The sequence below is a fragment of the Actinomycetospora straminea genome, from assembly GCF_028737255.1.
GTDB lineage: Bacteria > Actinomycetota > Actinomycetes > Mycobacteriales > Pseudonocardiaceae > Actinomycetospora > Actinomycetospora straminea.
The window spans coordinates 109526-165473 of sequence record NZ_JAQZAN010000013.1; the positions used below are offsets into that span (position 1 = coordinate 109526).

Sequence of the window (55948 nt, forward strand, 5' to 3'; positions counted from 1 at the left end):
CCCGGGGCGGTACCACTCGACGAGCGAGTTCACGAGCCCCGAGAGCAGGCGGGCGTCGACGGCCGGGTCGAGGCCCGCGCGCAGCTCCCCGGCGGCCGAGGCCTCGCGTACCAGCGACGCGATCGCGGCGTCGAACTCGCGGCGGCGTCCCAGGGCCCATCGCTCGGTCTCGGTGTTACCGCGCAGGCGCAGCAGCAGCGTGACGTGCGGGAGCTCGCCGACCAGCACCTCGACCTGGCGCCGCACGATGTGGCGCAGGCGGGTCAGCGGGGTGCCGGCGGTCGCGGCCGGCTCGTCGAGGATGCCGAAGAGCCCGTCGAGGGCGCGCTCCAGCGCCGCGCGCAGCAGGGCCTCCTTGCCGCGCACGTGGTGGTAGAAGGACGACTTGGTGATGCCGGCGGCGGCGGAGAGGTCCTCCATGCTCGTGGCGTCGTAGCCGCGCTCGTTGAACACCCGCGCGGCGACCTCGACGAGGCTCGAGTGGTCGTAGGCCGGCCGGGCCCGACGGGTCCCCGCGGGACGCTCGCCCTCGGGAGCGGGGGGACGGGTGCCGGTCACGCCGCGCAATCTACGTCCCGATCGCCGGCCGGCGGCGCGTCCGGCCCGGATCTCGGCGCGGCGACACGGGCGACACGGGTGACGCGGCGGCCGGCGTCGACGAGGCTGGCGTCGGACGCCGAGGACGCAGCATCCTCGTCCTGGCCGCTGGGGGCGGGTCACTGCTACCTTCGCGGCCGACCGAACGATCGTTCGCCTGCGGTGCCCGCAGCGTGTCCCCCGAGGTGGTCGATGACGACGCTCGAGACCCTCCACGACCTCGCGCCGGCGTCCGACGCGAGCAACGCGACGCGCACGATGGGCGCGCCCCTGCGTCGCGCGCTCGCGACGGCGCGGGACCGCACGGCCGTGGTGTGCGGCGAGCAGACCGTCACCTACGCCGAGCTCGCCGACCGCGTCGCGCGCCTCGGCGCCGTCCTCACCCGGCTCGGCCTGCGTCCGGGCGACCGCGTCGGCGTCCTCGGGGCGAACTGCCACCGCTACCTCGAGCTCTACCTGGGCCTGCCCAGCCACGGGCTCGTCATCGTCCCGCTCAACGTCCGGCACACCGCTGCCGAGCGGACGTACGCGCTGCGCGACGCGGGAGCGCGCGTGCTCTTCGCCGACCGTGCGCTCGACGGCCTCGACCCCGACCTGCGCGTCGTCGACACCACGACCGAGTACGAGACCCTGCTCGCCGACGCCGAGCCCGGCGCGCCGCTGCGCGAGCCCGCCGAGCACGACCTCGCCGGCATCTTCTACACCGGTGGCACCACCGGCGCGGCCAAGGGCGTCATGCTCACCCACGGCAACCTCGTCGCCAACGCGTTCCACTTCATGGCCTGCTGGCCGTTCACGCCCGACACCTCGTGGCTCGTGGTGGCGCCGATGTTCCACGCGGCCGGGACGATCGGCGCGCTGTCGACGATCTGGGCCGGCGGCACGCAGGTGATGTGCCCGGCGTTCACCCCCGACGGCGTGCTCGACCTCGTCGAGCGCCACGGCATCACGGCGACGCTCGTGGTGCCGACGATGATGGACGCGCTCGCGGTCGAGCAGACCGCGCGCCCGCGGGAGGTGTCGTCGCTGCGCTGGCTCTCGCACGGGTCGTCGCCCGCGGCGGTCGAGCTGCTGCGCCGTACCCACACCGCGTTCCCGGACGCCGAGATGCTGCACATCTACGGGCTCACCGAGACCTCGCCGATCGTCACGCTGCTGCCCGGCGAGCAGCACCTGCTCGACACCCCGCAGGCGCGCTCGTGCGGCCGGGCGGCGGTCGGGGTCGAGGTGATCGTCGTCGACCCGGCCGACCGGACGCCGCTGCCGCCGGGGCTGGTCGGCGAGGTGCTGATCCGCGGCGCCAACGTCACCGCCGGCTACTGGAACAAGCCCGACGAGACCGCTGCCGCGCTGCGCGACGGCTGGTTCGCGTCGGGTGACCTGGGGCTGCTCGACGACGGCGGGCACCTGTTCCTCGTCGACCGCGCCAAGGACATGATCGTCTCGGGCGGCGAGAACGTGTACAGCGCCGAGGTCGAGAACGCGCTGTTCGCGCACCCGTCGGTGGTCGAGGTGGCGGTGTTCGGGGTGCCGCACGAGCGCTACGGCGAGTCGGTGCACGCCGTCGTCGTCCTGCGCAGCCAGCCCGACGACCCGGACGCCTTCGTCGAGGAGCTCGTCGCCCACTGCCGGGAGACGATCGCCGGCTACAAGGTGCCGCGCAGCATCGAGACGAGGACCGAGCCGCTGCCCAAGTCGGGCGCGGGGAAGATCCTCAAGCGCGAGCTGCGGGCGGTGTTCTGGAGCGAGCGCGAGTCGCAGCTGACGTAGGACGCAGCGAACGTGCTGTTCGCGGCGTCTACGCGCGCGAACTCCCCGTTCGCGGCCCGTCAGTGCCCCGTGAACGTCGGCTTCTCCTTGGCGAGGAAGGCTTCGACGGCGTTGCGGTGGTCCTGGGTCGCGGCGAGGCGGGACTGGGCGGCGCCCTCGTGCTCGAGCACCGTCGGCAGGGACGAGACGGTGCCGAGCGCGATGGCGGCCTTGATCTCCGCGTAGGCGGCGGTCGGGCCGGTGGCGAGGCGGCGGGCCAGGGCGAGGGCCTTGTCGTCGAGCTCCTCGGCGGCGACGACCTCGCGCACGAGGCCCCAGTCGCGGGCCTGCTCGGCGGTGAAGGCGTCGCCGAGCATGAGCAGGTCGGTGGCCCGGGAGGCGCCGACGGCGTGGGCGAGCGTCGCGGAGAGGCCCGAGTCGCCGCCGAACCCGATGCCGGCGAAGGCCGTCGCGAACCGGACCCCGCTCGCGGCCAGGCGCAGGTCGCACGCGAGCGCGAAGCCCAGGCCGGCGCCGACACAGGTGCCGCCGATCGCGGCGATCGCCGGCTTCGGCATCGTCGCGAGCGCGGAGGTGATGCGGTTGTAGTGCTCGGGCACGGTGCGCATGGCGTCCGGGTCGCCCGAGCGCAGCACCTCGGCGTGCTCACCGAGGTCCTGCCCGACGCAGAACGCGGGGCCCGCGGCGGCGAGGACGACCGCGCGCACGCTCGCGTCCTGGCCGACCTCCTCGAGCGCGTCGCGCAGCGCCACCTTGAGCTCGGTGGTGAGCGCGTTGCGGCGGTCCGGGCGGTTCATCCGCACGACCGCCACCGCGGCCTGGTCGTCCCGGGTCACCTCGACCGCGTCGCTCGTCATCGACCGCACTCCCATCCTCCGGCGTCAGCTCCGATCATGCTGCCCGTCCGGCCCCGGTCGTGACAGGGGCAGGTCCGGGCCCTGGGGTCGGAATCCGACATCGCGGACACTGGGCGCGTGCTCCGACCCTCCCGCGCCACCGGCGCGCTGCTGGCGGTCCAGGTCGTCTTCCAGACCGCCCTGGCCGCCGGGGCGCCGTGGGGGCGGTTCGCCTACGGCGGCGCGCACGAGGGCCGGCTGCCCGTCGCGCTCCGCCGGACCAGCGGGGTGGCGGCGGTCGGCTACGCCGCGGGGACGCTGGCACTGGTCACCGACGCCGGCGCGCCGGCCGCCCGTCGTGCCGCACTGACGGGACTGGCGGCGTTCATGGCGGCCGGCACCGTCCTCAACGGCGTCTCCCGCTCGTCCGGCGAGCGGCTGCTGTGGGCGCCGTACTGCGCGGCGACCGCGGTGCTCGCCTGGCGCGCCCGCCCGGAGGCTCAGGGCACGCGGGCGACGAGGGTGATCACCGGCGGGCGGTAGGGCGCCATCACCGGGCGCACCGCGTCGACGGCCGCCGCCCGCAGCGCCGCGCGCTCGGCGTCGGACATCCCCTCCAGCCAGGCGGCGACGTGGGCCTGGCCGAGCCGGTAGTCGACGAGGTCCTCGGCGCGCTCGACACCGACGTCGGCGACGTGCTCGGTGACCGCGAGGACGTGCAGCCCGGCGTCCCGGGCGGCCCGGCCCGCCGCGGCGACGTCGCCGAGCTGCGGGGCCTGGACGGTCGTCAGGTGCGCGTGCCAGTCCGGCGGCACCCACCCGGCGTCGACGACGACCGCGTCGATCCGGTTCCGCACCGCGCGGTGGCTGCTCGTGGCGGCCGGCAGCGACGCCAGTACCGCCCCGCCCGGGCGCGTGACGCGGGCGAGCTCGCGCAGCGCGGCCGTCGGGTCGTCGACGTGGTTGAGCACGAACGCCGCGACGGTGTCGTCGACGCACCCGTCGCGCAGCGGCACCGCCTCCAGCGCGCCCGCGACGGCCGGCGGGCGCGCCGCGGCGTCCCAGCCGAGCATCGCCGGCGAGCGGTCCAGCGCCACCGGGTGCGCGCCCACCGCCCGCAGCGCCGCCGACGCCAGGCCCGTCCCGGCGCCGGCGTCGAGCACCCGCCGGCCCTCGAGCGGGTGCGGCGCGGCGGCCACGAGCGCCGCGGCCAGCGGCCCGTAGACCCGCGACGCGCCCGTCGCCCAGCCCGTCGCCGCCGCGGCGTACCGATCCACGCCGTCCACACCGCCCACGCCGTCCACCTCGTCCACGACCTCACCGTTCCCTCAGAGACGCCACAGAGCTGCGTCACGCCCGCCCACCAGAGTGATCACCGTGAGGCGGCCGCCCCCGATCGGCCGCCACGATCCTCGAGGAGATCGATCGATGGACTCCCGCCGCCTGCCGGTGCTCGCCGGACCGGTCCTGGCCGGACTGCTCGTCCTCGGCGGCTGCGCCGGCGCACCCGACCCGGCGCCGACGACAGCACCCGCCGCTGCACCCGCCCCCGTTGCCGCCGCAGCTCCCGCCGGCAACGCCCAGGCGCCCTGCACCGCCCGCCTGCGCCCCGGCGCGACCGGCGGGACCCCGCTGACGCTCACGCCCGAGGCGCGCGCCGAGATCGAGCGGCTGCGCGCGCAGCCGGGACCGCAGACCGGGCAGGCCCCCGACCCGGCGCTCGCGTCCCGCCTCGCCGACATCAGCGAGCGCGTCGAGCGGGCCGCCCGCCCCTGTGTCGATCGCTGACGCCGCCGACCGCTGACGCCGCCGACCGCCCCACCACGACCGGAGCGGCAGAATCCGCGACCATGACCGAGCCGTCCCCCGACCTCCTGGTCGTCGACGACGACGCCGACGTCCGCGCCTCGCTCGAGCGGGGCCTGCGGCTGTCGGGGTTCGCGGTGCGCTCCGCGGAGGACGGGCCAGGCGCGCTGCGGGCGGTGCACGAGCGGGTCCCCGACGCCGTCGTGCTCGACCTCGGGCTGCCCGGCATGGACGGGGTCGCGGTCGTGTCCGCGCTGCGGGCCATGGACCACGACGTCCCGGTGTGCGTGCTCTCCGCGCGCGACACCGTCGACGACCGCGTCGTCGGCCTCGAGGCGGGCGCCGACGACTACATGGTCAAGCCGTTCGCGCTGGCGGAGCTGGTGGCGCGCCTGCGGGCGTTGCTGCGGCGCGGGGCGCGGCCCGGGCCGGCGGCCGAGCCCGCCCTCGGCGAGGTGCTCACCGCCGGCCCGCTGCGCATCGACCTGGCGCGGCGCACGGTCGGAGTGGGCGAGCGCTCGGTGGACCTGACGAAGCGGGAGTACGAGCTGCTCGTCGTCCTCGCCCGCAACGCCGAGGTGGTGCTGACCCGCGAGCGGCTGCTCGAGATGGTCTGGGGCTACGACTTCGCGACCGACACCAACGTCGTCGACGTCTTCGTCGGCTACCTGCGCCGCAAGCTGGAGGCCGACGGCACGCCGCGGCTCGTGCACACCGTGCGCGGGGTCGGGTTCGTGCTGCGGGAGGGCGGGTGAGCGCACCGGCTCCGAGCACTCCGGCTCCCGCGACGGCCCGGCGGCGCTCGGCCTCCCTGCGCCTGCGGGTGGCGCTGGCCGCCGGGCTCGCGTCGACGGTGGTGGTCGTGCTCGTCGGCGTGCTGGCCTCGGTGCTCCTGACGCGCGAGCAGACCGAGCGCCTCGACCGCAGCCTCGTGCCCGGCTCGCCGGCGGTGCTGGGGTCGTTCGCCTCCACGCGCGCCGACCTCGCGGTGACGCTGCGGGCCCCCGACGGCACCGTGCGGCGGGTCAGCGGGCCCGAGCTGCCGCTCACCCCGCTCGGCATCCCGATCTCGGTCGACGTCGGCGGTGTCGCCTACCGCGTCCGCACCGCGCCCGGGCCGGCGCCGGGCGCGCTCGTCACCGTCGGCGCGACCGAGGACGACACCCGCGCGCGGGTGGCGGAGCGGCAGCGGCTGGTCACGGGCCTCGGCGTCGTGGCCGTCGCGCTCGCGGCCGGCCTCGGCTGGGTGTTCGCGGGCCGCGCGGTGCGGCCGCTGCGTCGCCTCACCGACCGGGCCGCGACGCTCGACGGCGCCGTGGACCCCGACGTGGCGCCGCCGACCGTGCGCGCCGACGGCTCGCGGGAGTCCGAGGAGCTCGCCGACGCCCTGAGCGCCATGCTCGCCCGGCTGCACGCCGAGCAGCAGCGCAGCACCGCCTCGCTGCACGCCGCCCGCGACTTCGCCGCGGCCGCGCGCCACGAGCTGCGCACCCCGCTGACCGCGATGCGTACCGACCTCGAGGTCCTGGCGGCCCACCCCGATCTGCCCGAGCGCGACGAGGTGCTCGCCGATGTCCTGCGCGCCCAGGCCCGCGTGGAGGCGACGCTGACCGCGCTCGGGCAGATCGCCGCCGGCGACCTGCCGGACACCGTCGGTCCGGACGGCGGCGACGCGGTCGGGGTCGCGGACCTGCTGCGCCTCGCCGCGGAGGACGCCCGGCGCGCGCACCCGGGGTTGGCGGTCGTCGCCGAGGAGCCGGCGGGCGTCGTCCACGGATCGCTCGAGGGCCTGCGGATGGCGCTGGCGAACGCCGTAGTCAACGCCGTCCGGCACGGGCGCGCGGGGACCGTGCGGCTCGGGGCCCACGCCGGGGAGGACGGCGGGGTCGTGCTCACCGTCGACGACGACGGCCGGGGGCTGCCCGCCGCCGAGCAGGAGGCGGTGCTCGGGCGCTTCGTGCGCGGCAGCACCACGGGGGCGCCCGGGTCGGGGCTGGGCCTGGCGCTCGTCGCGCAGCAGGCCGCGCGCCACGACGGGCAGGTCCGCCTGGAGGACGCGCCGGGCGGGGGGCTGCGCGTCAGCCTCGCGATCGGTCCGGGTCGAGCTGGGTGACCAGCCGCAGGTCCCAGGCCTCCGGCCACGGCACGGAGCGCCGGACCCGCTCGTAGATCCAGGTGGTGAAGCCCTCGGCCACCAGGGTGCGCGCGAGCTCGACCAGCGGGGCGAGGTCGTCGGACTCGTGCTGCTCGTGGTCGTTGCGGGCCGGGGCGTGCAGCGGTCCGCGGAAACGGCGGGCGTCGAGCCGGTAGCGCCGTGGCCCGCCCGCCCCCGGTAAGGAGCTGTCGTCGGTGTCGCTCATGTCGCCGATGGTAGCGCCTTCGACGTCATCGGCGACAAGCACGACATCGGAGAAAAGAGCGTCGACGACGTCAGAGACGTCGTTCGGGCGACAGCGGCGACATAGGGTGACCGACATGCCGCCGTCCGAACTGGTGTCGACGCCCGAGGCCGCGAAGGCGCTCGGGGTCAGCGCGCGCACGCTCCAGCGCTACGTGAGGAACGGGCAGGTCACGCCCGAGATCACGCTGCCGTCGGGGCAGTACCGGTGGAACGTCGCCAAGCTGCGCCGTCAGATCGGCATGGCCGACGAGGAGTAGGCGTCTTCACATCGCTCGTGTGAACATCACACGGGAGCGACGGTCACCGCCGTGTGCTCGCGCAGCTCGAGCAGGACGTCGTCGGCGACGCCGTCGTCGACGACGAGCGCGTCGAAGTCCGCGACCGGGCACACCTGGTGCAGCGCGCGCCGCGGCACCTTGCCCGAGTCGACGAGCAGGACGCTCGTCGCGGCCGCGTCGAGCATGGCCCGCTTGACCAGGACGACGTCCTGCTCCTGGTGGTAGGTCATCGCGCCCGTGAGCGCCGAGGTGGAGACGAACGCCGCGTCGACCGAGATCGCGGCCAGCGACGCCGTGCAGGTGATGCCGCCGAAGGAGTCGTGGGTGCGCGAGTAGTCGCCGCCCAGCGCGATCAGGTGGACCTCGGGCACCTCGCGGAGCCGCTCGAGCGCCGGCAGGTAGTTGGTGACGACGGTCAGCGGCCCGACCTCGGGCAGGAGCTCGACCAGCGCCAACGTGGTCGAGGAGTCGTCCACCATGATCGACGAGCCGGGCTCGACCATCGGCAGGGCCGCGCGCGCGATCGCCGCCTTCTCCGCGCGACGCTGGGTGCGCCGGTACTCGGAGTGGGCCTCGAACACCGAGGTCGGCTGGGCCGAGACCCCGCCGCGGTACTTCCGCACCAGGCCGCGCCGGACCAGCTCGTCGACGTCGCGGTGCACGGTCATCAGGCTCACCCCGGTGAGCTCCACCAGCTCCGCCGCGCTCGCCGAGCCGGCCGCGAGCACGTGCTCCGCGATCCGTTGCTGGCGGAGGGTTTTCCCGATCACACCACAGATGTTAACTTCACATCGCGCCCCGGCGAAGGAGTGATCCCGTGCTGCTGGAGCAGGAACGTACCGAGCTGGTGGACTACTGCCGGCGGATGCAGTCCGACGACCTGACCGTCGGCACGTCCGGCAACATCAGCGTCCGACAGGGTGACCACGTGGCGATCACGCCCAGCGGCGCCCCCTACGAGGACCTGACGCCCGCGTCGATCTCCGTGATCACGCTCGACGGCGAGCAGGTGGACGGCGACCTCGAGCCGTCGTCCGAGGTCCCGATGCACACCGCGGTGTACCGGCGCACCGACGCCGTCGCCGTGGTCCACACGCACCCGCTCTACGCCAGCACCCTCTCGGTGCTGCTCGACGAGCTCCCGCCGGTGCACTACATGATCGCGCTGCTCGGCGGGCCGGTGCGCGTGGCGCCCTACGCCACCTACGGCAGCCCCGAGCTGGCCGAGAACAGCGTGACGGCGATGGAGGGACGCTTCGGCGCCCTGCTGCAGAACCACGGGGCCACGACGTACGGCGAGAGCCTGGCCAAGGCCTACACCCGCAGCGTCTACCTGGAGTGGGTCTGCCGGATGTACCACCAGGCCCGCCTGGTCGGCGAGCCGCACGTGCTCGCCGAGGACGAGATCGCGCGCGTCGCGACGAAGCTGGACAGCTACGGCCAGTCCGTCACGTCGCGCTGACGCCGGCCCGCCGTCCGGGGCCCCGACCGAGGGAGGTCGACATGCACGTGCTGTGCGCCGGGGACGACTTCATCACGCCGACGACGTTCGTGGACGCGCTGCGTCCGGTGCTCGATCCGGACACGGCGTTCACCACGCACGCGAGCCGGTGGCCCACCGAGCCGTGGTACGCCACCTCCGAGATCGCCGAGGCGGCCGGCGACGAGGACGAGATCGCCGAGGCCGTCCGCGACGCCGACGTGCTCGTCACGCACCTCGCGCCCGTCACCACGCGGGTGCTCAGCGGCGCGGACCGGCTGCGGCTGGTCGCGACGCCGCGCGGCGGGCCGACGAACGTCGACCTCGAGGCCGCGACCAAGCAGGGCGTGGCCGTCGTCAACCTGCCCGGCCGCAACGCCCGGGCCGTCGCCGAGTTCACCGTCGGCGTCCTCATCGCGGGCCGCCGCAACATCGCGCGCAGCCACGCGCGGATGCGCGACGGCGACTGGACCGGCGACCTCTACCGCTACGACGAGGCCGGCCCCGAGCTCGCCGGGAGCACGGTCGGGCTGGTCGGTCTCGGGCAGGTCGGGTCGCGGGTCGCCGACCTGCTGCGCGCCTTCGGCGTGCACCTGCTCGCGTCGGACCCCTACGTCGACCCCGACGTCGCCGCCGAGCGGGGCGTCGAGCTGGTCGGGCTCGCCGAGCTCGTGGAGCGCAGCGACGTCGTCAGCCTCCACGCGCGACTCTCCGACGAGACGCGCGGGCTGATCGACGCGGACGTGCTCGGCCAGGTCAAGCCGGGCGCCTACCTCGTCAACACCGCCCGCGGGGAGCTGCTCGACGAGGACGCGCTGGTCGACGCGCTGCGCTCGGGGCGGCTGTCCGGCGCCGCGCTCGACGTCTATGTCACCGAACCGCCGCCTCCGGACCACCCGCTGCTGGGCCTGCCGCAGGTGCTCACCGTCTCGCACCTCGCGGGCGCGTCCACCGACGTCGCGCACCGCGCGGCCCGGCGGATGGCCGACGAGGTGCGCCGGTTCGTCGACGGCGAGCCCCTGGCGCACTGCCTGAACCCGGAGGTGCTGCGGTGATCGTCGGTGTGGACGTCGGGACGTCGATGACGAAGGCCGACGCGTACGACGAGCAGGGACGCAAGCTGGCCTCCGCCGAGCGGGCCTCCCGGCTGGAGCAGTTCCCGGACGGCCGGGTCGAGCAGGACCTCGAGGACGTGGTCGGCACGGTCGCGGACGTCGTGCGGCGGGTCGTCGCGGAGGCGGGCGACCGGGAGGTGCGCGCGCTCGCGCTCACCGGCCAGGGCGACGGCATGTGGCTGCGCGACGAGCAGGGCGCCGCGGTGCGCCCGCCGATCTCGTGGCTCGACGACCGGGGCGCCGACGTCGTGCGGGGCTGGCAGGACGACGGCACGCTCGCCGAGGTCTACCGGCGCACCGGCGCCGGCCTGTTCCCCGGGTGCCACGCGCCGCTGCTGGTCGCCCTCGAGCGCGACGAGCCGGAGGCGCTCGAGCGCGCGACCGTCGCGGGCTACTGCGTCGACGCGCTCGTCCAGCGGCTCACCGGCGTCGTCACCGTCGACGCGTCCGACGCCTCGCTGCCGTTCCTCGACGTCGTCTCGCGGCGCTACGACGACGCGGCGCTGGAGGCCTGCGGGGTCGCCCAGCACCGTGGCCTGCTGGCCGAGCCCGCGCCGTCGGGCGCGGTGTTCGCGCTCGACGAGCGCGGCGCCGACATCGTCGGGCTGCCCGTCGGCACCCCCGTCACCGGCGGGCCGTTCGACCTGCCCGCCTGCGCGGTCGGGGCCGGGCTGTCGGCACCGGGCGACGGTCTGGTGATCATCGGGACGACGCTGGCCTGCGAGGTCTTCACCGACCGCGTCGCCCCGGACGACCCGGACGACGCCGCCGGCCCCGAGCCCGCCGGGATGTGGCTGTGCACGCCGCAGGACGAGCTGTGGCTGCGGGCGATGCCGGCGATGGTCGGCACGGCCGGCCTGGACTGGCTGCTCGACTTCCTCGGCGTCGGCATCGACGCCCTGCCCGAGCTGCTCGAGGGCACCGCGCCGGGCGCCGGGGGCGTCTCGGCGCTGCCGTTCCTCGCGGCGTCGGGGGAGCGCGCCCCGTTCGTCGACACGCGCGCCCGGGGCCAGATGGAGGGCATCACGCTCTCGACGCGCCGCGGCGACGTCGTCCGCGCGGTGTGCGAGGGCATCGCCTACACCGCGAAGCACTGCTTCGAGCGCGCCGCGTCGTCGGTGGACCGGCAGGGGACGCTCGTGGCCTGTGGCGGGGGCTCGCAGTCGGGGCCGTGGGCACAGATCTTCGCCGACGTCCTCGAGCGGCCCCTCGTCGTGCCCGACGACCCCGGCCTCGGGACCCGCGGGGCCGCGATCACCGCGGCCCGCGCGCTCGGCGACGACGTCGACCCCGCGGCGTGGGCGGCGCCGTCGCGCACCGTCGAGCCGTCCGCCGACGCGCACACCTGCTACGCCGACGGCTACCTGCGCTACCGCGCGCACGTCGACACCGCGCGGAGCTTCTGGGCGCGCCAGGCCCAGGGGTTCCGGCGCGGGCCCGCGCCGGCGCGGCCCTGAGGTGCTCGGCGGGCCCGACGACCGCGCGGTGTCGGTGGGCCCCTCTAGCGTCGACCCCGTCCACCGAGAGGGGTTCGCCATGAGCAGTCGTCAGCCGGTGTCGTCGGGGCCGTTCGAGGTCGAGCCGTTCGACCTCGGGCGGCTGCTCGCCGCGGGAGCCGCCGGGGACGAGGTGGTGCGGCGCAGCGAGCGCTGGCTCGTCGGGGTCCTCGACGACGCCGACGTGGAGCTCGGCGCGGCCGACCGCGAGGTCGCCGCCCTCGTCGCGGGAGAGGGCTGGTCGGTCGCCCAGGTGGTCGGCGGGTGGGTGCGACGCGCGGCCGGCGCGCCGCCGGGCGGGGTGCGCGAGCTGGTCGCGCCCGGCGTCACGCGCGTGCGCTGACCAGCGCGAGCACGTCGCCGAGCCCGCGCTCGCGCTCCCGCTGCTCGCCGGCCAGCACGAACGCGCGCAGCCCGGCGGCGACGGCGCCCCCGTCGCGGCGCGGGTTGTCGCCGACCATGAGCGTGCGGCGCGGCGCGACGCCGAGGCGCTCGCAGGCGGTGCGGAACAGCTCCGGCGCGGGCTTCTCGCGTCCCTCCTCGCAGGAGAGCACCCAGGTGCCGACGAGGTCCTCGAGCCCCGCGGCACGCGCGTGCCCGCGGATGTCCCAGCCGATGTCGCTGACCACGCCGACCGGGACGCCGCGGCCGGCCAGGGCGCGGAGGAACGAGCCGGTGTCGGCGTAGGGCACCCACGAGTCCTCGGCGACCACCCGCTCCCGCGCCGCCTCCTCGATGCCCGCGAGCCACGGCACGCGCGCGAACCACGCCAGCATCGCCCGGCGGTGGGCCTCGACGTCGAGGTCGCGGCCCTCCTGCGCCGCGATCACCTCGGGCTCCGCGGCCGCCGCCTCGAGCTGGGCGAGCACGGCGGCCGGGTCGTCGAGCGCGCGCCCGGTGTCGGCGGCGATCCGGGCGAGCCACGTGTCGGTCGGGACCATGCGGAACAGCGTGTTGCTGAAGTCGCAGAGCACCGCTTCCAGCGGCGGCACCGGCGAGGCCCGGTCGTCGTCGCTCGGGCGGTAGGCGGCGGGGAGGTCGAACAGCGCGCGCACGGGGTCATGATCCCGGGTGGGCTCGCGTGGTTCCGACCGAAGGGGCCCGTCGCTCTCACGGGGCGGCGGGCGTCAGGCCTGCGCGGCCGGCGTGCCGTCCTCCTCGACGACGGCGGGCTCGTGGAGCGCGCGCTCGCGGCGGGCGGTGCGCACCGCGACCACGATCGCCACGACCCACAGCACCGCGAGCACCAGCAGCACGATCGTCACGACGGTGCTCGCGACGTCGATGCCGTTCAGGAACGTGCGGGCGTTGGTCAGGATGATCAGGCCGCCGGCCGCGGTGCCGAGCACGCGGGCGGGCAGCAGTCGGACGATGTAGGCCGCGAACGGGGCCGCGATCACGCCGCCGATCATCAGGGCGAGCACGACCGTGACGTCGATCTCCGCGGACGACAACGCGACGAGGAAGCCGATGCTCGCGGCCAGCGCGACGACGAACTCCGAGGTGTCGACCGACCCGACGACCTTGCGCGGCTCCAGTCGCCCGGAGGCCAGGAGGCTCGACGTCGCCACCGGACCCCAGCCGCCGCCACCGGACGCGTCGAGGAAGCCCGCGACCAGGCCGAGCGGGCCGAGGAACTTGCCGCCGGGGCGCGGCCCGGACACCACCCGCTCGGCGACCGCCCGCGAGCTGAAGCGCAGCAACACGTAGACGCCGAGCAGCAGCAGGACGAGCGCCATGTACGGCTCGGCGTTCTCGGTGAGGTTGACGAGCACGTAGGCGCCGACCATGGCACCGATCGCGCCGGGCAGCGCGAGGATGCCGACGACGCGCCAGTCGACGTTGCCGAAGCGCCAGTGCGACGCCCCGGAGGCGAGGGTGGTGCCGACCTCGGCGAGGTGCACGGAGGCGGAGGCCACGGCGGGCGCCGTCCCGGCCGCGAGAAGGACCGACGTCGACGTGACGCCGTAGGCCATGCCCAGCGAGCCGTCGACCAGCTGGGCGATCAGGCCCGCGAGGGCGAAGAGCAGGAACGTGCGCACAGGGCTTCCTCGGAGGGTGGGGCGAGCCCGAGCGCCCGTGACGCGGGCACGTCAGCGCACCCGGCCGGGGATCGGACCCGCGACCGGACGAGACGTGGACGGTCAGCGGCGGGGCGTGCGACACCCGGCCGAGGAGACGCGGAGGAGATCCACGTGCGCGCGGCGCACGAGGAGGAGACCCGCGTCGGACATGGTCCTCATGCTCACACGTCGGCGTGACGGACGACAGCGCCGAGCACCACAGCTGTGATGGCCGCCACGCCGACGGGCTGATCAGCCGGGCAGGGGGACCTGGCCGGGCTGGACCGGCTGACCCGGCTGCGCGGGCTGGGTGGGCTGCGCGGGCTGGGTCGGCTGGGCGGGCTGGCCCGGCTGCGCGGGCTGGGTCGGCTGGGCGGGCTGGGTCGGCTGCGCGGGCTGTCCCGCCGCCCCCGGCACCGTCTGCACCGTCGCCCCGGGCGCCACCTGCACCGTCGCGCCCGGCTGGACCTGCACCACGATCGGCCCGGACGCGGCGTCGCCCCGGGGTCCCCGGCCGTCACGGCCGTCGCCGCGGTCGAACCCCCGTTCCTGGGCGCTCGTCCCGGGCCCCATCGGGGGACGGTCGCGCGGCCCGTCGCCGCGGGGGCCGCCCGGCCCGCCCACGGTCGCGGCCAGCACGGCGCCGGTGAGCAGCACGCCGAGCACGAGCCCGGCGATGCCGGCCACGAGGACCGCGGTCCGCCGGGTCCAGGAGGACGGGCGGGTGGTGCGCTGCCAGCGCGTCGGGGGACCCGGCTCGCCGGCGTCGGCGGGGTGGCTCGTCGCGGTCGGCCGGGTCGCCGGGTCGTCGCCCGGGGTGCCGGCCTGCGGGGTGTCGCTCATCGTTCGCTCTCCGATCGTCGGCGGGGAGCACCGACACTGGGCACCGCGGCTGAACCGGACCTGAAGCACCCGCCCGCGCGCCGGGTCTTCAGCGACGGTTCAGGAGCGGCAGGCCACCATCGACGCCGTGGGGACCCGGGGAACGGCGGCACGCGTGCTCGTCGTCGAGGACGAGGCGGCCATCCGCGAGTCGGTGGTCGACGCGCTGAGCGACGCCGGTTTCCGTGCGCTCGGGCGCGGCGACGGGACGGGGTTCGAGGACCTGCTCGACGGCTTCCGCCCCGACCTCGTCGTCCTCGACGTCATGCTGCCCGGCCGCGACGGCTTCGCCCTGCTGCGCGTGGCGCGCGAGCGCAGCGACGCCGGCCTGGTCCTGCTCACCGCACGCGACGCGCTCGCCGACCGTCTCCACGGCCTCGACGGCGGCGCCGACGACTACGTCGTCAAGCCGTTCCTGCTGGCCGAGCTCGTGTCCCGGGTGCGCGCGGTGCTCCGCCGCCGCGGCCGGGTCCCCACGGCGCTCGCCGTCGGCGACCTCGTCGTCGACGAGGAGGCCGGCACCGCCACCCGCGCCGGCACGGTGCTCGACCTCACCGCCACCGAGCTGCGCCTGCTGCGCTACCTCGTCGAGCAGCGCGGGCGGACCGTCACCAAGAACCAGATCCTCACGCAGGTCTGGGGCTACGACGCCTACGACCCGAACCTCGTCGAGGTCCACGTGTCGGCGCTGCGGCGCAAGCTGGAGGCGCACGGGCCGCGGATCGTCCACACCGTGCGCGGGCTGGGCTACGCGCTGCGGCCCGCGCCGGGGGAGGGGACGTGACCGCGGGCCTGCGCGCCCGCTGGACCTCCGGGCGCTCGCTGCGCTTCCGCGTCACCGCGCTGGTACTGGTCGTCGTGGCGCTGGCGCTGGTGGTCATCGGGGTGGCGGTCGACCTGTCGCTCGACGCCCAGCTGCGCCGCGACCAGCAGAGCCGCCTCGACGACCGCGCCACCCGCGCCGGGCTGCTCGTCGCGGCCGGGACGACCGGGGCGCCGCTCGTCGAGGCCGTCGACGGGCAGGGCATCCGCGCGGTGCTGCTCGACGCCGCGGGTCGGCGGGTGGCGGGATCGGTCGACGGCCCGCCCGGACGACCACCGATGCGGCCGGGACGCCCCGACCGCCCGCCCCGCGACGGGGAGCTCGCCCGCACCGTCGCGGTCCCCGACGGCACCCGCCTCGTGCTCACGGTCGACCCGGCCGAGAACGACGACGTCCTGGCGCGGCTGCGCGCGGTGATGATCGGGGTCGGGGCGCTCGGGCTCGCGGCCGTGGCCCTGGCCCTGCTCGCGGTGGTGCGGGTGGCGCTGCGCCCGCTGGACGACATGACGGCGCTGGCCCGCGACATCGCCGGCGGCGAGCGGGGCCGGCGGCTGCGCCCCGAGCGCACGGACACCGAGCTCGGGCGCACCGCGGCGGCCTTCGACGACATGCTCGACGCGCTCGAGGACGCCCAGGGCCGCGCCGAGGACGCGGCCGCCGAGGCGCGCCGCTCGGAGGTGCGTACCCGCCGCTTCCTGTCCGACGCCGCCCACGAGCTGCGCACCCCCGTGACCGGCGTGCAGACCCTCGCCGAGTCGCTCGTGCGCCAGCCCGACGCGGACCTGGCGCGCCGGGAGCGGATCGCCACCACCCTGGTGCGCGAGACCCGGCGCGCCGGTGCGCTCGTCGCCGACATGCTCGAGCTCGCCCGCATCGAGGACGGCGCCCCCCTCGACCGGCGCGAGGTCGACCTCGCCGAGCTCGCCGCCGCCGAGGCCGAGCGCACCGCGCTGCTCGCCCCCGGGATGACGGTGCAGGTGGACGGGCCGCCGACCCGGGTCGACGCCGACCCCGCGCGGATCGCGCAGATCCTCGCCAACCTGCTGGAGAACGCCCGCCGGCACGGGCCCGCCGACGGCACGGTGCGCATCGAGGTGTCGCGCGACGGCGCGCAGGCGGTGGTCGACGTCGTCGACGAGGGGCCCGGCATCCCGCCGGCCGACCGCGAGCGCGTCTTCGACCGGCTCGTGCGCCTCGACGACGCCCGGTCCCGGGACGCCGGCGGCGCCGGTCTCGGCCTGCCGATCGCCCGCGCGCTCGCCCGGGCGCACGGCGGGGAGCTGCGGGTGGTCGACACCGAGCGCGGCGCGCGGCTGCGCCTGACGCTGGGTGCGCTCCGCGCAGGTGAGCAGAAAGAAGGGCTATAGCCCTCCTTTCTGCTCACCTGGCGAAGCCACCAGCACCGTCGCGTTGTCGGTGGTCCCGGCCTCGGCGGCGAGGGCCAGGACGCGCTCGGCCTGGGCCGCCGGGCCCCCGCCGGCCGCGAGGGCGGCGGCGAGCGCCGGCGCCCGCACGCTGCGGTGCACGCCGTCGCTGACCAGCAGCAGGGTGCCCGGATCGTCGACGACGGCGATGCCGACCTCGTGCGGGCGCACCGTGCGCACGCTCGTCGTCAGGACGTTCTCCAGGCGCGGGTGCACGGGCACGCCGTGGGCGCGCATCGCGGCGGCGACGGTGTGGTCGGCGGTCAGGGTGCGCAGCGAGCGCCCGTCCCACGCGAGCGCCCGGCAGTCGCCCACCCACGCGAGACGCCAGCGCGGGTCCCCGGCGCCGGGGGCGAGCGCGACGACCGCGGCGGCGTCGCCGGGCACGAGGTCGTGGGTGCTGACGAGCAGGTCGTGGGCCGCGAGGAGGGCGAGGTCGGGGCGGCCCTCGAGCACCGCGACGCGCACGGCGTGGTCGGCGACGAGGCGGGCGGCGAACCCGGCGGCCTCGGCGTCGCCCACCCCGTCGGCGACGGCGACGGCGAGGCGGCCGGTCGCGCCGCGGTGGGCGGCGGCCGCGTCGGCGTGGTGCCGGCGGGGCCCGCGCCGCTCCGCCCACGCGACGGACCCGTCGGACCGCTGGACGCCACCCGCGACGGACGCGCCGAGGTCCACGGCGGCGTCGCGCCACCCGGTGCTCAGCGGTGCGGCCTCCGGCGGTGCGGCGTCCAGGGTGTCCACGGGCCCTCCTCGCTCGGCGCCGATCCCTCGGCGTCCTCCCGACCAGCGTGGGTCGCGAGGCTGGGCGTGAGCTGTGAGGCGGGTGAGCGCGCGAGGTGGAGTCGCGGATTCCTGGCGAGATCGTGAGACAACTCTGATGGACCAGTGAAGCCCATTGCTCGTCGCTCTCCGTGTTCTATGCTCCTCGTACCCGCCGGGCGTCAGACCGAGGTCCGGGCCGGGAGCCGATCACCCCGCACCCCCCGTGACCTCGAGGATGTCCCATGTCGCAGCAGGCCCCGCCGCCCCCCGCCGGTTTCCCGCACCCGCCGATGCCGCCGGGCCCGGCCGGGATGCCCTACGGCGGCCCACCCCCCGTTCCGGGCTATGGTGGTTACCCTCCGCCACCTCCCGTGCGCAAGAGCTCGGTCGGGAAGATCCTCGGGATCGTCGTGGTCGCGATCGTCGCGCTCCTGGCGGGGCTGTTCGCGCTCCTCGTGGTGTTCGGCAACCCCTCCGTGACGGCCGACCAGGTCGAGCAGCAGATCGCCCAGCAGTACGGGGTCGAGGCCGGCCAGGTCAGCTGCCCGTCGTCGCTGGAGGGCGAGGTCGGTGCGACGATCACGTGCACCGGCACGGACGCCGGCGTCACCACCCCGCTGCTGGTGCAGGTCACCGGCGTCGAGGGTGACGTCGTGAACTTCAGCATCACCCCGCAGTGAGCGGGGCGGTCATGATGACCGCGTGACCGAGCTGTCGCCGCCGTACCCGCCGCCCCGTTGAGCGCGGCGGGGACGGCGGCGCTCGTCGTGGCGCCGGTCCTGCTCGGCGCGCTGACCCAGCGCACGACGGGGCTCGGCCTCGCGCTGGTCGGGGGCCCCTTCCTCGTGGCCGTCCTGGGCCCGCGCGACGGCGTCTCGTTCGGCAACGCGCTGCAGGTCGTGCTCTGCCTGGTCGTGCTCGCGCGCACCCGCCACGGCGTCGACGTCCGTGCGGCGACGCTGCTGCTGGTGGGCGCGGTGGTGGCGGTCCCGCTCGGGGTGGTCGTCGTCGGCGTGCTGCCGGAGGGGCCGCTGCTGGTCGTCGTCGGCGCGCTCGCCCTCGCCGCCGTGCTGCTCTCGCTGGTCCCGCGCCTGGGCAGCCGGTTGCGGGGGACGCCCGGCGCGCTCGTCGCGGGGGCGGTCGCCGGGTTCGTCAACGTCACCGCCGGCGTCGGCGGCCCCGCCATCTCGGCCTTCGCGCTGGCCCGCCGCTGGAGCACCGAGGTCCTCGTCCCGACCGCGCAGGTGGTCCTGCTCGTCATCAACCTCGTCGCGCTGCTGAGCAAGGGCCTGCCTCGCCTCGACGGCGCCGTGTGGGGCGCGGGCCTCGCCGGGATCGCGGTCGGGGTCGTGCTCGGCGGGCTCGTGCACGACCGGCTGAGGCCCGAGACGGCCCGCCGCGTCGTGATCCTGCTGGCCCTCGCCGGTGCCGTCGCGACGCTGGTCAGGGGCCTGCTGACCCTTTGAGCCCGATCCGTCGGCAGGCGAGGGATCGCTGTCCCTGGGTGGACAGGCTCGTCGCGCGGGGGCACAGTGGTGGTCGCCACCCGCGGCTTCACCCTCTCGAGGCAGGCGGTTCTCACCCCAGCCCGAGGAAGAGGTGGCTCTTTCCCATGATGGCGCCTCGTGAACGCGCCGGCCGACCGTCCGTGGTCGAGGACGTCGGTCGCGACGCCGGCATCGATCCCGGCCACGGCGGTCTGACCGTCGCCCCCACCCAGCCGCGCCCGGGTCTCGTGCTCGTGCGGGTCATCGGTGAGGTCGACATGCTGACCGCCCGGCACCTGTCCGACGTCCTGCTCGGGTCGGTCACCACGGTGGCCGACGACCGCGACGCCGCCGGCCGCGCGACCGAGCAGCCGTCGGTGGTGGCCGACCTCGAGGGCGTGACGTTCCTCGGGGCCTCCGGCCTGGACGTGCTCGCGGCCGTCCAGGGCGCGGCGGTCGCCCGCGACGTCCGCCTCGTGCTCGTCGCGACCCACCGCACGGTGCTGCACCCGATCCGGCTCACCGCCCTCGACCGCTGCCTCGCGCTCGCCGACACCGACCCGGCGCTCGGCCGCGGTGCGTCGCCCGGCGGGACCGACCGGTGACCGCCACGGTGCGCCGCGACGGCGCCGCCCGCGACGGGGCGGACCCACCGCCGCCCGAGCTCGCCGCCGCCATCCGGGCGGCGATCGGCTACCTCGGCGACCTCGTCGACCCGCCGTCCGCGGTGCTCGACGGGCGGCTCGACCGGATGCTGCGCGCGGCCGTCACCGCGCACACCCACCAGGCGCGCGGCCGGGGCGACGGCGACGGCCGGGTGGCCATGGACGAGGCGGCCGCGGCCGTGCGCACGGCGTGCGCGCACCTCGCCGCCCGCGAGCTCGAGGACGCGTACCTCGCGCTGCGCGCGGCCGCCGACCGCGTGCCGCGCCCCACCGGCTGAGGCCAGGTCACCAGGAGAACCCGTGGCCGGCGCCCTGCCGCACCAGCACGGGCTCGTCGGAGGACAGGTCCACGACCGTCGTCGGCTCGGTCCCGCACTCCCCGGAGTCGAGGACCGCGTCCAGCTGGTGCCCGAGGCGCTCGAGGATGTCCCGTCCGCTGGTCAGGGGCTCCTCGGTGTCGGGCAGCAGCAGCGTCGAGGACAGCAGCGGTTCGTCCAGCTCGGCGAGCAGGGCGTCGACCACGGGGTGCGCCGGGATGCGGACCCCCACGGTGCGCTTGCGCGGGTGCAGCAGCCGCCGCGGCACCTCCTTGGTGGCCGGGAGGATGAACGTGTAGCAGCCGGGCGTGGCCGCCTTCACCGCGCGGAACACCGGTGTCGAGATGCGCACGAACTGCCCGAGCTGGGCGAAGTCGCGGCACACGAGCGTAAAGTGGTGCCGCGCGTCGAGCCGCCGGATCGTCCGGATGCGCTCGAGGCCCTCGCGGTTGCCGACCGTGCAGCCCAGCGCGAAGCACGAGTCGGTCGGGTAGGCGATGAGCCCGCCCGCGCGCAGCAGCTCGACGGTCTGCAGGACCGACCGGCGCTGCGGGTTGCGCGGGTGCATCTCGACGTAGCGCGCCGTGGTCGTCACCGCCATCGCCGAAGAGTAGGAGCCCCGCGTGCCGGAGAGGAACCACTCGAGGGGGATTGGGCGCGCCACCGGTGGGGCATCTACGCCGGAGCCGTGACCGGAACGAGACCTACAAGACGCGCGACCGCGACGTCATTGCCCCGATCGGGTGCAGGTGGCCGCGCAGAAGGAGGAACTCGCATGGGCGCCCACCGCATCGACCGTCGCGTCGACCACCGCACGACCCCGCGCTCCGGCCTGCGCCGCCTCGCCGGACGCGGAGCCGTCGCCACCTCGGCCGCGCTCGCCCTGGCCGGCTCCGGCGCGGGACTCGCGACCGCGTCGCCGGGTCACGGCGACGGCGACGGCCGGGGGACCTCCTCCTCGTCCCCGGGCAACGGACACGGCAACGGCCACGCGTACGGCCTCGGCGACGGACACGGCAACGGGCACGGCAACGGGCACGGCAACGGGCGCGGCAACGCCTACGGCCACGACGACTCCTCCCGGTACCGCGCCACCGCCGACTGCGACGGCTCGTCGGCCAGCAGCTCGTCGGCCTCGTCCGACTCCTCCGACGGCGGCCTCGTCGGCGGCCTGCTCGGCGACCTCGGGCTCTCGGACGGTGCGGACCAGCAGAGCTGCGACATCGGCACGTCGTCCTCGTCCTCCTCCACGTCCTCCTCCACGTCCTCCACCACGTCCTCCACCGACGGCTCGTCGGGGGACGGCTCGTCGGCCGACGCGTCGGGCGCCACCGGCTCGAGCACCGACACCCAGCAGGCCGTCCAGCGCACGCCGCAGACCAACCCCGTCGACGAGCCGCCCGACTTCGGCGAGACCTCCTCCATCCCGATCACCCTGTAGAGCACACTCGTCGCCGTGGACCTGGTGGCTCCCTGGCGACTCGTCGATGCCCGTCGCCCCGACGCGGTGGACACGGCCCGGCGACGGATCGACGAGGTCGACGACCGGGTGCGCGCCTGGGTCGAGCTCGTCCCGCCGGACGCGGGCGGGGACGGCCCGCTCGCCGGCGTTCCGGTGGGCATCAAGGACATCGTCGACGTCGCGGGCGTGCCCACCCGGTGCGGCTCGGCCGCGCGCGCCGACGCCCCGCCCGCCACCGACGACGCGGCGATCACGGCGCTGCTGCGCGGGGCGGGCGCGGTGGTCGTCGGCAAGACGGTGACCACCGAGTTCGCCTTCTTCGACCCCGGCCCCACCCGCAATCCGCACGACCCGGCGCGCACGCCCGGCGGGTCGTCGAGCGGGTCCGCCGCCGCGGTCGCGGCCGGCATGGTGCCGCTCGCGGTGGGCACGCAGACCGCCGGCTCGGTGGTGCGCCCGGCGTCGTACTGCGGGGTCGCGGGCCTCGCCGTCGCGCGCGGGTCGCTGCCGACGGCGGGCGTGAATCCGCTGGCCCCGGGCCTGGACACCCTCGGGCTGTTCGCGGCGAGCGTCGAGGATCTCGCCACCGCGCGCGCGGCCCTCGCCGGCCACGCCCCGGCGACGGCGTCCGGGACCTCGCCGCGGCTGCTGACCTGGGACGGCACGGACGTCGCCGAGGTCTCGCCCGCCATGCAGGAGGCGCACGCCGACGCCGTCGCCGCGGCCCACGTCGCCGGGGCCGGCCTCGCGGCCTGGGACCTCGACCTGCGGCGGGCCACCGTCGACCACCGGATGGTCATGGCCGCCGAGGCGTCGATGACCGTGCCGGACGCGCCGGGTCTCGGGCCGAACCTGCGGGCGCTGCTCGCGGAGGGCCGGGCGGTGCCGCCCGACGAGCTCGCCGCCGCCCGTGAGCGCGCCGCGACGACCCGTGAGGCCGTGCTGGCGCGCCTCGACGACGCCGACGCCGTCCTCGTCCCCGGCGCGCTCGGTGTGGCCCCGGCGGGCCTCGACGCCACCGGCGACCCGGTGCTCTCGCGACCCTGGCACCTGCTCGGCCTGCCCGCCCTCGCCGTACCGGGCGCCCGCGACGCCGCCGGCCTGCCGCTGGGCCTCGCCCTCATCGGCCACCCCGACCGCGAGGACGCCCTGCTCGCCGCCGGCCGCTGGCTGGAGCCGCTCCTCGGTCGGTGAGCGGGGGCGCCGGGCCCGCCCCTCGTGCGTGATCTCCTCAGCTATCGCTCAGAAGATCACGCACATGGGCTCGGCCACGTGGCGTGTACCGGGTTGCGCGGCGCGGGAAGCTGGGACGCGTGGCGGAGGGCGATGCCCGCACGGAGCTCGACACCGAGTTCCAGCGGGAGTTCGAGGAGGAGCTCGACCACCACCACCTGTGGCACCGCGAGGACCAGCGCCACCAGTTCGGCAGCGACTCCCCGCTGCTCCCGCCCCGGCTGGCCGCCCTCGTGCGCTACGTCCCGCGCGCGCACCCCGCGGGCTTCGTCGTCGGCGTCGCGTTCGCCCTCATCTCGCTCACCCCGTCGCTGATCCCCCGCGACTACCTCTTCCAGGGCCTCGCCACCGGCATCTCCGGCGGCCTGGGCTACGGGCTCGGCGTGGCGTTCGCCTGGCTGGTGGGGCGCACGGGCAAGTGGACCCACCTCACCGTGCGGGTGCAGCGCGCGACCCCGGTCTGGCTGACCCCCGGGGCCTGGCTCGTCCTCGTCGTCACCGCGACGGTGGCACTGGTCATGATGCTCGTCGCCGGCGCCGGGTGGCAGCAGCAGGTCGCCGGGCTCATGGGCATCGCGCAGCCCACCACCGACGGCTGGCTGCGCGCCGGCCCGGTCGCGCTCGTCGTCGCCGGGCTGATCGTCGGGTTCGGCCGCGGCGTGCGCTGGCTCGCCGGCCGGGCCGGTGACCTGCTGCGCCGCCGCGCCCACCTCCCCGCGCAGGTGGCCACGGTCGCCGGCACCGTGATCGTCGTCGTCCTCGTCGCCACGATCATCGACGCGCTGGTCCTGCGCACCGGCCTGCGCGTCGCCGATGCCGCCTTCAGCGCCACCAACGACGAGACCTACCCGGGCGTCGTCGCCCCGATCTCCCCGCTGCGCTCGGGCTCGCCGCCCTCCCTGGTGCCCTGGACGTCGCTGGGGCGCGAGGGCCAGGACTTCGTCGCGGGTGGGCCGACGCTCGCCCGGCTCGGCGAGGCGTCCGGGCGCCGTCCCGTGCCCCCGATCCGCGCCTACGTCGGGCTGATGTCCGCGCCGGGTCCCGATGAGCGGGCCCGCCTCGCCGTCGCCGAGCTCGAGCGCACCGGGGCGTTCGAGCGCGACGTCGTCGCCGTCGTCACCACCACCGGCACGGGCTGGATCGACGACTCGGTGGCCGACTCCCTCGAGATGATCTGGGGCGGGGACAGCGCGATCGTCGCCACCCAGTACTCCTACCTGCCGAGCTGGCTGTCGTTCGTCGTCGACCGCAGCCGCGCCGCGGCCGAGGGGCGGGCGCTCTTCGACGCCGTGCACGCGCGCGTCGAGCAGATGCCCCCGGACCGGCGACCTCGGCTCATCGTCTTCGGCGAGAGCCTCGGCTCGCAGGGCTCGGAGGCGGCGTTCTCGAGCATCGACGACGCGCGGGCCCAGGCCGACGGGGTCCTCTGGGTCGGCCCTCCGAACTCCAACCGCCTCCACGCGGAGCTCACCGCGCGCCGCGACCCCGGCTCGACCGAGGTCCGCCCCGTGGTCGACGACGGCCGCGAGGTCCGCTTCGGGTCGACCGCGGCGGAGCTCCGGGAGCCGCCGGGAGTGTGGTCCTCACCACACGTGGTCTACCTGCAGCACCCCTCGGACCCCGTCGTCTGGTGGTCCCCGGAGCTCCTCTGGCACCGGCCCGACTGGCTCACCGAACCCCCTGGTCGGGACGTGTCCGACGCCGTCGACTGGTACCCGGTCGTGACCTTCTGGCAGGTCACCATCGACCTCACCAATTCGCTGTCGGTGCCCGACGGGCACGGCCACCAGTACCGCGCGGTGATGGTCGAAGGCTGGCTCACGATGGGTATGCCAGCGGGGTGGACCCCTGCGGACACGGAGAGGGTGGCAGGCATGCTGGGGCTGTGACCGCTCCCCAGCCCACGGCCACGGACGCGCGCCCACCGTCGGACGACCCTGCTCGGACCGACGCGACGGCACCCCACTGGCGGCGCCTCGCCCCGCCCGCGGTGGTCGCGCTCCTGCTGCTCGGCTGGAGCAACGTCGCCCTGCCGGCACTGCCCGCCGACCCGGTGCTCAAGGCCCTCTTCAACCTCGGCGGCGTCGCCGCGCTCGTCACCGTCGCCCGCCTGCTGGGGCTGACCTGGGCCGACCTGGGCATCGGCCGCGGCACCTGGGGCGCGGGCGCGCGCTGGGGCGGCGCGGCCATCGGTGTCGCGATCCTCGGCTACGGCGCGGTGCTCACCGTCGCGCCCCACCTGCTCGAGAACCCGCAGCTCGCCGGCGCCTCCCCCGGGGCGCTCCTCCTGCGCGGCCTCGTCCTCATCCCGCTGGGCACCGTGCTCGCCGAGGAGCTCGCGTTCCGCGGCGTGCTGCAGGGGCACACCGTCCGCTCGCTGTCCGCCCGCGTCGCCCTGAGCACCACCGCGGTGGCGTTCGGCCTCTGGCACCTCACCGTCGCGCTCGGGCCCTCGGCGGTGCCGCTGCCGCCGACGCTGCAGTGGACCTCCGCGCTCGCGGTCCTCGTGGTGACCGTGCTGGGCGGCTTCGCGCTCGGCTGGCTGCGCCACCGCACCGGCTCGGTGCTCGCCCCGATCGGGCTGCACCTGGGCACCAACGCGGTCGGGCTCGTCGCCGCGGGCGTGGCCCTCGCGCACTAGGAGTCGCGCCAGGCCGGTCCGACACCCTGCACTCCTCCGTCGCGCAGTGTGTCGGCGTGCGGCGGCGCGGGCTCGGTACGCGTAGCAGAGAATGTCCCGATGACCGTCGTCGACAACGCGGTGTACGTCCACGGGGAGCGCTCCCGCGAGCCGGACTCGCTGGACCGCACCCTGGAGATGCTGCGCACGCACGGGGCCGACGACGGGTTCGCCTGGATCGGGCTGCTGCGTCCCGACGCCGACGAGATCGACCGGCTGGCCCAGGAGCTCTCGCTGCCGCCGCTCGCGGTCGAGGACGCCGTGGCGGCCCACCAGCGTCCCAAGCTGGAGCGCTACGACGACGTGGAGTTCGTCGTGCTCCGCCCGGCCTGGTACGTCGACGAGGACGAGGACGTCCAGGTCGGCGAGATCCACCTCTTCCTCGGCCAGGACTTCGTGGTCACCGTCCGGCACGCCGACACCCCCGACCTGTCGTCGGTGCGCTCCCGGCTCGAGGCGGACCCGTCGCTGCTGGCCCGGGGCCCGCGAGCGGTCCTCTACGCCGTGCTCGACCGCGTCGTCGACGACTACCTGCCCGTGACCCGCGGGCTGCGCAACGACATCGACCAGATCGAGACCCAGGTCTTCGGCGGCGACCCCAGCGTCTCGCGGCGCATCTACCAGCTCTCCCGCGAGGTCATCGAGCTGCAGCGCGCCGTCGACCCGCTGCGCGAGGTCCTCGACGGGCTGGTCGCCGAGTCCGCCGACGACCCGGCCCAGATCGAGCTGCACCGCGGCCTGCGCGACGTCGCCGACCACACCGCGCAGATCAGCGAGTCCGCCGACAACTTCCGCCAGCTGCTCGGCAACATCCTGCAGGTCAACGCCGCGCTCGTGGGGCAGCGGCAGAACGAGGAGATGCGCCGGCTCTCCGAGACGAGCCTCGCCCAGGGCGAGGAGGTCAAGAAGATCTCGAGCTGGGCGGCGATCCTGTTCACCCCGTCGCTCATCGGGGCGATCTACGGCATGAACTTCGAGAACATGCCCGAGCTCGCGTGGACGTTCGGCTACCCGTTCGCCCTGGGACTGATGGTGCTCGCGTCGGTGACGCTCTACCTCCTGTTCCACAAGCGCGGCTGGCTGTGAACCCCGACCGCGCCCGGTCCTTCGGGGCCGCCGCGGACGACTACGACCGGCTGCGCCCGGCCCCGGCGCCCGAGGCCGTGCGCCGGCTGCTGCCCGGGCCCGGGGCCGCCGTCCTCGACCTCGGCGCCGGCACGGGCCTGCTGACCCGGGCCCTGACCGCCGCGGGCGCCACCGACGTCGTCGCGGTCGAGCCGGACGACGCGATGCGCGGGGTGCTCGCGACGAGGAGCCCGGGGGTGCGGGTGCTCGCCGGCACCGCCGAGGACGTCCCGCTGCCCGACGCGTCCGTCGACGCCGTCCTGGTCGCGTCGGCGTGGCACTGGTTCGACCCGGACCGGGCGAGCGCCGAGGTCGGCCGTGTCCTGCGCCCGGGCGGGGTGCTGGGCCTGCTGTGGACCTACTGGGATCCCGCACAGGAGTGGGTCGCCGAGCTGCGGGCGATCGGGGGGCTCGACGACCAGGGCCGGGCGCCGGCGGTGGACGCCGACTTCGTCGTCGACCTGCCGGAGGGGGCCCCGTTCGGCCCCGGGGAGCCGCAGGTGTTCCGGCACGCGGTGTGGATGGCCGCCGCCGACGTCGCGGCGATGCTCGGCACCCACTCCGCGGTCCTGACACTGCCGGCGGACGAGCGGGCGGAGGTCGACCGGCGGGCGCGCGAGCACGTGGCGCGGGCGGTGGGCACCGACCCCGTGCGCGTGCCGTTCGTGACCGCGGTCTGGAGGGCGTTCCGGACATCCGGGTGAGATCCGCCCAGGGGTCGTCCGGGCATGGACGGCGGCGGGCAAGTCAGGTTAGCCTCCCCTCACTGAACGAGGAGGCGGGCGATGACGCTGCGACTGCCCACGGCCGAGGTGACCGTGCTGCTCGGCGAGCCGATCGTGCGGCGGCGGCTGATGGCGATGTGCGACGACGCGTCGTCCGGGGTCCGGCGGATCACCGTCGACCCGTCGGCGGGCGTGCGGGAGCGGCGCCGCCGCCTCGAGGAGGCGGGCGGCGCCGCGGTCGTGCTGGTGGACCGGGTCACCGACGGGCTCGACGCCACGGGGCGCCGCGTGGTGCTGGGCGCGCTGGCGGGCCTGGCCGCACGGGGTGCCGCGGTCCTGGTCGACGACGACGACAGCGTGGCCGCGCTCGCGGTCGCCGACGCGACGCTGCGCGCCGACCCGGTGCGCGGGCTCGTCGTGGAGCCCGCTGCGGGGTCGCTCGCGCCGCTCGAGGAGCTCTACCGGGCCTCGTAGGTCAGGCAGTCGGCGACGTCCTTGCCGGCGCCGATCTCGACCGACGATGCGGTGCACTCGAGCTTGTCGTTGAACTTGCACTCGGAGCGGTGGCACGCGCCGACCACGCCGTTGCGGTCGACGCCGCCACGGAACGAGATCTCGACGAAGGTGCCGCACGCGGCGTTGTCGCCGGCGATGGTGATCGCGGCGGCGTGGCAGGTCGAGTCCTCGTTGTAGGCACACGAGGTCGCGGAACAACCCTGCACGGTGGGCAGGCTCTGGGCTGCGGTCATGGCGACGATGGTGGCGGTCCGGCGGACCCCCTCGCCAGGCAGTGAAGGCTGCCCTGACCAGGGCGGACGGCCGTCCCGGCGACGAGCGACCTGCGGGAACCGCAGCGACACCCGCGACAAACCGTCGAGACTGTGACGACGGTCACAGTGCGCCCCACCCGTCCGGGCCTGTCGGAGGAAGGTTGCCCTGTCCTCAGCCGCGGGGCTCTTCCCCATCAGGATCATCTGGGCCACGGTGACCGGTACCACCACCGCCGGCCGACGGGAGCACCCCGGATGACCGAGACCGTCCCCCAGCCCACCGCGACGACCACCACGTACGTCGGCCGGAGCCTGCCGCGCAGGGAGGACGCCGCGCTGCTCACGGGCCGGGGTACCTGGACCGACGACATCGCCCCGCTCGGCACCGTGCACCTCGCGCTCGTGCGCAGCCCGGTGGCGCACGCGCGGATCGCCGGGATCGACACGACCGCCGCCCGCGAGGCCGACGGTGTCGTCGCGGTCCTCACCGGGGCCGACCTCCACGACGAGTTCGCGATCGGCATCCCGTGCGGCTGGCCGGTCACCGAGGACATCCTCGTGCCCGACCACCGCCCGCTGGCCCGCGACGAGGTCAACCACGTCGGCGACGCGGTCGCGGTCGTGGTGGCGACCGGCGCCGCGGCCGCCCGGGACGCCGCGGAGCTCGTGGTCGTCGACTACGACGAGCTCCCCGCGGTGGTCGACATCGAGGCCGCCCTGGAGCCCGGCGCCCCGCTGGTGCACGAGGAGTTCGGCACCAACCACTGCTACACCTGGCCGCTCGCGGTCGGCGACGTCGACGCGGCGCTGGCGCAGGCCGACGTCGTCGTCGAGGGCCGCTACCTCCAGCAGCGCGTCATGGCCTCGCCGATGGAGACGCGCGCGGTGGTGGTCACCCCGGACGCCGTCGGCGGCGGGTTCACGATCCACACCTCGACCCAGGTGCCGCACTTCGTGCGCGACCTCCTCGCGTTGATGACCGGCATCTCCGACACCAAGCTGCGCGTCGTCGCCCCCGACGTCGGCGGCGGCTTCGGCGCGAAGCTCAACGTGTACGCCGAGGAGGCGCTCGCGCTGGTCCTGGCGAAGCGGCTGCGCCGGCCCGTCAAGTGGACCGAGACGCGCTCGGAGCACCACATCGCGACCACCCACGGCCGCGGGCAGGTCCAGTACATGACCGTCGGCGCGACGCGCGACGGGAAGATCCTCGGGATGAAGGTCCGCCTCGTCGCGGACATGGGCGCCTACCTGCAGCTGCTGACCCCCGGCATCGCCGTGTTCGGCGCCTTCACCTACTGCGGGCTCTACGACTTCGGCGCCTACGACTTCGAGTGCCGGGGCGTGTTCACCAACCTCACCCCCACCGACGCCTACCGCGGCGCCGGGCGCTCCGAGGCGGCCTACGCCCACGAGCGGGTCCTCGACGACCTCGCCCGCGCCCTCGACATGGACCCCGCCGAGCTGCGGCTGCGCAACCTGCACCCGCCGTTCTCCGAGCCGCGCACCGTCCCGTCCGGCGTGCAGTACGACTCCGGCGACTACGAGCCCTGCATGCGCCGCGCGCTCGAGCTGGTCGACTACGAGGGGCTGCGCGCCGAGCAGCGCCGCCGTCGCGAGGCCGGCGAGACGGTCGAGATCGGCGTGGGCATCGGCAACTTCACCGAGTCCGGCGGGCTCTCGCCGTCGAAGGTGGCCGCCGGCGTGCGGCTGCAGAGCGGCGGCTGGGAGGCCGCGACGGTCCGCATGACGACGGCCGGGCGCGCAGAGGTCGTCACCGGCACCAGCCCGCACGGCCAGGGCCACGAGACGGCGTGGGCCCAGATCGTGGCCGACTCGCTCGGCATCGACCCCGCCGACGTCGAGGTGTTCCACTCCGACACCATGATCGCGCCCTTCGGGCGCGACACCTACGGCTCGCGCAGCCTCGCGGTCGGCGGCTCGGCGGTCTACGGCGCGGCGGAGAAGGTCGTCGCCAAGGCCCGGCTGCTCGCCGCGCACCTGCTCGAGGCGTCCGAGGACGACCTCCAGTTCACCGGCGGGGTCTTCTCCGTGGCCGGGACCTCGGGCCCGTCGCTGACGATCCAGGAGGTGGCGGGGGCGGCCTCGCTCGCGGCGGACCTGCCCGAGGGCATGGAGCCGAACCTCACCGCCGACCACCACTTCGACCCGCCCAACTTCACCTGGCCGTTCGGCACCCACATCGCCGTCGTCGAGGTCGACACCGAGACCGGCGACACCCGGGTCCGGCGCTTCGTCGCCGTCGACGACTGCGGGCGCATCGTCAACCCGCAGATCGTCGACGGGCAGCTGCACGGCGGCATCGCCCAGGGCATCGCGCAGGCCCTCTACGAGCAGGCCACGTTCGACGAGGCGGGCCAGCCGACGGCGGCGACGTTGGCCGACTACGCGGTGCCCGCGGCCGCCGACCTGCCCGGCTTCGAGCTCGACCAGACCGTCACCCTCTCGCCGACCAACCCGCTCGGCGCCAAGGGGATCGGCGAGTCCGGGGCGATCGGGTCCTCGCCGGCGGTGGTGAACGCGGCGATCGACGCCCTCGCCGCCCGGGGCGTCACGCACCTCGACATGCCGCTGACCCCGCAGCGGGTCTGGCGCGCGATCACCGACGCGGCCAAGGTGATCGCATGACCGCCACCGAGGCCGAGACGGAGACGCGGTACGACCACGGGGGCGACGAGTTCGTCTACGTCGAGCTCTCGGCGGCGATGAGCCTGCCGGTGCACTTCCGGTCGCTGGCGATCACCCGGCGCCTGGGCGAGGAGGCGATCCCCGGCGTCGAGGAGATCTGCCCGTCGAACGCGTCGTACATGGTCCGCGTCGACCCCGACCGGCTGCACCCGCGCGACCTCGTGCGCGAGCTGCAGCGCATCGAGGACGAGGTCGGGTCGCTGTCCGACGGCCTCACCGTCGCGTCGCGGATCGTCGACGTCCCGATCATGCTGAACGATCCGTGGACCCACGAGGTCCTCATGAAGTTCCGCGACCGCCACCAGGACCCGACGGGCACCGACCTCGACTACGGCGCCCGGATCAACGGCTACGCGTCGACCGAGGACTTCATCGACGCGCTCGCCGCGTCGCCGTACCTCGTCACGATGATGGGCTTCGTCCCCGGGCTGCCGTGGTGCTTCCAGCTCGTGCCGCGGGAGCGGCAGGTGGAGGTCCCGAAGTACGTCCGCCCGCGCACCGAGACCCCGGAGCGGGCGTTCGGGTTCGGCGGGGCGTTCGCGGTGATCTACCCGGTCAAGGGTGCGGGCGGCTACCAGCTGTTCGGCTCGGCGCCCGCGCCGATCTTCGACGGCGAGCAGCGGCTGCCCGACTTCGCCGAGAACGACTCGGTGGTGTTCTTCCAGCACGGCGACGTGATCAACTACCGGCGCGTCGACCGCGAGGAGTACGACGACGTGCGGGCCCAGGTCGACGCCGGGACCTGGCGCTACTCGTACCAGGAGCTCGAGTTCTCGCCGAGCCGCTTCCTCGCCGACCCGGACGGCACCAACGCGGCGATGAAGGAGGTGCTGTACGGGTGACGATCAGGGTTCAGGACCCCGGTCTCGAGACCACCGTCCAGGACACCGGGCGGCTGGGCTACTACAGCATCGGCTTCCCGCCCTCGGGCGCGCTCGACTCGTTCGCCTACCACGTGGGCAACGCGCTGGTCGGCAACGAGCCCGGTGCCGCGGCGCTGGAGGCGGTCTACCTCGGGCCGACGCTGGAGTTCACCGTCGACACGGTCGTCGCCGTGACCGGCGCGGACATCCCCGCGTTCGTCGACGGCGAGGAGATCCCGACGTGGGAGTCGGTGGCCGTGTCGTCGGGGTCGGTGCTGTCGTTCGGGCAGCTGCGCGCCGGCGCCCGGCCCTACGTCGCGGTCGCCGGCGGCATCGACGTGCCGCTCTACTACGGCAGCCGCTCGACCTACACGCTCGTCGGGATCGGCGGGTTCCAGGGGCGCGCGCTGCGGGCCGGGGACGAGCTGGCGCTGGGGTCCGACGCGCGGGACGTGAAGGCCGGGCGACGCCTCGAGAGCGGGGACGTGCCGGTGCACCCGTCGACCGCGGAGGTGCACCTGCTCGTGGGCCTGCACAGCTACCGGCTCACCGACGACAGCCTCGCCCGGTTCACCGACACCGAGTGGAAGGTGACCCCGGACGCCAACCGCGTCGGGTACCGCTTCCGCGGCGCCGAGCTGGAGTTCGTGCCCCGCGAGCAGCCCTTCGGGGCCGGCAGCGACCCCGCGAACGTCACCGACTGCGGCTACCCGGTCGGGTCGGTGCAGGTCCCCGGGGGCGTCGAGCCGATCGTGCTGCTGCAGGACGCCGTGACCGGCGGGGGCTACGCGACGCTCGGCACCGTGGTGTCGGTCGACCGCGACCGGCTCGCCCAGACCAAGACCGGCGACAGGACCCGCTTCGTGCCGGTCGACCTCGACGGGGCGCTGGAGGTCCGCAGGGACCGCCTCGGCGCGCTCGACCGCATCCGTTCCGCGCTCGCCTGATCGGGAGGACACACGTCGTGGGCAACCACACCATCACGTCCCGGACGCCGGGCGTCTTCTACCACCGACCGTCGCCCGACGCCGATCCCTACGTCACCGAGGGCTCCTCGGTGGCCGAGGGCGACACGGTCGGGCTGGTGGAGGTCATGAAGACGTTCCACGAGGTCAAGGCGGACGCCGCGGGCACCGTCGCGCGCTTCCTCGTCGAGAACGAGGACGAGGTGACGATCGGCCAGGACCTGGTCGAGCTGGAGACGTGACCCTGCGCAGCGTCCTGGTCGCCAACCGCGGCGAGATCGCCCTGCGCGTCGTGCGCGCGTGCCGGGAGCTCGGCGTCCGCGCGGTCGCGGTGTACTCCGACGCCGACGCGTCGGCCGCGCACGTGCGGATGGCCGACGACGCGGTCCACCTCGGCAAGTCGGCGGCGTCGAAGAGCTACCTCAACGAGGAGGCGGTGCTCGAGGCCGCGCGCTCGGCGGGGGTCGACGCGATCCACCCCGGCTACGGCTTCCTCTCCGAGCGCCCCGGGTTCGCCGCGGCCGTCGAGGAGGCGGGCCTGGTGTTCGTGGGCCCGCCGTCGTCGGTGATCGCGACGATGGGCGACAAGGCCGCCGCCCGCGCCGTCGCCCGGTCGGCGGGCGTGCCCGTGGTGCCGGGCAGCGACGAGGTGTCGTCGGCGGACGAGGCGGTGGCCGCGGCCGGGGAGGTCGGCTACCCGGTGCTGGTCAAGGCCTCGGCGGGCGGTGGTGGGCGCGGCATCCGGCCGGCGGGGTCGGCGGACGAGCTGCGGACGGTCGTCGCCGAGGCCCAGCGGGAGGCCGCGTCGGCGTTCGGGTCGGACAAGGTCTACCTCGAGCGCGCGCTGCAGGGCCCGAAGCACGTCGAGGTGCAGGTCCTCGCCGACACCCACGGCACCGTGGTGCACTGCTGGGAGCGGGAGTGCTCGCTGCAACGGCGGCGGCAGAAGATCCTGGAGGAGGCGCCGGCGCCGGGGCTCGACCCGTCGGTCCGGTCGGCGCTCTGCGACGCGGCCGCGCGGCTGGCGAGAGAGGTCGGCTACGTCGGCGCGGGCACGGTGGAGTTCCTCGTCGAGGGCTCCGGTGACGCGGCCGAGTTCTTCTTCATCGAGATGAACACCCGCATCCAGGTCGAGCACCCCGTCACCGAGTGGGTCACCGGGCTCGACCTCGTCGCCGAGCAGCTGCGCATCGCGTCGGGCGACCCGCTGTCGGTGGCCCAGGACGACATCGCGTGCCGCGGGGCGTCGATCGAGTTCCGGGTCAACGCCGAGGACCCCGACCAGGACTTCCTGCCCTCGCCGGGCACCGTCGAGGCCCTCGAGCTGCCGGGCGGGCCGGGCGTGCGCGTCGACACCGCGCTGATGGCCGGCGACGCCGTGCCGCCGTTCTACGACTCGCTCGTCGCCAAGCTCTCGGTGTGGGCGCCGACGCGCGAGCAGGCCCTGGCCCGCGGCCGGCGGGCGCTCGCGGAGTACCGCGTCGACGGGCTCCCGACGACGATCGGCCTGCACCGCCGCCTGCTCGACGAGCCGGCCGTCGTCGACGGCGGCTACGACATCACGACGCTGGAGACGTGGCTGGCGGGACGGTCGCCGTGAACAGGTAGTAGCCGACCGCCCCGAACAGCCGCCCGTCGCGGTGCAGCGCCGCGATGGTCGACGTCCAGCGCCGGCCGTCCTCGGCGTCGATCGCGCCCGCGCTGGCCGCCGCCTCGCCGATGCCGGCGAAGTACTGGGCGGCGAGGTCCTGCGAGAAGATCACCATGCGGCTGTCGACCTCGACGTCGGTGAGGCCGAGCGCGCCGAGGTCGCCGCGCAGGTCGCGCACCAGGCGCGGGTTGACGACGGCGGTGTCGGCCTCGTGCGCGAGGACGGCGCGGACGAGCCGCGCGTCGTCGACGTTGACGGTGTTGGTGTCGAAGTCGGGCTCGATGATCGCGATCCGTCCGCCGGGGCGGGTGACCCGGACGAGCTCGGCGAGGGCGCGGCCCGGGTCGTCGAGGTAGATCAGGACACGCTCGGCGCGGGCGACGTCGACGGCGTCGTCAGCGAAGGGCAGCCGCTGGGCGTCGCCGGGCACGAGGTCGACGTCGAGCCCCGCCGCGGCGGCGCGGCGGCGCGCCTCGGCGACGAAGTCGGCGGACAGGTCGATGCCGGTCACCGCGCCGCCGGGCTGCACGAGCCGCGCCAGTCGGAGGGTCTCGAGGCCGAACCCGCAGCCGACGTCGAGGACCCGCCGGCCCGGGCCGGTGTGCGTGCGCTCGACGGCGAGGGCCTTGAGCTCGCGCAGCAGCGGCAGCCGGTCGAACGCCTCGAGCGCCGCGACGTAGGTCGACTCGGCGGAGTGGTCGATGTCGGTGAAGTCGTGCAGCGAGATCGCGGGGGCGGCGGGCTCGGGCGGGTCCTGCGCGGTCACGGCTCCTCCGGGCGTTCCTCGGTGACGCGGATCACGCTAGCGTCGACCGGATGGGAACGGGGGTCGACGTCCTCGAGGCCGGCGCGGGGCCGCCGGTCGTCCTGCTGCACAGCTCGGTCAGCGGCAACCGGCAGTGGAAGGCGCTCGTCGCCGACCTGCGGGACCGCCACCGCGTGCTGGCGCCGAACCTCCTCGGCTACGGCGCCACCCCGCCCTTCGACGGGGCCGGCCCGCAGCGCCTCACCGACCAGGCCGCCCTGGTCCACGCCGTGCTGGAGGGGGTCGACGAGCCGGTCGCGCTCGTCGGGCACTCCTTCGGCGGCGCGGTCGCGATGCGCGCGGCGGTCGAGCTCGGCGACCGCGTGCGGGCCCTCGTCCTGCTCGAGCCGAACCCCGTCGCGCTGCTCGCCCGGGACGGCCGCGACGACGCCTTCGCCGAGGCGTGCGCCCTGCGCGACCACGTCCAGCGCCACGGCACCGCCGGCACCTGGACCGAGGCCGCCCCGCGCTTCGCCGACTACTGGCTCGGCGACGGCTCCTGGGACGCGATGTCCGCGTCCCGGCGCGCCGCGTTCGTCGCCGCGCTGCCGCCGAACCGTCACGAGTGGGACGCGGTCACCGACCCGGCGATGACCATCGACGACGTCGCCCCGCACGACGTCCCGACCCTCGTCGTCCACGACCCCGCCACCCGCCGCCCGATCCGCGAGGTGGTCGAGGTCCTGGCCGCGGCCCGTCCCGCCTGGCGGTCCGCGACGGTCGACGGGGGCGGGCACATGGCCCCGCTCGTGCGCCCGGACCTGGTGAACCCGCTGGTCACGGCGTTCCTGGCGGCGTCGTGACCGGGCTCGGGGTCGGCCTGACGCCGATGGAGACCCGCCGGGACGTCGTGCTGCACGTCGCCCGGCGCGCCGAGGAGCTCGGCTACGCCACGTTCTCGGTGGCCGAGGCGTGGGGGTGGGACGCCGGCGTCCTGCTCGCCGAGGTGGCCGGGGCGACGGACCGGATCGGCCTCGGCATCGGCGTCATGAACACCTGGGGCCGCAGCGCCGCGACGATCGCGATGCTCGCGGCGAGCGTGGACGCCGTGTCGGGCGGGCGGTTCCGGCTCGGTCTCGGCGCCGGGAGCCCGGCGCTCGCCGAGGGCCTCCACGACGTCGCCTTCGACCGGCCCGTCGAGCACCTCGCCGCCGTCACCGTGCAGGTCCGCCGCCTGCTGAACGGCGAGCGGCTCGAGCCGACCACGGGAGCGCGGGGCCTGCGGTTGGCCGTTCCCCCGTGCCCGCACGTGGCCCTGCACCTCGCCGCCCTCGGACCGCGCTCGATCCGCCGGGCCGGCGCGCTGGCCGACGGGTGGGACCCGTTCTTCGTGCCGGTGTCCGCGCTCGGGCGCCTGCGGGAGGAGCTGCGCGCGGGCGCGGCGCAGGCCGGCCGGGACACCGTCCCCGTCGTGTGCCCGGCCGTGCCCGCCGCGGTCGCCGCCGACCCGGGCGTCGCCCGCGCGACGGCGTCCTGGTGGGTGGCCTTCTACCTGACCTCGATGGGTCCGCTGTACCCGCACACGCTGCGCGCGCACGGCTTCGGCGCCGCCGTCGACGAGGTCGTGGCCGCCAACCCGACCGCGCGCACCACGGAGGTCCCGGAGAGCGCGGACGTGCTCCTCGAGGAGCTCACGATCTGCGGCGACGCCGAGGCGGGGCGTGCCGCCCTCGAGCGCTGGCGGGCCGCCGGCGCCGAGGAGCCGGCGATCGTGCTGCCGCCGGGGCGGCCGGTCGAGGAGCTCGACCACGCCCTCGAGGCGCTCGCCCCTCAGCCGCGCAGCAGCTGACCCGCCGGCACGCGCTCGACCCCGAGGTCGTCGAGGCGCCGCACGAGCGCCTCGGCGATCTCGACGGAGTTGGGCCGGTCGCCGTGCAGGCAGATGGTGTCGACCTCGACGTCGAGGTGCTTGCCCGTCGTCGACGTCACGTGCCCCTCGAGGAGGTCGACGGCCTGCTGGGCGACGGCGTCGGGGTCCTTCGCCTTCGGTTCGGGCTCGACGATGATGTGCCCCTCGTCGGTGTACTCGAGGTCGGCGAAGCCCTCGCGGGCCACGGTCGCGCCCAGCGAGCGGGCGAGCTCCGCGGTCGGCCCGGCGAGCCAGAAGATCATGAGACCGGGATCGAGGCGCAGGACGGCCTCGGTGATCGCCGACGTGATGTCGGGGTCGGTCAACGCCATGCCGTAGAGCGCGCCGTGCGGCTTGACGTGCACGACCTCGGCGCCCTCCGCGCGGGCCGTCGCCTGCAGCGCACCGGTCTGGTAGAGCACGAGCTGGGCGGTCTCGTCGGGGCGCAGCGCCATCCGCCGGCGGCCGAAGCCGACGAGGTCGGGCAGCCCCGGGTGGGAGCCGATCGCCGTGCCGGTGGCGACCGCGGTGCGCACCGAGTCGCGCATCGTCACCGGGTCGCTCGCGTGGTAGCCGCAGGCGACGTTCACCGAGGTCATGTGGACCATCAGCTCGCTGTCGTGCCCGAGCTTCCAGCGCCCGAGGCTCTCGCCGGCGTCGGCGTTGAGATCGACGCGTGTCTGCATGGGCCCATCGCACCAGAAGGCATCGGCGACGGGAACGGACGAGATAGCTTGACTTTTTCAAGTGAGTCGCGGTGCGATGCGCGCATGTCGACGACCAACCCGGACACCGCGACCGTCACCCACCGCGGCCACGCCCTCCACGTCGAGCAGGAGCCCGGCAGCGGCCCGACGATCGTGCTGCTCCACGGCTTCCCCGACGACCGCCTGCTCCACGACCGCCTCCTGCCGTACCTGGCGGGGCGCCACGTCGTGCGCTTCGACTTCCTCGGCTGGGGCGCCTCCGACAAGCCGCCCGGACACCCGCGCAGCGCCCACGACCAGACCGCCGAGCTCGCCGCGGTCGTCGACGCCGTCGCCGACGGGCCGGTCGTGCTCGTCGCCCACGACGCGTCCGGGCCGCCGGCGATCGACTTCGCGCTGCTCGCGCCGCACCGCGTCGCCGGCCTCGTCCTGCTCAACACCTACTACGGGTGGACGCCGACGATGCGGGCCCCCGAAGCGATCACCCTGTTCTCGACGCCCGGCCTGCGGGCCCTGGCGCGCGCCGTCGCCCGTCGAGCGCCGCGCCTCGACCGGTGGCTCTTCCACTGGCAGGTCGGGCGGTTCATCACCGACGACACGGCCCGCGCCGAGCTGGTCCCGCGGCTCTACGCCGACTTCGTCCCGGCGCGCGAGGCGTTCTGGCGCCTCAACGCCGACCTGCCCCGCACCCTGCTCGACCGGCGGCGACGCGCGCGGGATCTCGCGCGGCTGGGGGTGCCGGTGCGCGTGGTGTTCGGCGCCGACGACCCGTACCTGAACCCGCGGGTGGCGCGCGCCCTCGCCGGGTGGTTCGCCGACGCCGAGCTGACCCTCGTCCCGCACGCCGGGCACTACGTGCAGGTCGACGCCCCGGCCGCGGTCGCCGAGCGCGTGCTGACGATGCCGTCCGCTCCCGACCTGCTCGACCTCGACCGCCGCGCCCTCGCCGCGACCGCCGCCGTCGCCGAGGCGATCCCGCGCCGCCGGTGGACGGCGCCGACCCCGTGCGCCGGGTGGAGCGTGCGCGACGTCGTCGACCACCTCGTCGAGAACGACCGTGCCCAGCTCGCCGTGCTGGGCGGGCCCGACGCCGGTCGGGATCTGCGCCGCTCCGGCGAGGCCGTGCTCGCCGCCCACGCGCGCCCGGCCGCCACCGACGCGCGCTTCGACCTCGGCGGGCAGCAGCGCTCCGCCCGCGCATCCCTGGCCGTGCACTTCGCCGACGTGCTCGTCCACGGCTGGGACCTCGCCCGCGCCGCCGGCCTGCCCTACCGCCTCGACGAGGACCTGGCGACGGCCGCCGAGCGCGTGGTGTCCGCGTTCCCCGACCTCGCCTGGGGCCCCGGCGCCGCGTTCGCCGCCCGGCTCGACGCCGGCCCGGGCGCGTCGGCGGGGGACCGGCTGCTCGCCCTCACCGGCCGCGACCCGGGCTGGCGCCCGCCGGTGACGACCTAGGCTCGGGGGCGTGGCGGCGACGTACGGACAGTTCTGCGCCGTCGCGTCCGCGCTCGACGTCGTCGGCGACCGGTGGACGTTGCTGCTGGTCCGCGAGCTGCTGGCCGGCCCGCGCCGCTACGGCGAGCTGACCCGGGACCTGCCCGGCATCGCCACCAACCTCCTCGCCGGGCGCCTGCGCGACCTCGAGGCGGCGGGCCTGGTGGCGCCCGTCGCGGGGGCGGGCGACGGGCGCACCCGCACCTACCGGCTCACCGCCGCCGGCGAGGAGCTGCGCCCCGTCGTCGAGGCGCTCGCCCGGTTCGGGCTCGCGCGCCTCCCCGACGACGCCGACGGGCTGGCGTTCCGGCCGCAGTGGCTGGTGCTCGCCCTCGAGGTGCTGCTGGTCCCCGAGGCGCTCGACGCCGACCTCGTCGTCCGGTTCGACGTCCGCGCGCCCGACACGCCGCCGGTGTGGCTGCGGCTCGGGCCGGGCGGGGTGGCGCACGTCGGCCCCGACGGGTCGCCGGACGGGGCGTCGGACGTGGTCGTCGCCGGTGACCCGCCGGCCCTGGTGGCGGCGGTGCGCGACGCCGGGCGCGCCCGGGAGCTGGTCGCCGAGGGCCGGCTCGCGGTCACCGGGGACCCCGGGGCGCGCCGGCGGCTCGCCGCCGCGCTGGGCGGGCGTCAGAACGCGGCGCGGTGAGCCTGCGCCCACTGCCGGAAGGTCCGGGCCGGGCGCCCGAGGAGGTCGGGGACGGCGGTGGTCACGTGGCCGTCGTCGTACTCGCCGCCGCGGAAGAAGCGGAAGAAGGCGTCGACGTAGCGCTCGGGCATCGCGGCGGTCATCCGTGCGCGGGCCTCGTCGTCGGGCTCGGGGTCGAGGCGCAGGTCGCGGCCGAGGAGCTCGGCGAGCACGGCGAGGCGGTCGGCGGGCCGCGTGGCCTCGGGGCCGGTGAGGCGCAGGCTGCGGCCGGCGAGGTCCGGGTCGGCGAGCGCGCGGGCGGCGACGGCGCCGATGTCGGCGGGGTCGATCACGGCGACCGGGACGTCGGCGAACGGCTCGCGGACGACGCCGTCGACGGGCAGCGGCGCCCACTGCAGGGCGTTGGACATGAAGCCGCTGGGCCGCAGCACGACCCACTCCAGGCCCGCGTCCCGCACGGCGGCCTCGGAGACGACGTTGAAGCGGGTGACGGCGTTGTCGAGGTCGCCGCCCACCACCGCGCCGGTCGAGAGCAGCACCACCCGGCGCACGCCGGCGGCGCGCATGTCGTCGAGCAGCCCGACCGGGTGCCCGGCCGGCAGGAACACGGCGTCGACGCCGTCCCATGCTCCGCTGAGGGAGCCGCGGTCCCCGAGGTCGCCGGCCACCGGCACGGCGCCCCCGACCGCCGTCCCCCGCCGCGACAGCGCCCGGACCTCGCGCGTCCCGGAGAGCGCGCGCACCACCTCGGTGCCCACGTTGCCGGTCGCGCCCGCGACCAGCACGGTGTCGGCCATCGGTCCCTCCTCGTCCTCGCCGGTGGGACCGACGCTAGGGACGGCGAGGGAACCCCGAGGTGCCCTCAGGCGAGCTCGTGCGCGTGCTCCTCGGCCCACGCCGTGAGCGCGGTGATCGGGCCGAGCAGGGAGACGCCGAGCTCGGTGAGCCGGTAGTCGCCGCCGCGGGTCGCCGGCCTGGCGACCAGACCGGCGTCGCCGAGACGGCGCAGCGTCTGTGTCAGCATCTTCTTGCTGATCCCGCCGGCCCGTTCCAGCAGCGTCGAGTACCGCTGCGACCCGTGCGCCAGCCCGACGAGCACGACCACCGACCACGTGTCGGCGATCAGCTCGAGCGCCGACCGCGCCGGGCAGTCGGCGAGGAGGACGTCGGGCGCGGGCGTGCTCACGCGCCGGGGGCGGACGGCACCGGGCTCTCGACCGGGAGGTCCTCCAGCCCGGCCCGGATCGCGTGGGCGAGCAGGTCGATCTCCTCCTGCCCGACGACCAGTGGCGGCGAGACCGCGATGCCCTTGCCGAGCCCGCGCACCAGCACCCCCGCCTTGCGCACGGCGCGCAGCAGGACGTTCGGGGCGTCCGGGACGCCGTCGAGGATCTCCTGCTCGAGCTCGATCGCCGCGAGGAAGCCGAACCCGGCGCGGACCTCATGGACGTAGGGGTGCGAGGTCAGCGGCGCGAGGGCCTCGAACAGCGGGTTCTCGAGCTCCTGGCCGCGCTCGATGAGCCCCTCGCGCTCGTAGATGTCGAGCGTCGCGAGGCCGACCGCGCAGGCCGTCGGGTGCCCGGAGTAGGTCGGGCCGTGGCGCAGGGTGCGCTCGCCCGGCGTCGTCCACCACGGGGCCGCGACGTCGCCCGACGCGATCACGCCGCCGAGCGGCAGGTAGCCGCTGGTGACGCCCTTCGCGAAGGTGATCATGTCCGGCCGGACGCCGAAGCGCTCGATGCCGAACCAGGTGCCGAGGCGCCCGAAGGCGCAGATGACGGCGTCGATGATCAGGAGCACGCCGTGGCGCCGGCAGAGCTCGGCGACGCCCTCGACGTAGCCGTCGACGGGCAGGTGCACCCCGCCCGCGCCCGTGACCGGCTCGATGACGAACGCGGCGATCCGCTCCGGCCCGACGTCGGCGAAGACCTTCTCGACGCCGTCGAGGTCGTGCAGCGGCGCCACCGTGTTCTCGCCGGCCAGCACGCCCCAGCCCTCGCGGTTCGGCGGGATGCCGGTGATCGAGGTCCCGTAGCCGTGGGTGCCGTGGTAGCCGGTCTCGCGGGACACGACGTGCACCCGCCGGTGCTCGCCGCGCGCCTGCCAGTAGCCGCGGGCGAGCTTGACCGCGGTGTCGATCGCGTCCGCGCCGCCCGACCCGAAGAAGACCCGGGCGTCGTCGACGGGGGCGAGCCCGGCGAGACGGTCGGCGAGCTCGAGCGCCGGGCGGTTGGCGATGTCGGCGAAGCACGAGTACGCCTCGAGCTTGCCCATCTGGGCCATCGCGACCTCGGCGAGCTCCTGCCGACCGTGGCCGATGTTGGCGTACCAGAGGCTCGCGCAGCCGTCGAGGTAGCGCTGCCCGGCCTCGTCGAAGACCCAGGGCCCCTCGCCCCGGTCGACGACGAACTCGTGGCCGTCCACGGCCGCCATGTCGGAGAACGGATGCCACAGGCGGGTGCTCATGGGGCGGATTCTCCGCGCTCGGCGCGTGCGGCGGCACCCCTGACGTGCTCGCGATCTGCTCCCGCCCTCTCACGGACGGTGATCGCGTTCTCGGTGGCGCAGGCCCGCAGATGTGCGGCCCTTCGTCACCCGGACCGTGATCACGCCAGCTCCACCGGCCGCGCGAGGTCCTCGTTGGCCGCGACCCGGCGCGGGCGACCACGGACACGACCGCGTCGGCGATGTCGGACGCCTCGAGCACGCCGAGGTCGCCGAGTGCGTCGCTCACGATCACCGGCTACGCGGCGGACGGTCTCGTGCCACCGCACCGCCCAGCCCCAGCGGCAGCGGCGCGGCCGGGTCGGTCAGCGACGCGAGGCACCGCCGGGCGGCCGCCGCCCAGGGGGTCCAGCCGGCGCGGTCGGCGAGGGCGACGGCGGCGGTCCAGTCCCGCTCGGCCGTGTCGGGGTCGTCGAGGGTCCGGGCCGCGAGTCCCGTCCACAGCGTCACCGGGCCGAGGACCGCGCCGCCGAAGCCGACGAGGACGGCCGCGTCCGGGTCCGCGGGCAGCACGGCGCGGACGTGGGCCGCGGTGGCGCGGTCCCCGAGACGGAAGGCGGCCGCCGACGCCATCGCCGCCGCCGCGCGCGCGAACCACATCGCCGGGTTGACCGCCCGCCGCGCGTACTCCGCGAGGTGCCCGCGCGCCCGCTCGTCGTCCCCGGCGCACGACGCGGCGTAGGCCGCCGCGGCGGACCACGCCCCGGTGTTGAGCGCCTGGGTCGCGGCGTGCGCGGCGAGGGGCGCGAGGTCGGCCACGGTGCCGAGCAGCAGGTGCTGGACGAGCAGGTGGGCGCCCGCGGCGTAGGGCGCGGCCGGGAGCTCGAGCGCCTGCCCCCGCTGCGCCGCGCGGGCCGCCGCGGCGTCGGCGCCCGGATCGCCCTCGGCCAGCAGCATCGCGGCCTCGGTGGTCTGGGCGGCCCAGATCGACCGCGGGCGGAACCACCGCTCGGCGGCGGTCTCGAGCTCGACGCGCAGCTTGTGGGCCTTCTCCGTGTGGCCGACGGTGAGCTCGGCGGTCATGAGCAGCTCGGTGCCGTCGAGGTGCAGGGACGGGTCGTCGGTCGCGAGCGCGAGCCGGTGGGCGTCCGCGGCGAGGGCCAGCCGTTCGAGCCCGGTGCACGTCGCGTCGGCGAGGTGGCGGACCTCGAGCGCCCGGACACGGGCCTGCACCTCGGGGTCGTCGCTGGCCAGGGCGTCGGCCAGCGCCCGCGCCTCGGCGACGAGGGCCGGGGCGTCGTCCTGCGCGGTCGCCGAGGCCTCGCGCACGGTGGCGACGAGCAGGTCGAGCCGGAGGCGGGGCGCCAGCGGCCGGTCGAGCAGACGGTGCAGCCGGGCGTGGCGACGCGGGTCGCCCTGCACCGAGAGCCCGAGCGGCTCGTCGCCGATCGCGACGAGCGCCGCGAGCTCGTCGTCCCCGGCGGCCAGGGCCGCGTCGAGCGCGCCGTCGAGGGCGTCGTCGAGGTCCTCGACCGGCGCGGCGCCCAGGTCGTCGTCGGTCCCCCGCACCGCGGACCGGCAGAGCGCGCGGTGCCCGAGCAGCCGGACGCGGGCCCCGCCCTCGGCGCCCGGGAGCGCCTCGTCGAACAGGGCCAGCGCCTCGGGGAGCGCGCGCCGACGGTAGGACGCGACGCCCGCGTCGACCTGCGCCGCGGCGCGCCGGGCCGGCGCCAGCAGCGACGCGGCGCCCTCGGTGTGGCGCAGCACCGTGAACGCGTCCGCGTCGTCGCCGAGCGCCTCGAGGCGGGCGAGGTGCAGGTGGGCGGCGCGGACCGGGGGCACGCCCGCCCGCAGGACGTCGGCGTCGAGGTCGTGGCGCAGCACGTAGCGGTCGCCCTCGCCGGCGACGAGCCCGGCGCGCGCGGCGACCTCGAGGTCGTCGGCGACGTCGAGCGGGCGCCGTCCCAACACGTCGGCCAGGTCGGCGAGCTCGACCGGGTGCAGCACCGCGAGCGCCTCGAGGGCCCGGCGCGCCGCGTCGGGGAGCTGGGCGGCCTGGTGACCGACCACGGCGCGCACCTGGTCGGGCACCGCGGTGACCGCGTGCCGGGCCTCGTCGAGGGTGGTGGTGCGCGCGAGCAGGTCGAGCAGCGCGGTGACGTGCAGGGCGAGGCCGCCCGAGCGGTGGACGACGGCGGCGACGAGGTCGTCGTCCGGGTGGAGGTGGGCGAGGCGGCGCCGGACGAGGACGGCGACGGCCTCCGGCGCCAGGGGCCCGACCTCGGCGGTGTCGACGGCGTCGTGTCCCCGCAGCTCGGCGAGGGCCCGCTCCCAGCGCGGGTGCGGCACGGCGTCGGGGCGGCGGGCCGCGACGACCAGGACGACCCCGGCGGGCAGGCCGCGGCGCGCCAGGGTGCGCAGCACGTCGAGCGAGGCGGAGTCGGCGCGGTGCGCGTCGTCGAGGGCCACCAGCACCGGCGCGTCCCGGGCACGGTGGCCGAGCCGGGCGTGGAGCCAGGGCCCGAGGTCGCGGTCCGGCGCGGGGCCCCGGATGCCGAGGTCGCCCTGCACCTCGTGCCAGGGCGCGGCGGGGGTGTCGTGCTCGCCCCACGCCGACGCCGCGGTCGAGGCGCCCCGGGTCCGCGCGGTGTGGACGACGGCGCGCAGCACGGCGGTCTTCCCGGCGCCCGCGCGCCCGTGCAGGACGATCAGCCGGCCGTCACCGTGCAGGGCGTCGAGGACGGTGCCCGCGAGGGCGTCGCGCCCGACGAGCTCGGGTGGCGGGGCCGGCTCGGGACGCGGGCGCGCCGCGGCGAGCGAGCCGTAGAGCGACCGCAGCTCCGGGCCCGGCTCCACGTCGAGCTCCTCGCGGAGCCGCCGGCGGACGTCGAGGTAGGTCTCGACGGCGTCGCGGCGCCGCCCGGCGTCGCGCAGCGCCCGGACGAGCAGCGTCGAGAGCTCCTCGTCCAGGCGGTCCTCCCCGGCCAGGAGGTCGACGGCGTCGCCGGGGCGACCGGCGTCGAGGAGCAGCCCGGCGTGGCGGACGACGAGGGCCCGTCGACGGTGCTGCGCGCTGCTCCGGGCCGCCGCGAGCCGGTCGGTGTCCAGCCCGAGGAAGGGCGTCCCGTGCCAGGCGGCCCGGGCCGCCTCGTGGGCGGCGAGGTCCCCGCCGCGCCGGGCGAGGTCGGCGAGACGGTCGAAGCGCAGGAGGTCGACGGCGTCCCGCGGGAGGTGCAGCGTGTACAGGCCGTTGCTCGCGGTGATCCACGGCTCGGGACGCGCGCCGAGCCACGCGCGCAGCCGGGTGAGCGCGACCTGGAGGGCGCCCCGCGGGTTCTGCGGCAGGTCCTCGCCCCACGCCGCGTCGATGAGCGCGTCGCCGTCGACGGCCACGCCCGTGTGCAGGGCGAGGAGCCCGAGCAGCGCGGTGTGGGTGCGGCTGCGGCGCGGCTCCGGGAGCCCGTCGCGCACGACGGCCACCTCGCCGAACAGCCGGATCCCGATCGACGCCATCATCCCCCCGGACGTCACGTCACGTGATCGCTCCGCGGAAGCCTACGTCCTCCGGCGGAATCCCCGGTGCGGCCGAGTGGACGAATCGATCGGCTCCGGCGCCTGGCCGGGGCGCGGGCCCGGCGACCGGGAACACTGCGCCCATGACATCGGCCCCGGGTGCCACCGCCCTGACCACCGGCACGGAGACCGCCGACGCGGTGGTCGTCGGCGCCGGGCACAACGGGCTGGTGGCGGCCAACCTGCTCGCCGACGCCGGCTGGAGCGTCACGGTCCTCGAGGCCTCCGATGCGCCGGGCGGGGCCACGCGCACCGAGGAGATCACCGAGCCCGGCTTCCTCAACGACCTCGGCAGCGCGTTCCACCCCATGGGCTACGTCTCGCCGGTGCTGCGCGGGCTCGACCTCGGCGAGCACGGCCTGGTGTGGAGCCACCCGCACGAGCCGCTGGCCCACGTCCTGCCCGACGACCGGGGCGTGCTGCTCTCGCGCGACCTCGACGTCACCGCGGCGTCGGTCGACCGCTTCGCGCCCGGTGACGGCGACGCCTGGCGGCGGCTCGCCGACGAGTGGCAGCAGCTGCGCGACCCGCTGATCGCCGCGTTCCTCGGCCCGTTCCCGCCGGTCAAGGACGCGGCGACGGTGCTCCGGACCCTCGGCGGCCCCGACGCGCTGCGCCTGGCCCGGCGGATGCTGCTGCCGGCGACGCGCTTCGGGCAGGAGGAGTTCCGCGGCGAGGGGGCGCGGGCGCTCATCGCCGGCAACGCCCTGCACACCGACCTCGGCGTCACCCAGACCGCGAGCACGGCCTTCGGCTGGCTGCTGTCGATGCTCGCCCAGGACGTCGGGTTCCCGGTGCCGGTGGGCGGGTCGCGGTCGATCGCGCGGGCCCTCGTCGCGCGCCTCGCGTCCCGGGGCGGCGCGGTGCACAGCCGCCGGCCCGTGACCCGCGTGCTCGTCGAGGGCGGCCGGGCCGTCGGGGTGGTGGACGCGGAGGGCGGCGTGGTGCGGGCGCGGCGGGCCGTGCTCGCCGACGTCCCGGCGCCCCTCCTGCTGCGTGACCTCGTCGGCGACGAGCACCTGCCGGCCCGCCTCGTCGCCGACCTCGAGCGCTTCCAGTGGGACGACGCGATCCTCAAGGTCGACTGGGCCCTGTCCGGCCCGATCCCGTGGACCGCGCCCGAGGCCCGCGCCGCGGGCACCGTGCACCTCGGCGGCGACGTCACCGGGCTCGTCGACTTCGGCGCCGACCTCGACGCCGGCCGCATGCCCGCGAACCCGTTCATGCTGCTCGGGCAGATGACCCTCGCCGACCCGACGCGCTCGCCGGCGGGCACCGAGTCGGTCTGGGCGTACACGCACCTGCCGCACTCGCGCGAGCACTCGGACGCCGAGCTCGACGAGCAGGTCCGGCGGATGACGGCCTGGATCGAGCACCACGCACCCGGCTTCTCCGACCTCGTCCTCCGGCGCACCGTCTCCCGCCCGGCGGACCTGCAGGCCCGCAACCCGTCGCTGGTCTCCGGCGCGCTCATGGCCGGCACCGCGCAGATCCACCAGATGCTCGTGTTCCGCCCGACCCCCGGCCTCGGCCGGCCCGACACCGTCGTCGACGGCCTGTTCCTCGCCGGGGCGACGGCCCACCCGGCGGGCGCGGTCCACGGCGCGCCGGGCGCGAACGCGGCACGAGCGGCGCTGGCGCGGGCGGGGCGTCTGGGCCGCATCTACGCCGCGGGCATCCGCGCCGGGCACCGGCTGGTCTACGGCGCCGCCGACGAGCGGCGCAGGGTCCTCGCGGGCAGGTAGTCGCCGATCAGCTCGCGGTGCCACCAGGCCCCGGTCGCGCGGCGCTCGGCGCGGGTGGTGAAGCGGTAGCGGTAGAGGCGCGCCCGCACCCAGGCCGGGCGCTCGCCGTCGAACGGGTCGTGGCGCAGCAGCCGCAGCGTCGGGCGGTCGGCCTCGAGCAGGCGGTCGAGCAGCGTCGGCAGCCAGGTGCGCGCCATCCGCGGGGCGAGCGGCGCGAACCACATCAGCCAGTCCAGCCGCCGGTGGTAGGGCGCGGTCTGGGGCGGGCGCCGGTACGGGTCGCCGGGCTTGGAGCGGAACTCGTACTCGAGCCACGTCGCGGTGTCGGCGCCGTCGGGGTCGTCGGTGCCCTCGAGGACGACCTCGTCGCGCTCGCGGGTCACCGAACCGAACGCCCCGTAGCTGTTGCCGAGGTGCACCGGCGTGATGCCGGCGTTCATCTTCTGCCGCGGGCTGAGCATGTTCATCGCCGGCCACACCGACAGCGCCAGCATCAGCCCCGTCACCGCCAGCACGACGCCGGCGAACCACGTCGGCAGCGGCGCGGGCTCGGGCAGCGGGACCGGCAGCAGCCAGCGCAGGCGCGCGTCGTCGATCGCCGCGAAGGCCAGCGAGATCGTCAGGAAGTTGAGCCACGCGAAGTTGCCGCTGCTCACGAGCCAGCCCTGGGTGACGACGACGACCGCGGCCGCGATCGACGCGACCGGCTGGGGGAGGAAGAGCAGGAACGGGACGGCGAGCTGGGTGACGTGGTTGGCGAGCACCTCGACGCGGTGCAGCGGGCGCGGCAGGTGGTGGAACCACCAGCTCGTCGGGCTCGGGAGCGGCTGGGTCTCGTGGTGGAAGTCGAGGCAGGTGAGGTCGCGCCAGCAGGGATCGCCGCGCATCTTGATCAGGCCGGCGCCGAGCTCGACGCGGAAGAGGAGCCACACCAGCAGCCAGAGGATCGGCGCGGGCGGGGCGACGTCGGCCGGGCCGAGGAACGTCACGAGGAACCCGGCCTCGAGCAGCAGCGACTCCCAGCCGAAGCCGTACCAGACCTGCCCGACGGTGACGATCGACAGGTAGAGCACCCAGAGCAGGCCCCACAGCGCGAGCCCGGCGCCGAGGGGCAGGACGTCGGTGGCGCCGGCGAGGGCGGCGACGGCGAGCACGAGGCCGGTGCCGGCGACGACGCGGAAGAGGGTGTCGGAGTAGCGCAGGTGGAAGACGCTGGGGTGGCGGCGGAAGGTCGTGCGCGCGAGGAAGCGGGGGATCGGGGTCAGGCCGCGCTCGCCGATCAGGGGCCGGAACTGCGCCAGCGCGACGGTGAAGGCGATGACGTAGACCAGCGCGACGAGGTGCTGGAGCACCCAGCGGGCGGTGGCGTGGTCGGGCGCGGCGAGCCAGTCGAGCACGGCGCCTCCCTCCGCAGGTGAAGGCGCCGTGTACCCGCTGGGCCGCTCGGACGATGCGTGCCCGGTGATCGAGGTGGCTTTCCTGGCGTTGAGTGCCAGCGTGGACGCCACGCTGGCACACCCCGTGCGCCGCTGGGGGTCAGGTCAGGGCGGCGGCGACGATCGCGTCGGTGTCGAGGTGGTGGTGGGCCCAGGACGAGGCGAGGTCCGACGAGCGGCCGAAGTCCGTGACGCCGAGGTGCGCCGCGCGCACGCGGTGGATGCCGGCCAGGAACGCCAGCGTGTGCGGGTGGCCGTCGAGCACCGTCACCAGCTTCGCCGCCCGGTCGGCGGGGAAGGCGGCGTCGAGGACCCAGCTCGGCGCGTCCTCGGTCGGCCCGGTCGCCGCGGTGCGGGCGCGCAGGGCGCGGAAGACCCGGTCCGGGCTGGTCACGACGACGACGTCGGCGCCGACGCCCCGGTCACCGAGGCGGTCGGCGGCCGCGAGCGCCTGGCCGACCAGCGGGCCCATCACCGCGATCGTCACCTGCGGGGTGCCCGGCGCCCGGCGCAGCAGGTAGGCGCCGGCGGTGACCTCGCGGCGCCGCTGCGCGCGGGCGGCCGGGTCGCTCGGGACGGCGGCGAGGCTCTGGTCGACGGGCACGGTCGACAGGCGCAGGTAGGTCGACGACCCGCCGGGCCGGCCGAGGCGCGCCAGCCCGTCGAGCAGGCACCAGCCCACCTCGACCCCGAACGCCGGCTCGAACGCCACGCAGCCGGGCTGCTCGAGGCCGATCGACGGCGTGGTGATCGACTGGTGCGCGCCGCCCTCGGGCGCCAGCGACACCCCGGACGGCGTGCCGACGAGGATCGACTGCCCGCCCGCGTACATCCCGAACGCCCACGGCTCGAGGGCGCGCGAGACGAACGGGTCGTAGAGCACCCCGATCGGCAGCAGCGGCTCGCCCCACCGCGACCACGTCGCGCCGAGCTCGCCGAGCAGCCCGACGAGGTTGGTCTCGGCGATCCCGAGCTCGATGTGCTGGCCGCTGGGCAGCTCGTGCCAGTGCAGGATCGTCTCGGCGTCGTCGGCGAACCAGTCGCGCCGCTCGTGCGGCGACCACGAGCCGACCTTGTTCAGCCAGCCGCCGAGGTTCGTCGACGACGTGACGTCGGGGCTGACCGTCACCACCCGTCGGGCGGCCTCGGGCGCCGAGCGCGTGAGGTCGAGCAGTGCCCGGCCGAGCGCCTGCTGGGTGTGCCCGGTGCCGGTGGGCGTGCGGTCGAGGTCGGTGGGGACCTCCGGCGGCGGGGCCGGGGCGGCCGGGCGGCGGCGCAGGCGTTCGGCGACGGTGCGGCACAGGTCGGCGGCGGGACCGTCGGGCAGCGGCGCCCAGGGGTCGTCGAGGTCGGTGCCCAGCCCCGTCGCGAGCGCGCGCATCTGGGTCTCGGTGAGCAGGCTGGAGTGGTTCTGCGGGTGGCCCTGCGTCGCGAGGCCGTAGCCCTTCACCGTGTACGCGAAGATCACGGTGGGGCGGGCGTCGTCGATGGCGTCGTAGGCGTCGGCGAGCGCGCCGAGGTCGTGGCCGCCGAGGTTGCGGATCGCCGCGTGCACCGCGCCGTCGTCGACCTCGCGGAGCAGGCCCGAGATCGCATCCGCGTCCGGCCCGTCGCCGGGCAGGCGCTCGCGCAGCTGCAGCGGGGTGCAGCGCAGGAGGCGCTGGTACTCGGGGTTGGTCATCTCGTCGATGCGCCGGCGCAGGGCGTCGCCGCCGGGTTTGGCGTAGAGCTCGGCGAGCAGCCGCCCGTACTTGACGGTGATGACCTGCCAGCCGGCCGCGGAGAACAGGCCGTGCAGCCGGGTCGCGGAGATGTCGGGGACGACGCGGTCGAGCGACTGGCGGTTGAAGTCGACGATCCAGCAGACCTCGCCGAGCTCGCGGACCATCGGGTCGAGCACGGCCTCCCACACCGCGCCCTCGTCGAGCTCCGCGTCCCCGACCAGCGAGAACTGCCGGCCCGTGCCCGCGGTGTGCGAGATGCCCTCGACGTAGCGGCGCGCGATCGTCCCCCAGATCGGGGCGGTCGCGCCGATGCCGACCGAGCCGGTCGAGTAGTCGACGGGGTCGGGGTCCTTCGAGCGCGAGGGGTAGGACTGCAGGCCGCCGGCCTCGCGCAGCGTCGTGAGGTACCGGGCGTCGAGCTCACCGAGCAGGTGGTTGATCGCGTGCAGCACCGGCGAGGCGTGGGGCTTGACCGACACCCGGTCCTCGGGGCGCAGCGTGTGGAACCACAGCGCGGTCATGATCGAGACGATCGACGCCGACGACGCCTGGTGCCCGCCCACCTTGAGCCCGCTCGGGTTGGGCCGCACGCGGTTGGCGTGATCGACGATCGCGGTGGACAGCCACAGCACCCGGTCCTCGACGGCCTGCAGCGCCTCGTGCTCGGGCGCGGGGGTGGTCGGTGCGGGAGCGGGACGCGTGGACGTCATCGAGGGCCTCCGGGATCCACATCGGTGCACGGAGCGTTCGTCATCGCGTCGAAGTGCGCAAGCGGTCCCGGCGCGGCTGAGCGCTATGTTCAGCGCGACGCCGTCGCGACCCCGCGGGAGTGAGCAGGATGGAACCCGTCGACGCCCTCGACGCGCGGCTGCTGCAGGCGCTCGCGGCCGAGCCGCGGGCCACGGTCGTCGCGCTCGCCGAGCGCCTCGGGCTCGCCCGCAACACCGTGCAGGCCCGGCTCGCGCGCCTCGAGGACCGCGGGGTGCTCGGCGACTTCGGCCGTCGCATCGAGCCCGCCGCCCTCGGCCACCCGCTGCGCGCCTACGTCACCACGCGCGTCGACCAGCGCCGGCTCTCCGAGGTGACGACGGCGCTCGCGCGGATCCCCGAGGTCGTCGAGGTCGTGGGCCTCGCGGGCGACGACGACCTGCTCGTCCAGGTGGTCGCCCGCGACGCCGACGCGCTCTACACGATCGCCGGCAGCCTGCTCGCCGTCCCGGGCGTCGAGCGGACCTCCACCGCGCTCGTCATGCGCCAGCTCGTCCCCTTCCGCCTCGACCCCCTCCTGGAGCGCCGCGCCGGTACGTGAGCGAAATTCCCGGCCATAGCCGGGAATTTCGCTCACGTAGGCCGGTCAGCCGAGGGTGAACGGGTCGCGGGTGCCGCCGGTGAGCTCGACCCAGACCGCCTTGGTCTCGAGGTAGGCGTCGATGGCGTGGGTGCCGTTCTCGCGGCCGACGCCGGAGTCCTTGAACCCGCCGAAGGGCACGCTGGGGGCGACGACGCGGTAGGCGTTGATCCACACCGTGCCGGCCTTGATCCGCGCGGCGACGCGGTGGGCGCGGTGCACGTCCTTGGTCCACACCGCGCCGGCCAGGCCGTACGGGGTGTCGTTGGCGAGCTCGATCGCCTCGTCCTCGTCGGTGAACGTGGTCGCGGCGAGCACCGGACCGAAGACCTCCTCGCGGAACACGGTGTCGGTGGGCTTCACCGAGAGCACCGTGGGCTGGACGAAGTAGCCGCCCAGCGACTCCTCGCTCGACCCGCCGTAGGCGATCGTCGCGCCCTCCTCGCGCGCCGTGGACAGGTAGCCGACGACCTTCTCGTACTGCATCCGGTTGGCGACCGGGCCCATCTCGGTGTCCGCGCCGAACGGGTCGCCGAGCTTGATCTGCGACGCGCGCTCGGCCACCAGCCGCACCAGCTCGTCGTGGACGTCGGCGTGCACGATCAGCCGCGAGCCCGCCATGCACGTCTGCCCGGTCGCGGCGAACACGCCCGCGACCAGCCCGTTCGCGGCGGCCTGCAGGTCGGCGTCGGGGAACACGACTTGCGGCGACTTCCCGCCCAGCTCCAGCGTCGCGGGGTGGAGCTTCTCGGCGGCCGCGGCGGCGACCTTGCGCCCGGTCGCGGTCGAGCCGGTGAACGCCACCTTGTCCACGCCCGGGTGCGCGGCCAGGTGCGCGCCGACCTCGCCGGAGTTCGCCGTGACGACGTTGACCACGCCGTCGGGGATGCCGGCCTGCGCGATCAGCTCGGCGAACCCGAGCGTCGAGCCCGGCGCGTGCTCCGAGGGCTTGACGACCACGGTGCAGCCGGCCGCGAGCGCCGGGGCGACCTTCCAGCTCATCAGCAACAGCGGCGAGTTCCAGGGCGTGATCGCCGCGACGACCCCGACCGGCTCGCGGCGGGTGTAGACGAGGTAGTTGGGGTTCGGCGAGGGGATCTGCGCGCCCTCGATCTTGTCCGCGAGCCCGGCGAAGTAGTGGTACCAGCCGCCCAGGCCCTGCAGCTGCCCGAGCATCTCGCGGTAGAGCTTGCCGGAGTCGTTGACCTCGAGGCGGGCGAGGCGCTCGGCGTTCTCGGTGATGAGGTCGGCGAGGCGGCGCAGGCGCGCGGCGCGGGCGAAGCCCGTCATCTGCCCCCACTCGCCGTCGAGCGCGGCGCGCGCCGCGGCCACGGCGGCGTCGACGTCCTCGGTCCCCCCGTCGGGGATCTCCGCCCACGCCTGCCCGGTGTAGGGGTTCTCCGAGGAGAAGGTCCGGCCGGAGACCGCGCCGGTCGGCTTGCCGCCGATCAGCATGGACAGCTGCTCGAGCTCGCTCACGGGTTCGTGCTCCTTCGGCGTGGAGGGTCGGCCGGGACGCGTCTCAGCCGGGGAAGCCGCCGGCGCGCGGCAGCAGGGCGGGGACGCGGTAGCCGAGCTGGTCGGACAGGAACCCCGCGATCGGGAGCAGCGCGTCGAGGTCGAGCCCGGTCGGGTGGCCCATGCGGTGCAGCAGGTAGACGAGGTCCTCGGTGGCGATGTTGCCGGTGGCCGCCGGGGCGAACGGGCAGCCGCCGATCCCGCCGTTCGACGAGTCCAGCCAGTCCACGCCCCAGTCGAGGGCGGCGACGGCGTTGGCGAAGCCGGTGTTGCGGGTGTTGTGGAAGTGCGCCCGCATCAGGGCGTCCGGGGCCACGGCCCGCACCCCGTCGAGCAGCGTGCGGACCTGGGTCGGTACCCCGACGCCGATGGTGTCGGCAATCGCGATCTCCTTCGCGCCCGCCGCGGCGCCGCGGCGGGCCACCTCGACCACGCGGTCCGGGTCCACCTCGCCGTCGAACGGGCAGCCGAACGACGTCGCGATCGTCAGCGACGCGAACAGGTCCCGCGACGCGGCCTCGGCGAGGACCTCCTCGGCGACCTCGGTGAGCGCCGCGGTCGTCGAGTTCTGGTTGGCCTTGGCGAACCCGTCGGAGGCGGGCACGACGACGTTGACCTCGTCGACCCCGGCCGCGACCGCCCGGTCGTAGCCGCGGCGGTTGAGCACCAGCCCGATGTACGACACGCCGTCCGCGCGGGTCAGGCCCTCCATGACGGCCTCGGCGTCGGCCATCGCCGGCACCAGCTTCGGGTGGACGAACGACACCGCCTCGATGCGCCGCGCGCCGGCCGCGGTGGCCTGCTCGATCAGCTCGATCTTCGCGCCCGTCTCCAGCAGCGCCCGCTCGTTCTGCAGCCCGTCGCGCGGGCTGACCTCCACGATCCCGACCACGCGCCCGATCCTGCCCCCTATCCGCGGACGGCGGCCACCGTCGCGGCGTGCTCGCGCAGCGTCGCCGCGGGATCCTCGCCACGCTGGCGGCCCATGCCGCAGTACTGGGCGACGCCGAAGTCGGCGAGGTGGCGGGCCGCGGTGGCCTGCCGGCGCCGCAGGCCGTCCGCGCCGTCGATCGGCAGCACGATGCCGAGGAAGACCCGGGTGTCGGGGACGTCGAGGTCGGCGAGCGGGGCGAAGAACGCGTCGTCCTCGCTGCGCAGGTAGCGGGGTCCGGCGAGGTGGACCCAGTCCAGCGGGCGCCCGGCGTGCGCCACGGCGTGGTTCGCCATCCGCACGATGAGGCCCATGTCGCGGGCCTCGAACATCGGCCACTCGGGGAACGTGCCGTAGCAGAGGTGCAGGCCCATGAGGACGTCCTCGGGCACCCGCGGGGCCAGCCGCGACCACGGCCCGGCGAAGCGGTCCCACGCGTCACCCTCGGTCCAGGCCAGCACGCCCTCGAGGTCGATCACCTCGTAGGCGAGGTCCCACTGCAGGGCGAGGTCGCCGGCCGGGATCGTCGCCAGCAGCTCGTCGATCGCGCGCGACCAGAGGTCCTCGAGCGCCGGTCCGACGATCGCCCAGTTGCGGGCGTAGTCGTCCTTGAACGCGGCGGTGAACACGCTCGACGGGCCGGGCAGGCCCACCTGGAAGCGCAGGGCCGGCGGGATCACCCCGTCGGCGCGCAGCGCCACGAACCGCTCGTAGGAGGCGAGGGTCTCGGCGATCCGCGGCCACGCGTCGAAGCGCAGGGTCTCGACGCCGTCGGCGACGGTGAGGCGTGCGGTGTCGTAGGCGTGCCGGGCGCGTCCGGTCGGCGACGGCGACGGGGCGATGACCGCGATGTCGGGGTGCCGTTCGAGCAGGGTCGTGCGGTCGTAGCCGACCCAGGCGCCGCGGGCCCCGGACTCCCCGTCGGGCAGGGCCGCGACGCGGTCGGCGAACAGCTCCGCGCCGGCCCGGAAGCCCTCGTCGGGCGAGTCGACCGGGAGGCTCCCGACGAGCAGCAGGTCGGCGTCCACGCGGCGGCTCATGGCGGGTGTCCTCCTCGTTCGACCCGGGGGCACGTCGGGGCGCCGACGTCGTCGGGCAGCATGTCACCGCTGCGGTGCGGGCTCACCCCGTCTCGCGGTGGACCGCTCGTCGCCGGGCCCGGACCGGTCGTGTGGTCTCCGTCGGCGCCACGCGTGCCCGCGGGCGTGATCGGTCACCCATCGGTGATCGAGCCGGCAGGAGGACAGTGGAGGGGTGAGCGCGACCGTGACCACCGCGTCGACGGGCCTGACCAGCGCCACCCCGCGGACCCGCCGGGTGCTGCGCATCACCACCGGCATCCTCG

At 75.9% G+C, this 55948-nt stretch carries 57 protein-coding genes (2 of these 57 cut by a window edge); 35 read left to right on the forward strand and 22 right to left on the reverse strand.

Going from position 1 to position 55948, the window contains the following annotated elements:
• Positions 1 to 558, reverse strand: the 5' portion of a protein-coding gene (locus PH190_RS18355) for a TetR/AcrR family transcriptional regulator (RefSeq protein WP_274232970.1). Its footprint begins 96 nt before the window's first position; only the first 558 of its 654 coding nucleotides appear in the window; its start codon is at positions 556 to 558; its stop codon lies beyond the left edge, outside the window.
• A gap of 231 nt (positions 559 to 789) precedes the next feature.
• Between PH190_RS18355 and PH190_RS18360 the strand changes: the two genes are divergently transcribed.
• Entirely contained in the window at positions 790 to 2367 is a 1578-nt protein-coding gene (locus PH190_RS18360; protein ID WP_274232971.1) for a class I adenylate-forming enzyme family protein, read from the forward strand.
• A 59-nt stretch (positions 2368 to 2426) separates the two neighbouring features.
• Here PH190_RS18360 and PH190_RS18365 read toward each other — a convergent pair whose 3' ends face one another.
• Positions 2427 to 3224 carry an enoyl-CoA hydratase/isomerase family protein gene (locus PH190_RS18365; protein ID WP_274232972.1) on the reverse strand — a complete coding sequence of 266 codons (798 nt, stop codon included), beginning with the start codon at positions 3222 to 3224 and terminating at the stop codon, positions 2427 to 2429.
• Between the two features lie 117 nt (positions 3225 to 3341).
• On the opposite strand from PH190_RS18365, the gene PH190_RS18370 reads away from it, so the two are divergent.
• On the forward strand, positions 3342 to 3746 hold the full coding sequence (locus tag PH190_RS18370) for a hypothetical protein (protein WP_274232973.1): 405 nt from the start codon (positions 3342 to 3344) through the stop codon (positions 3744 to 3746).
• Here PH190_RS18370 and PH190_RS18375 read toward each other — a convergent pair.
• A complete protein-coding gene (locus tag PH190_RS18375) occupies positions 3704 to 4516 on the reverse strand; it encodes a class I SAM-dependent methyltransferase (protein WP_274232974.1) in 813 nt (270 codons plus the stop codon). The two genes, PH190_RS18370 and PH190_RS18375, sit on opposite strands and share 43 nt — an antisense overlap.
• Before the next feature lie 115 nt (positions 4517 to 4631).
• On the opposite strand from PH190_RS18375, the gene PH190_RS18380 reads away from it, so the two are divergent.
• The 3 genes from PH190_RS18380 (at position 4632) to PH190_RS18390 (ending at position 7122) form a co-directional block, all read left to right on the forward strand.
• Positions 4632 to 4991 carry a hypothetical protein gene (locus PH190_RS18380; protein WP_274232975.1) on the forward strand — a complete coding sequence of 120 codons (360 nt, stop codon included), beginning with the start codon at positions 4632 to 4634 and terminating at the stop codon, positions 4989 to 4991.
• 62 nt (positions 4992 to 5053) lie between these two features.
• A complete protein-coding gene (locus PH190_RS18385) occupies positions 5054 to 5764 on the forward strand; it encodes a response regulator transcription factor (RefSeq protein WP_274232976.1) in 711 nt (236 codons plus the stop codon).
• Positions 5761 to 7122, forward strand: coding sequence for a sensor histidine kinase (locus PH190_RS18390; RefSeq protein WP_274232977.1), 1362 nt, complete (start codon positions 5761 to 5763; stop codon positions 7120 to 7122). The genes PH190_RS18385 and PH190_RS18390 overlap by 4 nt, the downstream gene beginning before the upstream one ends.
• Here the strand turns inward: PH190_RS18390 and PH190_RS18395 are convergent.
• Positions 7088 to 7369: a hypothetical protein gene (locus tag PH190_RS18395; RefSeq protein ID WP_274232978.1), complete on the reverse strand. Its 282-nt coding sequence runs from the start codon at positions 7367 to 7369 to the stop codon at positions 7088 to 7090. The two genes, PH190_RS18390 and PH190_RS18395, sit on opposite strands and share 35 nt — an antisense overlap.
• A 115-nt stretch (positions 7370 to 7484) precedes the next feature.
• Between PH190_RS18395 and PH190_RS18400 the strand changes: the two genes are divergently transcribed.
• Positions 7485 to 7667 (forward strand): MerR family DNA-binding transcriptional regulator, encoded by a 183-nt coding sequence (locus PH190_RS18400; RefSeq protein ID WP_274232979.1) that lies wholly within the window; start codon positions 7485 to 7487, stop codon positions 7665 to 7667.
• A gap of 26 nt (positions 7668 to 7693) precedes the next feature.
• Here the strand turns inward: PH190_RS18400 and PH190_RS18405 are convergent, their stop codons facing one another.
• Entirely contained in the window at positions 7694 to 8458 is a 765-nt protein-coding gene (locus tag PH190_RS18405; protein ID WP_274232980.1) for a DeoR/GlpR family DNA-binding transcription regulator, read from the reverse strand.
• 47 nt (positions 8459 to 8505) lie between these two features.
• On the opposite strand from PH190_RS18405, the gene PH190_RS18410 reads away from it, so the two are divergent.
• The 4 genes from PH190_RS18410 (at position 8506) to PH190_RS18425 (ending at position 12122) form a co-directional block, all read left to right on the forward strand.
• On the forward strand, positions 8506 to 9150 hold the full coding sequence (locus tag PH190_RS18410; protein WP_274232981.1) for a class II aldolase/adducin family protein: 645 nt from the start codon (positions 8506 to 8508) through the stop codon (positions 9148 to 9150).
• A 41-nt stretch (positions 9151 to 9191) separates the two neighbouring features.
• The gene (locus tag PH190_RS18415; protein WP_274232982.1) at positions 9192 to 10223 is read left to right on the forward strand and encodes a 2-hydroxyacid dehydrogenase; all 1032 of its coding nucleotides are present in this window, start codon (positions 9192 to 9194) and stop codon (positions 10221 to 10223) included.
• Positions 10220 to 11740, forward strand: coding sequence for an FGGY-family carbohydrate kinase (locus PH190_RS18420; RefSeq protein WP_274232983.1), 1521 nt, complete (start codon positions 10220 to 10222; stop codon positions 11738 to 11740). The genes PH190_RS18415 and PH190_RS18420 overlap by 4 nt, the downstream gene beginning before the upstream one ends.
• Before the next feature lie 79 nt (positions 11741 to 11819).
• A complete protein-coding gene (locus PH190_RS18425) occupies positions 11820 to 12122 on the forward strand; it encodes a hypothetical protein (protein ID WP_274232984.1) in 303 nt (100 codons plus the stop codon).
• Here the strand turns inward: PH190_RS18425 and PH190_RS18430 are convergent.
• From PH190_RS18430 to PH190_RS18440, 3 genes are all read right to left on the reverse strand, one after another.
• The gene (locus PH190_RS18430) at positions 12106 to 12834 is read right to left on the reverse strand and encodes an HAD family hydrolase (RefSeq protein WP_274232985.1); all 729 of its coding nucleotides are present in this window, start codon (positions 12832 to 12834) and stop codon (positions 12106 to 12108) included. The genes PH190_RS18425 and PH190_RS18430 overlap by 17 nt on opposite strands.
• Positions 12835 to 12906: 72 nt before the next feature.
• Positions 12907 to 13821: a sulfite exporter TauE/SafE family protein gene (locus tag PH190_RS18435; RefSeq protein ID WP_274232986.1), complete on the reverse strand. Its 915-nt coding sequence runs from the start codon at positions 13819 to 13821 to the stop codon at positions 12907 to 12909.
• A gap of 273 nt (positions 13822 to 14094) precedes the next feature.
• Positions 14095 to 14685, reverse strand: coding sequence for a hypothetical protein (locus PH190_RS18440; protein ID WP_274232987.1), 591 nt, complete (start codon positions 14683 to 14685; stop codon positions 14095 to 14097).
• Positions 14686 to 14812: 127 nt separating this feature from the next.
• Between PH190_RS18440 and PH190_RS18445 the strand changes: the two genes are divergently transcribed.
• Both PH190_RS18445 and PH190_RS18450 read left to right on the forward strand, forming a co-directional pair.
• A complete protein-coding gene (locus tag PH190_RS18445; protein WP_274232988.1) occupies positions 14813 to 15508 on the forward strand; it encodes a response regulator transcription factor in 696 nt (231 codons plus the stop codon).
• Positions 15505 to 16914: an ATP-binding protein gene (locus PH190_RS18450; RefSeq protein WP_274232989.1), complete on the forward strand. Its 1410-nt coding sequence runs from the start codon at positions 15505 to 15507 to the stop codon at positions 16912 to 16914. The genes PH190_RS18445 and PH190_RS18450 overlap by 4 nt, the downstream gene beginning before the upstream one ends.
• Here the strand turns inward: PH190_RS18450 and PH190_RS18455 are convergent.
• Positions 16909 to 17712, reverse strand: coding sequence for a PP2C family protein-serine/threonine phosphatase (locus tag PH190_RS18455; protein ID WP_274232990.1), 804 nt, complete (start codon positions 17710 to 17712; stop codon positions 16909 to 16911). The genes PH190_RS18450 and PH190_RS18455 overlap by 6 nt on opposite strands.
• A 392-nt stretch (positions 17713 to 18104) precedes the next feature.
• Between PH190_RS18455 and PH190_RS18460 the strand changes: the two genes are divergently transcribed.
• The 4 genes from PH190_RS18460 to PH190_RS18475 all read left to right on the forward strand — a co-directional run bounded on the left by PH190_RS18460 (position 18105) and on the right by PH190_RS18475 (position 20163).
• Positions 18105 to 18413 carry a DUF4333 domain-containing protein gene (locus PH190_RS18460; RefSeq protein WP_274232991.1) on the forward strand — a complete coding sequence of 103 codons (309 nt, stop codon included), beginning with the start codon at positions 18105 to 18107 and terminating at the stop codon, positions 18411 to 18413.
• Between the two features lie 57 nt (positions 18414 to 18470).
• Complete coding sequence (locus PH190_RS18465; RefSeq protein ID WP_274232992.1) at positions 18471 to 19199, forward strand: TSUP family transporter; 729 nt, start codon at positions 18471 to 18473, stop codon at positions 19197 to 19199.
• 182 nt (positions 19200 to 19381) lie between these two features.
• Positions 19382 to 19825: an STAS domain-containing protein gene (locus PH190_RS18470; protein ID WP_274232993.1), complete on the forward strand. Its 444-nt coding sequence runs from the start codon at positions 19382 to 19384 to the stop codon at positions 19823 to 19825.
• Positions 19822 to 20163 carry a hypothetical protein gene (locus PH190_RS18475; RefSeq protein ID WP_274232994.1) on the forward strand — a complete coding sequence of 114 codons (342 nt, stop codon included), beginning with the start codon at positions 19822 to 19824 and terminating at the stop codon, positions 20161 to 20163. Before PH190_RS18470 ends, PH190_RS18475 begins: the two co-directional genes overlap by 4 nt.
• 7 nt (positions 20164 to 20170) lie before the next feature.
• Here the strand turns inward: PH190_RS18475 and PH190_RS18480 are convergent, their stop codons facing one another.
• Complete coding sequence (locus PH190_RS18480) at positions 20171 to 20803, reverse strand: L-threonylcarbamoyladenylate synthase (RefSeq protein WP_274232995.1); 633 nt, start codon at positions 20801 to 20803, stop codon at positions 20171 to 20173.
• A gap of 174 nt (positions 20804 to 20977) precedes the next feature.
• On the opposite strand from PH190_RS18480, the gene PH190_RS18485 reads away from it, so the two are divergent.
• The 7 genes from PH190_RS18485 to PH190_RS18515 all read left to right on the forward strand — a co-directional run bounded on the left by PH190_RS18485 (position 20978) and on the right by PH190_RS18515 (position 27901).
• Positions 20978 to 21643, forward strand: coding sequence for a hypothetical protein (locus PH190_RS18485; protein WP_274232996.1), 666 nt, complete (start codon positions 20978 to 20980; stop codon positions 21641 to 21643).
• 15 nt (positions 21644 to 21658) lie between these two features.
• Positions 21659 to 22858 (forward strand): amidase, encoded by a 1200-nt coding sequence (locus PH190_RS18490; protein WP_274232997.1) that lies wholly within the window; start codon positions 21659 to 21661, stop codon positions 22856 to 22858.
• 119 nt (positions 22859 to 22977) lie between these two features.
• Entirely contained in the window at positions 22978 to 24786 is a 1809-nt protein-coding gene (locus PH190_RS18495) for an alpha/beta hydrolase (RefSeq protein WP_274232998.1), read from the forward strand.
• On the forward strand, positions 24783 to 25538 hold the full coding sequence (locus PH190_RS18500) for a CPBP family intramembrane glutamic endopeptidase (protein ID WP_274232999.1): 756 nt from the start codon (positions 24783 to 24785) through the stop codon (positions 25536 to 25538). The genes PH190_RS18495 and PH190_RS18500 overlap by 4 nt, the downstream gene beginning before the upstream one ends.
• A gap of 99 nt (positions 25539 to 25637) precedes the next feature.
• A complete protein-coding gene (corA, locus tag PH190_RS18505; RefSeq protein WP_274233000.1) occupies positions 25638 to 26663 on the forward strand; it encodes a magnesium/cobalt transporter CorA in 1026 nt (341 codons plus the stop codon).
• Positions 26660 to 27406: a class I SAM-dependent methyltransferase gene (locus tag PH190_RS18510; protein WP_274233001.1), complete on the forward strand. Its 747-nt coding sequence runs from the start codon at positions 26660 to 26662 to the stop codon at positions 27404 to 27406. Before corA ends, PH190_RS18510 begins: the two co-directional genes overlap by 4 nt.
• Positions 27407 to 27487: 81 nt before the next feature.
• A complete protein-coding gene (locus tag PH190_RS18515) occupies positions 27488 to 27901 on the forward strand; it encodes a hypothetical protein (protein ID WP_274233002.1) in 414 nt (137 codons plus the stop codon).
• Here PH190_RS18515 and PH190_RS18520 read toward each other — a convergent pair.
• A complete protein-coding gene (locus PH190_RS18520; protein ID WP_274233003.1) occupies positions 27886 to 28176 on the reverse strand; it encodes a DUF1540 domain-containing protein in 291 nt (96 codons plus the stop codon). The genes PH190_RS18515 and PH190_RS18520 overlap by 16 nt on opposite strands.
• Before the next feature lie 276 nt (positions 28177 to 28452).
• Between PH190_RS18520 and PH190_RS18525 the strand changes: the two genes are divergently transcribed.
• Genes PH190_RS18525 through PH190_RS18545 form a run of 5 tightly spaced genes read left to right on the forward strand, consistent with a single transcriptional unit; the run spans position 28453 to position 34331 of the window.
• Positions 28453 to 30843: a xanthine dehydrogenase family protein molybdopterin-binding subunit gene (locus PH190_RS18525; RefSeq protein WP_274233004.1), complete on the forward strand. Its 2391-nt coding sequence runs from the start codon at positions 28453 to 28455 to the stop codon at positions 30841 to 30843.
• A complete protein-coding gene (locus PH190_RS18530; RefSeq protein WP_274233005.1) occupies positions 30840 to 31745 on the forward strand; it encodes a 5-oxoprolinase subunit B family protein in 906 nt (301 codons plus the stop codon). The genes PH190_RS18525 and PH190_RS18530 overlap by 4 nt, the downstream gene beginning before the upstream one ends.
• The gene (locus tag PH190_RS18535; protein WP_274233006.1) at positions 31742 to 32713 is read left to right on the forward strand and encodes a 5-oxoprolinase subunit C family protein; all 972 of its coding nucleotides are present in this window, start codon (positions 31742 to 31744) and stop codon (positions 32711 to 32713) included. Before PH190_RS18530 ends, PH190_RS18535 begins: the two co-directional genes overlap by 4 nt.
• A gap of 17 nt (positions 32714 to 32730) precedes the next feature.
• Positions 32731 to 32973, forward strand: coding sequence for an acetyl-CoA carboxylase (locus tag PH190_RS18540; protein WP_274233007.1), 243 nt, complete (start codon positions 32731 to 32733; stop codon positions 32971 to 32973).
• Positions 32970 to 34331, forward strand: a complete 1362-nt coding sequence (locus PH190_RS18545) for an acetyl-CoA carboxylase biotin carboxylase subunit (RefSeq protein WP_274233008.1) — start codon at positions 32970 to 32972, stop codon at positions 34329 to 34331. Before PH190_RS18540 ends, PH190_RS18545 begins: the two co-directional genes overlap by 4 nt.
• On the opposite strand, the gene PH190_RS18550 is transcribed toward PH190_RS18545, so the two are convergent.
• Positions 34291 to 35148, reverse strand: a complete 858-nt coding sequence (locus tag PH190_RS18550; protein ID WP_274233009.1) for a methyltransferase domain-containing protein — start codon at positions 35146 to 35148, stop codon at positions 34291 to 34293. The genes PH190_RS18545 and PH190_RS18550 overlap by 41 nt on opposite strands.
• Before the next feature lie 50 nt (positions 35149 to 35198).
• Between PH190_RS18550 and PH190_RS18555 the strand changes: the two genes are divergently transcribed.
• Together PH190_RS18555 and PH190_RS18560 are read left to right on the forward strand one after the other, a co-directional pair.
• Positions 35199 to 35990, forward strand: coding sequence for an alpha/beta fold hydrolase (locus PH190_RS18555; RefSeq protein ID WP_274233010.1), 792 nt, complete (start codon positions 35199 to 35201; stop codon positions 35988 to 35990).
• Positions 35987 to 36976, forward strand: coding sequence for an LLM class flavin-dependent oxidoreductase (locus tag PH190_RS18560; protein WP_274233011.1), 990 nt, complete (start codon positions 35987 to 35989; stop codon positions 36974 to 36976). Before PH190_RS18555 ends, PH190_RS18560 begins: the two co-directional genes overlap by 4 nt.
• Here PH190_RS18560 and PH190_RS18565 read toward each other — a convergent pair.
• A complete protein-coding gene (locus PH190_RS18565) occupies positions 36958 to 37722 on the reverse strand; it encodes a LamB/YcsF family protein (protein WP_274233012.1) in 765 nt (254 codons plus the stop codon). The two genes, PH190_RS18560 and PH190_RS18565, sit on opposite strands and share 19 nt — an antisense overlap.
• Positions 37723 to 37806: 84 nt before the next feature.
• Between PH190_RS18565 and PH190_RS18570 the strand changes: the two genes are divergently transcribed.
• Both PH190_RS18570 and PH190_RS18575 read left to right on the forward strand, forming a co-directional pair.
• A complete protein-coding gene (locus tag PH190_RS18570) occupies positions 37807 to 39198 on the forward strand; it encodes a TIGR03086 family metal-binding protein (RefSeq protein ID WP_274233013.1) in 1392 nt (463 codons plus the stop codon).
• A gap of 10 nt (positions 39199 to 39208) precedes the next feature.
• Positions 39209 to 39883 (forward strand): winged helix-turn-helix transcriptional regulator, encoded by a 675-nt coding sequence (locus tag PH190_RS18575; protein ID WP_274233014.1) that lies wholly within the window; start codon positions 39209 to 39211, stop codon positions 39881 to 39883.
• On the opposite strand, the gene PH190_RS18580 is transcribed toward PH190_RS18575, so the two are convergent.
• From PH190_RS18580 to PH190_RS18595, 4 genes are all read right to left on the reverse strand, one after another.
• Positions 39865 to 40680, reverse strand: a complete 816-nt coding sequence (locus PH190_RS18580) for an NAD(P)H-binding protein (protein ID WP_274233015.1) — start codon at positions 40678 to 40680, stop codon at positions 39865 to 39867. The two genes, PH190_RS18575 and PH190_RS18580, sit on opposite strands and share 19 nt — an antisense overlap.
• A gap of 65 nt (positions 40681 to 40745) precedes the next feature.
• Positions 40746 to 41069 carry a winged helix-turn-helix transcriptional regulator gene (locus PH190_RS18585; RefSeq protein ID WP_274233016.1) on the reverse strand — a complete coding sequence of 108 codons (324 nt, stop codon included), beginning with the start codon at positions 41067 to 41069 and terminating at the stop codon, positions 40746 to 40748.
• Positions 41066 to 42349: an aminotransferase family protein gene (locus PH190_RS18590; RefSeq protein ID WP_274233017.1), complete on the reverse strand. Its 1284-nt coding sequence runs from the start codon at positions 42347 to 42349 to the stop codon at positions 41066 to 41068. The genes PH190_RS18585 and PH190_RS18590 overlap by 4 nt, the downstream gene beginning before the upstream one ends.
• A gap of 270 nt (positions 42350 to 42619) precedes the next feature.
• Positions 42620 to 45859, reverse strand: coding sequence for an ATP-binding protein (locus PH190_RS18595; protein WP_274233018.1), 3240 nt, complete (start codon positions 45857 to 45859; stop codon positions 42620 to 42622).
• 125 nt (positions 45860 to 45984) lie between these two features.
• On the opposite strand from PH190_RS18595, the gene PH190_RS18600 reads away from it, so the two are divergent.
• Positions 45985 to 47646 (forward strand): phytoene desaturase family protein, encoded by a 1662-nt coding sequence (locus tag PH190_RS18600; RefSeq protein WP_274233019.1) that lies wholly within the window; start codon positions 45985 to 45987, stop codon positions 47644 to 47646.
• Here the strand turns inward: PH190_RS18600 and PH190_RS18605 are convergent.
• Together PH190_RS18605 and PH190_RS18610 are read right to left on the reverse strand one after the other, a co-directional pair.
• Positions 47601 to 49043: a lipase maturation factor family protein gene (locus tag PH190_RS18605; RefSeq protein ID WP_274233020.1), complete on the reverse strand. Its 1443-nt coding sequence runs from the start codon at positions 49041 to 49043 to the stop codon at positions 47601 to 47603. The two genes, PH190_RS18600 and PH190_RS18605, sit on opposite strands and share 46 nt — an antisense overlap.
• 139 nt (positions 49044 to 49182) lie before the next feature.
• Entirely contained in the window at positions 49183 to 51516 is a 2334-nt protein-coding gene (locus PH190_RS18610) for a transketolase-like TK C-terminal-containing protein (protein WP_274233021.1), read from the reverse strand.
• A 128-nt stretch (positions 51517 to 51644) separates the two neighbouring features.
• Here PH190_RS18610 and PH190_RS18615 point away from each other — a divergent pair, with 128 nt between their 5' ends.
• Positions 51645 to 52115 carry an Lrp/AsnC family transcriptional regulator gene (locus PH190_RS18615; protein ID WP_274233022.1) on the forward strand — a complete coding sequence of 157 codons (471 nt, stop codon included), beginning with the start codon at positions 51645 to 51647 and terminating at the stop codon, positions 52113 to 52115.
• 45 nt (positions 52116 to 52160) lie between these two features.
• Here the strand turns inward: PH190_RS18615 and PH190_RS18620 are convergent, their stop codons facing one another.
• Genes PH190_RS18620 through PH190_RS18630 form a run of 3 tightly spaced genes read right to left on the reverse strand, consistent with a single transcriptional unit; the run spans position 52161 to position 55643 of the window.
• Positions 52161 to 53633 (reverse strand): aldehyde dehydrogenase, encoded by a 1473-nt coding sequence (locus PH190_RS18620; RefSeq protein ID WP_274233023.1) that lies wholly within the window; start codon positions 53631 to 53633, stop codon positions 52161 to 52163.
• 43 nt (positions 53634 to 53676) lie between these two features.
• Entirely contained in the window at positions 53677 to 54564 is an 888-nt protein-coding gene (locus PH190_RS18625) for a hydroxymethylglutaryl-CoA lyase (protein WP_274233024.1), read from the reverse strand.
• Between the two features lie 17 nt (positions 54565 to 54581).
• A complete protein-coding gene (locus PH190_RS18630) occupies positions 54582 to 55643 on the reverse strand; it encodes a hypothetical protein (protein WP_274233025.1) in 1062 nt (353 codons plus the stop codon).
• Between the two features lie 214 nt (positions 55644 to 55857).
• On the opposite strand from PH190_RS18630, the gene PH190_RS18635 reads away from it, so the two are divergent.
• Positions 55858 to 55948, forward strand: the 5' end (the start) of a protein-coding gene (locus tag PH190_RS18635; protein ID WP_274233026.1) for a lysylphosphatidylglycerol synthase transmembrane domain-containing protein. The gene runs 1088 nt beyond the window's last position; 91 of the gene's 1179 nt are visible here — the first part of the coding sequence; its start codon is at positions 55858 to 55860; its stop codon lies off the right edge, out of view.

Bases quoted from the DNA above. Each gene is read 5' to 3' on its own strand.
- PH190_RS18530 (WP_274233005.1), top strand. From the start codon at position 30,840: ATGACCGCCACCGAGGCCGAGACGGAGACGCGGTACGACCACGGGGGC.
- PH190_RS18425 (WP_274232984.1), top strand. From the start codon at position 11,820: ATGAGCAGTCGTCAGCCGGTGTCGTCGGGGCCGTTCGAGGTCGAGCCG.
- PH190_RS18395 (WP_274232978.1), bottom strand. From the start codon at position 7,369: ATGAGCGACACCGACGACAGCTCCTTACCGGGGGCGGGCGGGCCACGG.
- PH190_RS18580 (WP_274233015.1), bottom strand. From the start codon at position 40,680: ATGGCCGACACCGTGCTGGTCGCGGGCGCGACCGGCAACGTGGGCACC.
- PH190_RS18415 (WP_274232982.1), top strand. From the start codon at position 9,192: ATGCACGTGCTGTGCGCCGGGGACGACTTCATCACGCCGACGACGTTC.
- PH190_RS18555 (WP_274233010.1), top strand. From the start codon at position 35,199: ATGGGAACGGGGGTCGACGTCCTCGAGGCCGGCGCGGGGCCGCCGGTC.
- PH190_RS18590 (WP_274233017.1), bottom strand. From the start codon at position 42,349: ATGAGCACCCGCCTGTGGCATCCGTTCTCCGACATGGCGGCCGTGGAC.
- PH190_RS18480 (WP_274232995.1), bottom strand. From the start codon at position 20,803: ATGGCGGTGACGACCACGGCGCGCTACGTCGAGATGCACCCGCGCAAC.
- PH190_RS18630 (WP_274233025.1), bottom strand. From the start codon at position 55,643: ATGAGCCGCCGCGTGGACGCCGACCTGCTGCTCGTCGGGAGCCTCCCG.
- PH190_RS18515 (WP_274233002.1), top strand. From the start codon at position 27,488: ATGACGCTGCGACTGCCCACGGCCGAGGTGACCGTGCTGCTCGGCGAG.
- PH190_RS18365 (WP_274232972.1), bottom strand. From the start codon at position 3,224: ATGACGAGCGACGCGGTCGAGGTGACCCGGGACGACCAGGCCGCGGTG.
- PH190_RS18525 (WP_274233004.1), top strand. From the start codon at position 28,453: ATGACCGAGACCGTCCCCCAGCCCACCGCGACGACCACCACGTACGTC.
- PH190_RS18600 (WP_274233019.1), top strand. From the start codon at position 45,985: ATGACATCGGCCCCGGGTGCCACCGCCCTGACCACCGGCACGGAGACC.
- corA (WP_274233000.1), top strand. From the start codon at position 25,638: ATGACCGTCGTCGACAACGCGGTGTACGTCCACGGGGAGCGCTCCCGC.
- PH190_RS18400 (WP_274232979.1), top strand. From the start codon at position 7,485: ATGCCGCCGTCCGAACTGGTGTCGACGCCCGAGGCCGCGAAGGCGCTC.
- PH190_RS18360 (WP_274232971.1), top strand. From the start codon at position 790: ATGACGACGCTCGAGACCCTCCACGACCTCGCGCCGGCGTCCGACGCG.
- PH190_RS18565 (WP_274233012.1), bottom strand. From the start codon at position 37,722: ATGCAGACACGCGTCGATCTCAACGCCGACGCCGGCGAGAGCCTCGGG.
- PH190_RS18610 (WP_274233021.1), bottom strand. From the start codon at position 51,516: ATGACGTCCACGCGTCCCGCTCCCGCACCGACCACCCCCGCGCCCGAG.
- PH190_RS18570 (WP_274233013.1), top strand. From the start codon at position 37,807: ATGTCGACGACCAACCCGGACACCGCGACCGTCACCCACCGCGGCCAC.
- PH190_RS18485 (WP_274232996.1), top strand. From the start codon at position 20,978: ATGGGCGCCCACCGCATCGACCGTCGCGTCGACCACCGCACGACCCCG.
- PH190_RS18385 (WP_274232976.1), top strand. From the start codon at position 5,054: ATGACCGAGCCGTCCCCCGACCTCCTGGTCGTCGACGACGACGCCGAC.
- PH190_RS18380 (WP_274232975.1), top strand. From the start codon at position 4,632: ATGGACTCCCGCCGCCTGCCGGTGCTCGCCGGACCGGTCCTGGCCGGA.
- PH190_RS18440 (WP_274232987.1), bottom strand. From the start codon at position 14,685: ATGAGCGACACCCCGCAGGCCGGCACCCCGGGCGACGACCCGGCGACC.
- PH190_RS18615 (WP_274233022.1), top strand. From the start codon at position 51,645: ATGGAACCCGTCGACGCCCTCGACGCGCGGCTGCTGCAGGCGCTCGCG.
- PH190_RS18520 (WP_274233003.1), bottom strand. From the start codon at position 28,176: ATGACCGCAGCCCAGAGCCTGCCCACCGTGCAGGGTTGTTCCGCGACC.